Source organism: Gracilibacillus alcaliphilus (assembly GCF_016909015.1).
Taxonomy (GTDB): domain Bacteria; phylum Bacillota; class Bacilli; order Bacillales; family Amphibacillaceae; genus Gracilibacillus; species Gracilibacillus alcaliphilus.
On the sequence record NZ_JAFBFA010000018.1, the window covers coordinates 1 to 57,671 of the forward strand.

Consider the following 57,671-nt stretch of genomic DNA (forward strand, 5'->3'; position numbering starts at 1 on the left):
ACTCTCTATACTACCAAGGGGGATTCTTTTCTGTAAAATTGATTCTACGCTCATTTCCCCTCATATTTCTTCATTACAGGAATGCTTTCTATTGGTTATTCCAGCGTTACTAACTGGATGCAGTTTCGGAAAAAAAGAAGTGATTCTATGGAATCCCTTCACCGGTGCTGATGGGGATTATTTTAATGAAATGGTCGAAGAATATAATGCGATCGATGGACATGAGTATACAATAAAGAATATTGTTGTTCCTGATATGTATACAAAGATCTATACCGTAACCAACTCTGACAAGGATAAAGATGTACCAGACTTAGCTGTTATTCATGCAGAGCGGGTTCCATTATTTGTAGAACAAGGTTTATTGAATCCCATGGAAAATGTACTGAAAGATCAATCAAACATTAATGAAACTGCCTATTTGCCACAAACATGGGAAGCGGGGGATATTGACGGGGAAAGATACTCTGTTCCATTAGATATCCACTCTTCTGTTCTTTACTATAATAAAGATTTATTAGATCAATATGCACCTAATGCACTTGATGACGAAGTAATCACCATTGATGAAATCAATGAAATCACCGAAAAAGCAAAGGCGGATAATAAGATTACCTATCCTATCAATGTGGAAACATGGACTGCCTTGAGCTTGATGGTACAAAATGGTGGAGCTATTCATGATGGGGACATTCCTACCATCAATACACCGGAAATGAAAAAATCTTTAGAAACATTAAGAGGGTTTGTTGAATCTGGTGCAGCGCAAGAAGATGGAGACGATGCCAGTCAATTATTCCAATCTGGTGAATCTGTCTTTTTACAAGATGGCACTTGGTATGCAGGCGGTTTGAAGGACATGGATGATTTGAATTGGGGAGTTACCAACACACCAGCATATTCACCTGATAACATTATCAATTGGAGCTCTTCACACCAATTTGCCACGTTGAAGAAAGAACGGAAGGAAGAAATGGAGCAAGAAATCGGCCAATTTTTAGAATTCGTACGGGAAAAATCCATGTCATGGGCAGAATCCGGGCAAAATGCAGCAAGCTCCGATGTATATGAAAGTGCTGAATATCAAGATATGCCGCAGTCTTTTCTTATGGAAAATGATAAACAAAAAGAATCCATGGTTATCTTTGATTTTGTGAATTATGGTAATACCAGTGAAGCAATTGGCTCTGTTGCAAGAGATATTATTTATGGACGAATCGATATTGATGAAGGGTTAGTAAAAGCACAACAAACAGTTGATGACAAATTAAAGGAAGGAAACTAAGGGCATGGAGGGAATAGCAGAAAAACATGAACCAGATAAAACAACAGGGCTGGCTCCATCCAAAAAGAAAAAGAGTCTCAGCCATTTGGTGTATATCGGGCCGCATTTAATTCTATTCTTGATCTTTGGTATTCTGCCGCTGATTTATGGAATCTATGTTTCCTTTACCAGATGGGATTTAGTCGGACAGCCGGAGTGGGTAGGATTAGCTAATTATAAGGAAGTATTGTTCAATCAAAGTTCCACGTTTCATAGCCAATTTTTTAATGGGGTTAAAAATACACTTATTTTCGTAGTAATAAGTGTCCCGCTATTAATCATTATTCCGCTAATTATAGCATTAGCACTTAATACAAAAGTTAAAGCGGCTAGCCTGTTTCAATCTATCTTTTACATTCCGGGGTTATTTTCTATTTCCGCGGTAGCACTAATTTGGCTGCTTGTGTTTAATAAACGGCTTGGACCTATTAATAATATTCTCGGCTCTGATGCGAACTGGTTTACTTCCCAGCCGCACGCATGGCTGTTAATTCTTGTTGTTTCTGTATGGTGGGGAATTGGCGGAAATTTGGTCATTTATCGAGCGGCACTCAGCAGTATTTCCAAAGACATGTTTGAAGCAGCAGATATAGACGGGGCTGGATCCATCAAAAAATTCTTTTATATTACTATTCCGTCGATTAAATTTCCGATTCTCTATACGCTTGTTATGACAACACTTGCTAGTTTCAATATCTATGGACAGCCCGTTATGCTGACAAATGGCGGGCCTACGGAATCAACAACAGTAGCTATGATGTATATCCGAAACCTTGCCTTTGGAAGCGGACAATCAGTAGCCGGTGTCGCCTCCGCAATGGCTATGCTGCTAGGAATAATCATGGTTATTGTCTCTATTTTCCAATTTGTTGTATTAAGTAAAGATGATACCAAATAACAGCATAGTGAAGGATATGCGATTGCAAAGGAGGAAATCTAGTGAAAAAAGTAAGTATGTCTAAAACTATTTCCTATATTTTTCTTGTATTTATGACCTTGATATGGGTTGTCCCGCTACTATTTGGTGTTTTCACATCTTTCAAATCGGAAACAGAAATTAAAGGAGTGGGCTTTCAGTTACTGCCTGTCAATTGGACATTAAATCAGTATATAGATGTACTGGAAAACACCACAAATGCGCCTATCATTAGGTGGTTTATCAATTCTATGCTTATATCTGTTACACATACTATATTAGTCGTAGTGATCGTGTCTTTAGCAGCCTATGGGTATACACGTCTCCAATTTAAAGGGAGAAACTTGCTGTTTTGGACTTTATTATGTGCTTCCATGTTTCCAAGCGTTGTAAATATTATTCCTACTTATAAAATTGTGGATACGTTTGGATGGGTCAATACCATGTGGTCTTGTGTGGTCCCAGGATTAGGTGGGGTCGCACATATATTCCTTGTGAGGCAGTTTATGCTGGGTATCCCTAAAGAATATGATGAATCTGCCAAAATGGACGGTGCTAGCGATTTTTACATCTATTCTCGGATTATCCTGCCTTTAATTAAACCAATCTTAATTGTTGTCGCCTTATTTACTTTTACTGGTTCATGGAATGACTTTCTGTGGCCGACCATTGTCTTCAATGATGTAGAGGCTATGCCAATTACAGCTGGTTTGGAATTATTAAAGGGAATATACGGTGATTATCTGTTTATGGGACAATTGATGGCCTCTGCTTCTTTGGCTCTCATCCCAACATTTGTCATGTTCTTATTTGCCCAAAAATACTTTATTGAATCCTTATCATTATCTTCTGGAATTAAAGGATGATAGAATATGAAAAAGAAACATAAATTAGAAAGCGTTTTACTTCGATTGGGCTCTATCTGGAATATCATAACAGGCGCCATTACACTATTCTATTACAGCTCCTGGCTACAACAGAATGTGTTAATTGAGCCGGTCGCTGCTAATCCCAGCAGTTTATTTACCGATCGTTACTATTTTCAAAGTATCTATTTATTTGTGATTGGGTATGGACTGGTATTCATTTTGGTCGGAGCAATGAATTTCTTTTTATCTACCAGGCTTAAACAAGAGAAGATCCCTGTCAAACTCATCGTTTGGCTGTCTATTTGGGCTCTCATTTCATATTTAACAGTCGATGTGATTGGATTTGTCTTTTATTTTGCTACAGTCATTATTTTCATTGTTAAAAACATGGCGTTTAAAGTAGCAAAAAACCAATATCAATAATATGAAACAAGAGTCTGCACTAGATAAAACGAATAAAAACGCACAATAGAGGGGGAACACCAATGAAGAGAAATGAATACCCTAGGCCGCAATTTATGCGGGAACAATGGTTAAATTTGAATGGAGAGTGGGAATTTGATTTTGATGACCGGAATCAAGGAGAAACAGACAAGTGGTATACTAAGAACCATTCTCTATCGCGAAAAATAAATGTACCTTTTGCTTTTCAATCCGAATTAAGCGGGATTGGAGAAACAGGTTTTCACGATATCGTTTGGTATAAACGGGATATCCAAATTCCGAAAGAATGGCAAGGGAAATCGATTATTCTGCATTTTGGTGCTGTAGACTTTCATACAAAAGTATACGTTAATGAGATGTTTATCGGAGAACACATTGGTGGGAATACATCTTTCTCCTTTGATATCACTAACCATCTTTCTTGGGGAGAAACAGAGTACCTAACCGTTAGAGTGGAAGATCCATCAACAGATGAAACCATACCACGCGGTAAACAGTACTGGAAGGAAGACCCTCAAGCAATATGGTATACACGAACAACCGGTATTTGGCAGACTGTTTGGCTGGAGCCGGTGGCAGATAATTATATCAAGCAAGTGAAAATGACTCCTCTATTGGATAGCGGCGAAATTGCGATGGAATTTGACTTATCCAATGGCTGTATAGACAAACAGTTACAAGTAGATATATCCTATCAGGGCCAAAACATTGTGAATGATATCATTGTTGTGAAAGAAGATATGCTGAAAAGGAAATTCTATTTATTCCATAATGAAATAGATCGGAGTGAATTCCACGGGACCGGCTGGACTTGGAAACCGGAAACACCGAATCTATTTGATGTCTCTTTTACATTATCTGATAAGCAGAAGCAGCTGGACGCGGTGCAATCTTATTTCGGCATGAGGAAAGTACATGCCGAAAATGGCATGGTCTACCTTAATAACCGGCCATACTATCAGAAACTTGTCCTTGACCAGGGGTATTGGCCGTCAGGATTGTTGACAGCTCCAACAGATGAGGATTATATCAATGATATTTTAAAAGCAAAAGAGTTAGGCTTTAACGGATGTCGGAAGCATCAAAAGGTAGAAGACCCTCGTTTTCTATACTGGGCTGATAAATTGGGATTTATTGTGTGGGGTGAATGTGCCTCTCCTTCCGTGTATTCGAATAAAACAGTGGAATATGTAACAAAAGAATGGCTGGAAATCGTCGAACGTGATTACAATCATCCCTCTATCATTGTATGGACACCCATCAATGAAAGTTGGGGAGTTCCCGAAATTAGTGTGAATAGAACACAGCAGCATTTCTCTCAAGCTATCTATCATTTGATCCATTCTTTAGATCCCACTAGGTTGGTCATATCCAATGATGGATGGGAAATGACAGAAACAGATATTTGCGGTATCCATAGCTATGTACACGGCAATAAAGAGGAAGTGGAGAAATATCAGCATTTTGCAGCATCACTTTCAACAAAAGAGGATATTCTCGCCTCCGAACCAAATAGACGGCGCATTTATTGCAATAGCTTTACACATCAAGGGGAACCTATTATGCTGACAGAATTCGGTGGCATTGGTTTTAGTAAAGGTAACAGCAAGGGATGGGGTTATACTTCCGCAAAGGATGAAACGGAGTTTTTAGAGGATTATCAACGTGTGATCCAAGCAATCTATCAATCCAATGCTATTATGGGATTCTGTTACACTCAATTTACTGATGTGGAACAAGAACAAAATGGCTTATTAACCTATGATCGTCAATATAAATGCGATCCGGAAAAGGTAAAAATGATTAACGATCAATGGCACCCTGACACGATCGACAAACGGCAATTTTCTGCTAGTGAATAAAAGCACCTGTAAAAAGGATCAAAAAGGAGACCTGTTATCGTCTCCTTTTTGTTAGCATGCATTTATCCTTCTATTGCCCTGTGCCAAGCTTGAAAAAAATCTTTTACTGTCGCATATCTCTTTGGCCTATTTATTTCTACAACTATACTGGCAGCCTGAGAACGGTCCATTTTACCACCTAGCCATTCTGCCGTCTCCTCCCTTTCTTTTAACGTCCTGCGAACAAAAGCGAGGCGTCATATTCTCAAAACATCTACCGATTATTTACTTGGTGTGACTGATACACCAAAGCCGGTAATCAACTACTCTGTAACGGAAAAATTATCATTAAATCTGTCGGAAATACAAGTAGTGCAGGAAATGAAGAAATCACTGCTTGGGGAAATTTGTGATCAACCCGAAGAAACGTAAAACGCCTAGAACGATGCTGGGATTTTGTTGAAGGCGAGAAATAAGTGAAACCCTAGAGAAATTTTCTAGGGTTTTTTATTGGATTAATCGACAGCAAATGTTAAACGATCCATAATAATAAGTTCTGAATATTTCACACGAACTTCCCAGTAAATAAACTAAAACTTCACGATATTCCCACAAATTCAGTATTTTCTGCACTTTTCCTTCAGCAAAATCCCAAAACCTCAGCACGAAATCCAGTTTTTACACTTATCTCCCCAAATACATCCACATGCACGCTGTTGTCCATTATTCTATGCTTAACTCACCGCGGAATAAACGATAAGCGCTTATCTCTCAGGAGCCAAGCATATGCAGTATGAACAAACACTTGCAGAACATGAACGAATGATTTATCATCTGATTCACAAATACCAAATCCGTGATCAGGAAGGAGAATTTTATCAAGAAGGACTGATTGCCCTCTGGCATGCTTTGAAGTCACATGATCCAGCCAAATCGAAATTCTCAACCTATGCCTACAGCTGTATCTCTCGACGTTTTATAAACAAAATGAAAAAGGAAAACAGGGAACGAGAACAAATACAGCGCCTGCAGGAACAAGCATCGATCGATGACTTAATCACAGAAGATGAACATGTTTTTGATCCCGTCTTTTTTCAAGCTATACAACGCACCTTATCCCCCAAACAATGGTGGTGGTTTATCGGCTATATCTGTCGCGACCAGTCCGTCAAAGAGATTGCTGCCCAGCACCAAGTTACAGAGAATGCCGTAAAGAACTGGGGTAAACATGCCCGGCCGAAACTTCAACAACTGGTGCAGACACAATGGAGTGACGGAGGTGCATTGTCATGACTGTTTCATTAGACACACTGCTGGAGCGATCCAACCGAAATATGGGGACAGACATAGAGCCAGCCGTCAAACAAGCAGGCCTTGAAGTTATTCGCCGTGCCTATGCAGAAGGAATTTTTGCACAGATAACGGAAGGTTACCGCAATAACAGCCGCCAACAAGCCCTATATGATCAAGGACGAACAACACCAGGTAATATTGTTACCCATGCACGTGCAGGGCAGTCCTACCATAATTACGGTTTAGCAATAGATTATGTACTTGTCAGCCGAGACGGCAAGAAGGCAGTCTGGGAAGTGTCGAAGGATTGGCGTCGTGTGGCTAGCATTGCAAAAGGATTAGGCTTTGAATGGGGCGGAGATTGGAAAGGATTTAAAGATTACCCCCATCTGCAAATGACTGGTGGGCTGACACTGGCTCAGCTCCAAGCCGGTAAGAGACCTTTCTTTTCGCATAAACCTAAACCAGCTGGCACAGGGAAAAATGATGTAATAGCAATGATCCAACAAACTCTAAATGACCGTTATGCCTTTCATATCAAGGTAGATAACCAATTTGGTCCAGAGACAAGCAAGGCTCTTCTGAAAGCCTATCAAACCGAATTAAACCAACAATTCGAGGCTGGATTAGCAGTGGATGGTATCTGGGGAGCAAAAACACAAGCTGCTTCTGTTACCGTTCGACAAGGGGCAAAAGGACAGCTTACTTGGATATTGCAGGCACTGCTCTATGCCAAAGGCTATGACCCACAAGGCATCGACGGTATCTTTGGCAAAAGGACAACTGCTCAAGTGCGTGCGTTTCAGAAGGATCATCATTTAAGTGTAGATGGACTAGCGGGAAAACAGACTTTTCGAAGCTTATTTCAAGGTTAAAAAAGTAAAAGAATTCTAAGATGATAAGCTCCCTTTAAGGCTAATTTGCCTAAGGGGAGTTTTTATATCTAGAAGATGTACACCGAGAATTTGCCCTAAACTTTTCATCAAAACCTCTTTATTCACCAGATTAGGGGGAACTCTTTCTTCTGAAGCTGCGAATAGATTGTCCGCTGCCATCATTCCCATTCTTGGATGAAAATCTAAAAATAATTCAACAATCGCTTACCGAAAACCAAACCAATTCGCTAAATTTGGAAGTTGGCAGCGGACTGGGGCTGCTTAATACTCATCAAAGAATCCAGCTGGCCTATGGAAACCGCTACAGAATGAAGATAGATAGCAAATATAAAGAAAGGACAACTATTTCATTAAGTATTCCTTGGGAAAATGATGATGGGGAGCAGGCTGTAGGATAGATGAGCCCCCATTACCTGCTTCTCTTATTTGATCACACTGTGAAAACACTCGATATATGGATTGATTTATACAGGTGATAAATCACAACACACTTCAGCAAAGGTCACCTGAAGGATTGTTTCAGCTGGGAAGGAAGTACAATAACCAAAAGGGGATTTAATCAATTTTTGTTCAACGAGATCTTCTAAAGATAGGAAATATCTGCTCTCTATAGCACTAAGAATGGCTATTCACAGGAACCCAACCTTTTATGACAGCTCCGCCTTCTGGATGGTTTTCTGCTATTAGTTCTCCACCATGCTGTCTCATAATTCGCTGCGAAATAGTTAAGCCTAACCCTGCTCCTCCGGTTGAGCGATTTCTCGATGCTTCCCCGCGATAAAGTGGTTCAAATATTCGTTGTAAATCTGCTGCAGAAAAACCTGCTCCTGTGTCTTGTATAGTAAAGCTTACTTTACGGCCCTCTCTATGAAAGTTGATCAAAATCTTACCATTACGGGGTGTATGTCTTACTGCATTATCGATTAAATTACTAATGGCTCGCTCTAATAGATAGAGATCACCCGTGACAGTACAATCACTTGCTGGATTTTCCAACATGATAGAGATACCCTTTTGCTGAGCCTGCGGACTTAAGCTGTCCATGGCTTTGTTGAATACAAGGTTCAGGTCTATCACATCTTCGTTCCGCTCGATTGCTTGATACTCTGTCTTCGCAAACGTGAAGAGTTCTTCTACGAGGCGATTCAACTGTGCTGATTTCTCCTTACAAACTGCCAAATACTTTGCCTGTTTTTCAGGCGAATCTGCAATACCTTGCTCTAAACCGTCTAAGTAACCTCGTAAGGCAAATAACGGTGTCCGCAAATCATGTGCGACTGCAGTGATGACAAAACGACGCTCCTCTTCCAATTCAGCCTGTTTCTGAAAAGACTTTCTGAGGCTATCTACCATCACATGAAATCCGTCATGGACTTCAGCAATTTCTGAAATCTTGGATGATGGTATTTCCGTATCCAAATCACCTGCTGCAATCTGACGTGCACTCAAGCTCATCTTCTCAAGAGGAATCAGAATATATCGTCTCATGATATGAGCAACTATAACAAAGGCTGTTAATAAGCCTATCATTCCCGATACTATTTGCGTCATTTTTGAACCGGTCGCCATGCTAAGATCAAGTGACCTTGTTTCCAGAAAGTGTCCTGCCACATAAAACACCCATGGCAAAGTAAGGATAATTAATAAACTAAGCAGGGTAAATTTACGAATACGAATGGTTTTCATTTGATTCTCCTTCAAAACGATAGCCAACACCCCATACGTTAATGATAAATTGCGGATGATTAGGGTCTGCTTCCAATTTCTCTCTCAACCGGCTTAGATGAACCCGAACCGTATGTTTATCACCAATGCCCTGCCAAAACTTTTCTAGTAATTGATCATATGTAAAAACAAATTTGGGATGGGAGGCGAAAAATTGCAGCAAATCATATTCTTTCGGCGTAAGGAAGATGTGCCGGCCATCTACAAATACTTCTCTTGTTGACAAATCCAATGAGAGACGGCCATAATCCAGGACCTTCCTCTTTAATTCCTGCTGAGAACTGGACCGTCTCAAGACAGCCTTCACCCTTGCAACAATCTCACCTGGTGAAGCGGTTTTGACAATATAATCATCTCCTCCAAGTGCCAAGCCGCGAATTTTGTCTACATCCTCACTTAATGCACTCAAGAAAAGGATCGGTATGCTGCTCTCACTTCGAATCTGCCGGCATAACTCAAAACCATTCTGTCCAGGCATCATGATGTCGAGGATCATACAATCAATCAGCTCTTGTTTCAAGACAGCCAGTGCTTGTGCAGCATTATCTGCCGTTACTACCTGAAAATTGTCGTTCTCTAAGAAATCCCTTAATAATTCTACAATGCTTTGATCATCATCTACAACTAGAACCGTAGCTTCTTTCCGCACATAAATTCCGCCTTTCTTCAGGTAATTCACGCTACAACCATCATTAAAATTTGACTTTAGTTTACCATTTTTTCGATAAAGATAAAGCTTTAAGATCGATTGTGATGATTTTGTGATTGTTTTATAGCTTTTTTTGAGACATATAAAGATTATGCTGGCACGGTGGAACAATCTTTTCACACTTAACTACCGAAAATGGAGGTAATAGGCATGCATATCCAAATCGTGTTGTTTGATGGCTTTGATTTATTAGATGCTATCGCACCTTATGAAGTGTTTACTGCTGCAGCGATGTACTCAAATAAGGACATTACCGTTAAACTTGTTTCTGCAGAAGGAGAACGATTAGTGACAAGCGGCGTCAATCAGTTACCGATTCAAGCGAATGGGAAACTTGACTTAAGCAGTAAAGGAATCATTCTAGTGCCAGGAGCAGCTGGTTCTGTTCATGATGATGGACCTGAATCCATACCCGTTAGATTACAACAAGCAGCAGCAACAGATCTAAGTTATTTACTAAGCGCAGCTATGAAGAAATCAGATATATTGCTTTCCACCGTTTGTGGCGGTTCCCTCCTTTTAGCAATGTGCGATCTCTTAGAAGACCGGCACGCGGTTACCCATCACATGGGAATGGGGCTGTTAAGCGCTACAAAAGCTATTCCTATTCCTGCCCGAGTTGTAGATGATGGGGATATTGTTACTGGAGGCGGTGTTACTTCAGGGCTTGATGTTGCTCTGTACCTAGTCGAACGGGAATTAGGACCCCGTATCGCACATGCGGTCGAGCAGTTGTTTGAATATGAACGCAGAGGAACAGTTTGGAAAGCAGCAGGAAATATACCAAAAGAGCCGCCCCAAGTAAAACAAGAAGAAGCAACAGATGATAATACCCTCACCAAACCTGACAGAGGCAGTAGTTTTCATGGAAAATGGGATACCGCCATTTCCACTCCAATCGAAAAACTCTCTGTATTATTCAATTTAAGAGAGAAAGATGGACAGATATCAGGAACAGCACAGCAAGGAGCGGAGACGGTTACTTTGGACAATCCCGTATTAGAAGGAAATCAATTAAAATGGGGCATGAAAATAACTAAACCGATGCGGCTCCATCTAACATTCTCCGTTTCTGTAGATGGAAACAAGATGATTGGTGAAGCAAAAGCTGGCATGTTGCCCGCCTCCAAATTAGTTGGCCAGCGAATTTCACCAAATGGAACGGAGTGATCAGAGTGTATTTCTATCTTGTATTTATTCATGTGGTCAGTGCTTTATTTTTGGGCTGTTTTCTTGCCTTCCCGTTAGCGATGAATAGATTATTTTCTCTGGAAAGTAAAGAATTAATCATCAGCCTTAAGACCATTTTAAGCTTTACTCGAGCGGGACATTATGCGCTCGTTCTGTTAATGATTTCTGGAATCTGGATGACTATTGGATATACCTCTTACCCTTCTCTCTTATGGGTAGGAATTTCCATCTTGATCCTTATTCTGATCGGTGCCCTAATTGGAATGGTGCATAAACAGATCAAACAGATTATGTTTACTGCGGATTCGGCAAAAGAGTTATCCAAAAACAGACGGCAGCTAACACGATATGGTTGGATGACCTTCTTTGCGATATTAATCGCTATCTTTATCATGACCAATCGCAGTTTGTTTTAATAAATAGGATCGGGGGATGGCAAGTAAATGAAACGAAATATAGGTATCGTGATTTTAGTTATTTCAATACTGTGGATTCTTCACACATTTTCAAAGAATTTTATAACAGATCCTTCATTCGAGAGCTTTATTGCTAGAAAGGATCAAATACTGACCGATAAAAACTTATGGATTTCCCTGATTCGAAACCATATCGTACTTGCGCTGATTTCTCTTATTACCGGTCCCCTAGGGATCATCAAGGCCATTCGCAGCAAATCAAAAACTTTTCACCGCTGGAATGGCAGATTATATATGTTGTCGATTGTTTTAAATTTCATACCCGGAATTTATGTTTCTTTTTTTGCAACGGGTGGATTACTTAGTACAATTGGGTTTCTGATATTAAATTCATTATGGCTGGTGACAACTCTGCTTGGGTTTTACTATATTAGAAGACGCAACGTTAAGCTGCATAGTCAATGGATTACTCGAAGTTTCTTTCTGTCCTTTGCCAATATAGCTATTTATATCATAACGGCTATTTCACATCATCTAATGAAGGTTGCTTATGAGCATTCCTATATCATAGCTGTTTGGTTGAGTTGGATGCTTACTTTAATAGCGGCAGAGTTCATGATTAGGAAAAGAATGTTTGTTTAGAGTGCTTTTAAATGAAAACCTATTTGCTATGTAAACTGAACATATAAATGCGCTGCTAAAACATGCTGTAATCAGGAACAGCATATATGAGAAATCCCCGGTACTTATTTCGAGAATACGTATCGGGGATTTCTTTATATAATTTGCTATTTATCGCTTACCATATGATTGCTTCCGTGTACCAAAGTTACATAATCATTAAATATACTTTAAATTAATACCTGTTAAATCCAGCTCCAATGGCTCCTCGTTATAATTTGAGTCTGCCAATGTGATGGTTAAAGAGACAACCTCATTTGCATTCACAGAAAATGATCCAATTTCGTTTTCTACCAGTTGCTTACCTGTAACCATTTTAACCTCACTGCCAAGTTCAATCTGATATTTCACTTCGTCATTTAATACGCTGCCTTGTACATCCACTACTACACGTCCAGCTTCTTCTGTCACAATATATGCCGTTTTACGTATGGTTGTTTCTCTGAGTGTATTGTAATTTCCACGATCGGCAAAACCATATCCTGTGTAAATGTCCGCTAAATCAATGCTCCATCCACCATCTTTGCCTGCCTCAACCGTTTTTTCCGGAATTATTCGTAATTCCTCTGCCAATTTGACCTTGATAACGGTTTGGATATCATCAATCGGCTGATCTGGACACTTTACCACAAGCTGATTATTTTCCAAGCTCCATTTCAAGGGATTAGTAGAGCCATCTTCTACTACTTGTATAACATCTGTTGCCAGTCCGGGCAGTCTTACCATTCCATCCTTTGGTTTATTAATCACATGAAGATATAAATCATCCCCATTCAGGGTTACTTCTCCCCAAGACTGTCCGCCAAATTTGGTGGCTGAAGCTCCTAAAATGGCTTCCGGATGCCGGTTCAACCATTCACCTATTTTCATTAGGACATCTTGTTCGAACGATACCACAGATCCATCGCCTCGTGGACCAATATTTAATAAATAATTGCCCCCGCGAGCACGGACACTAGTTAATCCGATAACTAAATCACGCACTTTCCCAGAAAAGTCATTACGCTCTTGCCATTTACGATAACCCCATGTTTCATGGTAGATCGATGCTGGTGTTTGCCATGGAGCGTCCAAGGTATTTAATGGAACTTGGTTATCTGCCAAGGTCCGAAAATCACCTTTGTTATTCCAAATCCTGCTATTAACAGCGGCTCCTGGTTGAAGTTCGTGAACAATACTAGAAAATTTAATACTTTGTTCTAACGTCGGACTAGACATATCAAACCATACTTCTGCAATCGGTCCGTAATTGGTCATTAATTCACGTAATTGCTGTTCAATCAGGGGCTCCATCGATACTGGAATCTGATTATTATTGTTGTCATCAAATGCATGCCCCTGGTGCCAATCCACAAGGGAAAAATAAACACCGAATTTCAGGCCTTGTTTATGGCATTCTTCCGCTAGTAACTTAAGCGGGTCTTTGCCATATGGCGTCTGTTTTACAATATTATAATCTGTGGTATCGGTATCAAACATAGCAAAGCCATCATGATGTTTACTTGTAATCACTATGTAATTCATACCCGTATCTTTTGCCAATTGGCAGATCGCCTTTGGATCGAATGCCTCTGCTGCAAATTGTTTGGCCGCTTCCAAATACTCTGTTTCGGGAATTCTATCCCACATTTGAATTTGTTCACTGTAGCCAATTTTTACAGGCTGTCCATTTCGTTCGCCTCCAAATGCAGAATAAAGCCCCCAATGAATAAACATACCAAATTGCAGACGCTGCCATGATGCGAGCGCTTCCCCTGTATTCAGCTCGATTTCTCCACCAATACCTTTAAGCTTATTTGTTTTTGTCAAATCCATCACCTTTTCTCTTGTAATCTATTTCACTGTAATGATATCAACCAATCCACAACAAGCATAACATTTTCTAATGCACATGGCGATGAATTTTTCTGGAGTACTTATTTCGTTTCACTTACTACCAATACACGACTGATTCAATAATTATTACCGGTAACAATTATTGAATTAACAACCAAAATGACCTATATCAGTATATCAAATTGTTCAAGGAAATTATTCTTTTGTTAAAAAACCCCTTTTTTACGGTGTAATTTCGCTATGAATTTTATCTTGATGTCGAATCTTGAAATGAAGAAATCACTGCTTGAAAGGATTAGTACTAAACCTGAAGAAAATGTGAAACGCATAGAGCAGTTTTGGGACTTTATAGAGAATGATGATAAGTAAGACCCCTAGAGGAGTTATTCCGCTGGGGTCTTGTTTGGTTGGAATAGAATTAATTTAATCTGTTAGTTATTGTGAGTATAGCCTTCAAAAATGAGGAAAGGGTGCTCCGAGATAAGACATTCTTGTGCTGATTTATAAACTTAACTGTACTCCCGTTCGTTCTAGAAGTTTCTTGTTCTACTAATTCATCTTGTTTACTTTTTAATAGTAAGTAGTACGGTGCTTCACTCTCGTCTAGCTAAGTCCTTCCATTGGTTATCCATATTATCTTATAGTTTTTCTATCCATCACTCTTTACCAATTTTTTATACATTAAATTATCATTGTTATCAGGCCAAGCCTGCCTAAAAACCAATCAAGCTGTGTCTACCAATTATTCATGCCGTTTATAACGTACAGGCAAGCTTTCACGATATTCCTTAGGCGTCATCGCCGTTATCTTCTTAAAGAACCTCGTAAAGGAGTGTGCTGTATGATATCCCACTTGCAAACTGACCTCTCTCACCTTTAATTCTGGGTTTTGTAACAATTCTTTTGCTTTCCTAATTCTGCAAGTATCAATATACTCCGATAAATTAATGCCCTTCTCTCTTTTAAAAAGATGCGATAAATAGGATGGATTAAAATAATGAATCTCAGCCAGCCGGGCTAATGATAAATCTTCACTCAAATGAGTTTCAATATAGCTGCTCACACGATCAATAATTTTGGCTGCTCGGTCACGGTTATCCATGCTCTTCATCTGAAATATATCTCTTGCGATTTTCTCTAAGTATTGAAAACCATCATTGGTAGATGGATGTTGATCTATTCGGAATAAATTCTTTTGCTCAATCATGCGATTATGCCAGCCATTAAGTGTTAAATAAGAATGCAAGACAAGTGCTAATAAATAGTAAGTATCCACAACTTGCTGGTAATTCCTTTGATCAATGGCTTGTAATATTTCATGAAACTCAGCAAAAAAATTCTCTTTGCGTCCTGCTTCAAGATGTGCCATCAATATATCCATTTTCTGATTAGAAACAGCATTGCCTTTTAGTCCTGTATCTGCTTGTTCTCTCTTAATAATCGATATACCATTCTTTAGTTTCAGCTGCTGTGTTTGCCGTAACTTCTCATATTTCTCAGAAACATTCTCCCACTCAATAAAGGACGCACTAATTGAAAATTGTAATGATAGGCCTAAAGATTTTAAACACTCTTCCTGAATTAATTCTAAAACCTCTTCTAAAGGAGTATCTAAAGTAAACATGTCATCCTGAAGCGGTTGAATAAACCAAACTATATCACCGTAACGATCGATTATGCCTAAGCTCTGTATTCGTGTCTCAAGATGATGATTCCAAATAGCACGTACGGAAGATAGTAGATGCTGCTTTTTGGTATAAGTATTACTCGGCACCCTGTCTATTCGAGTCAGAATCAAATAAACAGAATCTAGCGGATCTAATGGAATGTTTAATTGAAGAAACTCTTTCTTAAAGGAAGTAGATGGATGACATACCTCTTTGCTTTTTTCTAATAATCCGTTCAAAAAATCACTTTGCAGCACTCCTTCATAAGCAATTCTTTGTTCCTCTGTCTGCTCTTTTAAACGTTTGTCCAATTGATCCTGTTTCATTTCATTGATCACTTCGGTAACTGTCTCTGTTACTTTCTCATAACCTTCTGCCTTCAGAATATACCTTACTTGATCTAATTGTATTGCCTGATAAACAAATTCAAAGTTACTATGGCCTGTTAAAAACACAACACGACAGTCTGGCCAAAAGTCTAGAATCCTTTCCACTAGCTGTAAGCCATTTAAACCTGGCATGGATATATCCGTAAGCACGATATCAATCCGTGTTTCTTCCATTTTTTCTAAGGCTTCCTCTCCCGAATAGGCTTTACAGACATCAAGCTGCTCTGGCATAAGACCACGAAACACATCATACAGAGCCTCAGTAATGATTTCTTCATCATCCACTACAAGCAGTCTAAACATCCTTTTCCTCCTCCTCTAGTATTAAACGGATGGTCACCTTTAATCCATTTAATTTACTTTTTGATAAGAATAAGCCGCTGCCTTTTCGATAAGTGAGCACGATTCTGCGATGAATATTCATTAGTGCGGAAAGTTCTTGCTGGGTTTGAATGTTGTGTATTTGCTGAGTTAGCTTTTCTATCTCTTTGTTTGTTATCGATTGCCCATTATCCTCTACCGTAATAAGTACCTCGTTTTCGCTTGATTGTACACTTACTCTCAAAAACCCTTTTTGCCTCATTTTTTCCAGACTGTATTTATAAGCATTCTCAATAATCGGCTGAACAATCAGCTTCGGTACCATAATTTGCTCCATGTCATTCTGTAATTCATCGAATTGCACTTTAATCCGTCTAGAAAAACGCATATTTTGAATTTCTGTGTACATACGAGCATGACTCATCTCTTCTATTAATGGCACTAAATAATCTTCACTTCGTGTTATAAATTTATAATATTCTCCTAGCATTTTTGTGAAATCTTCTATTTTTTCTGTATTTTCTGTTTTGGCTAACGAATTAATAATAAAAAAACTATTATATAAAAAATGCGGATTGATTTGAGATTGTAATTGTTTAAGCTCTGCCTTCTGAACCATCATGGTTTGTTTATAGTTTTTATCTATTAATGTTTTTAATTTTTCCAGCATGCTGTTGTAACGGTTGTAAATAAAGCCAAACTCGTCCGTTTTTTTATGCTCGATTTTTTGGTCGAAATGCCCATTTTCCATTCGTTTAAATCCATCTACTAAAACTAGTAATGGCTTATGTACATGGCGATAAGTAAAATAGGCAAAGAAGCTAAGCGCTAAAATGGTAATTATACTAAACACCCATACCCAATTCTTGAAGTGTCTCAGCGGTTTCTTGACCATAGCTTCGGGTAAATAGCTGATTAAATATAAATTCCGGCTTTCTGAATATACTTCGTCAAAATGATAATTAACCTGATCAATTTCAATTACTCCATGTGAACCATTTCTTTGTTGTTCATATGCTTGCATGATAGTATCAGAAGCACCTGATGAGCTCCATAGCAGCTGCCGGTCTCCATTCAATAAGAACGATTCATTTTGCTCATACATTTTTAACGCGTCTAGTGACTCTCTCAAACTAGCTTGATCTAATTCCGTTTGAATAGAATAAGCTGGTTCACCATCGATATATTTATTCATAATGTTTGAATTAAGCTGTAAAGAAGCATCCTCTTCTTTACTCAGGTATGAATATAACTCACCAACCTTTAATTGGTTCATTTTATATTTGTTGATCTCAAAATCATTTACTCCAGTAAGTGCAGAGATAGATTTGGAAATAGACGGTATATGAATATATATATTATGAATATGGGCACTCGTACTTTTAAGTGAAATTAAACGATTAGTTATATAAAACATGTTTATCTTTTTTTCAACCCCGTCCATTCTGTCCCATGTTAAAGCAACTTTACCTAATTCATCAGCATTTAATAAATCATATTGCTGACTTTCAATCCACTCTATTTCACGGTCAAGATCATTTAAATAGGCTTTCATTTGTGAGGAAGCATGTCTTGAGATTTCTTCACTGGCATTATTATAACTCCACATATATAAATACAAACCCAACAATACAATTGGTAAAATAACAATATGGTACATCACTAGCAATCGTACAAACAATTGTTTTTTAATAAAATGCACAGGACTATTTTCCATTTTAATCCTCCGATATTTCTTATCAAAACAGATACCACGCTTATCTATATAAATTGAAGTAATCATTTTGTCCTTTCTATTTTTCACTATAGCCACTGTCTACATTACTCACGTGCTTGTTGATTAACTTCCTCTGTCAATTTATCTCCGCCAAGCCGATACCAGTCTTCTATAAATTCGTCAAACCGAGAAAGCGAGTGGCCTAATATGATGTCTTGAAACACTCCTAATTGCAGATTATATAACATAGGCATCAATTCAATCGCTTTATCAGAAGACACACTGACAAACTCATCATACATAATTTGCTCATTTTGAATGTATTGGTCCAATATCGAAAAAGCCCCTTCTTTCCCATAAGTTAAATACCAGCCTCTGCCGCTTTCTTCATTCTCAAGTAAATAACGATTAATTTTGTCATAAATTGCTTTCGCTTCTCCCGTTAACTCCGAGGTCTCATTACCATATCCAAATTTTTCAATATCTAAAAAGGCATGATAATTTTTGAGCGGCGGAAAAATGGTAATCGGTGATAATTGCCAGACAGGGTATGGCGTACTATAATACTCTTCATATTCTGCTGTGTCGCCCCAATTTTTTTCTAAATGAAGGTTAATCATTTTTAAAATCGCTTCAGGATATTCATAGTCATGTCTTACCACCCAAAAATAATGGGTTCTGTTATTGATAGGTACACGGGCTGGCGATTGATCGTTAGATACTATCGGAAACGCTTTCCAATTTGCGTTAGGATCATCTGAAAAAGCAAAGGATGCCCATTGTTCACCATACAGCATGCCTATCTCTCCATTACTAATCTGTTCTTCTAATTGTCGGCCATCTTTAAAAATAAACTCTGGATCAATATAGCCTTTTTGATACATATCCTGTAAAACCTGAAGTGCTTCCTTCACTTCCGGTTGAATTCCACCATAAACAAGCTCACCATTTTCATCCTTTATCCACATGTTAGGAAAGGCATTATAGCCGGCCATAAACCCCTCTAATCCCATTATTGGATCCCATAAAAATTTGGAAAAGGCTAAACCATAGGTATCATTCTTTCCATTTTGGTTAGGGTCATCATTTGTAAACCTTTTCGAAATTTCTACTACTTCAGCCATGTTTTCCGGGGGGCTTAGCCCCAATGTTTCAAGCCAATCTGTCCTTATCCATAAGTACTCTGCCTTTTCAGTTGATGATTCAAGATCAGGTATACCCATTAGCTGATTATTGATGGTAACAGCTTCAAAGGGGTTAGACCCTTCTTCCTCAAAAACACTCTTCGTAAATGATGTTGCATATGTCTGATAGACTTCTGTTAAATCTTGAATCAGCCCTGCATTATATAGCATTCTAAACTGTTGTATATTCACACGCATTACATCAGGTAAGTCACCTGACATGAGATCAGAAGCAAATTTTTTATCATATACCGAATCCTCCACCAGCCATTTATATTTCACATTAATACCTAGAACATCATGATACAGCCTGCTCCAGCGGTTATCTGTGACTGACTCGTCTGGATACTGCTCTATTAAATCCTTTAAATGACTGCCTACTCCTCTGACAAAATAGAGGTCCACCTCCTGATCAAATTCTCTTAAACCGATTTCTTGATATGTTTCAACCTCTTTGGGAACATGATTCATTAACTCCATATCGCTATCTGTTACTTTGTCACATCCAATTAGTGCACAGAGGCAAATGAATAAACTAATTATACGTATCCTTCTATTGATCTGTTGTTTTTTCATTTGATTCACCCCTCCACCAAATATAATCATGCGCCTGTTTCTCTTAAAGAGGATGTTCAACACCAACATGTCTTAACAGGCACCACTATCCTTGAAAACTGTAGTCGCCCTCCTGATTGGGTTCATCCGTGTGAATCATTAGATTCTACACGGATGAACCAAGTGCAACCTCTAAGACAGAATTTTCGTGTAAAAAGCTTATCCATAACTTTTACGCTTTCCTATCGTGCAAAAAAGGATGAAGACGATACCTCACCCTTTCATAACCTGTTTATTGCTTATAGTTATTGATATTTTTCATAATGAAAGTAAAAGAAATCTGCATGTCCGCCTGTTTGTACTGTTGCATAATTAAATAATCCAATTCTACAGCCCATAAAATGGTCTAGTGTATATTTTAATTGCCAGCTCTCACCAAGCCTGATCCAATCTTCCCCATCTTTGGCATAATAAAAACGAACCGTATCCCGTTTATCAACAAAATCAAAGTCAGCCTTCAGATGAATTTGTTGGCCTTGGAAAGGATCTGAGGCTAAATTTTCTTCTATGTCTGTATCTCCTCGTCCTGACAACGTCACTCTTTTTTCACCCTCTTCAGTTAGTTCTATACCAATAGCAGCAAAATTATGTTGTAAAGCAACTAAACCGGCTTTATCCCCTGCCAACATTGCTGATGTATCTATTCGAGTTATCACTCGGCAGCGCGGTCCCTCTGTACGTTGTGTTAAGGTATTAGGAGCATGCTCCACATTGTTTACTAACACACCTGTTTTAAGGCGCAAGCAGCCTTTTCTTTCTGTTAATGACCATAAATGGTTATGTGGATTATGATTCCATTGCCACTGTAACTTCAGCGTATCTTCATTCCCATTAAAATCATCACTGATCACTATTGGTTGTGATGTGTTCTCGGGAAGTTCGATTGTAAACTCCTTTGGAACCTGACCTCTCATACCAAAAACCGGCCACCCTTGCTCAGACCAATTCACAGGAACAAGAATAGGAACTCTTCCAACAGCACCGTGATCTTGAAATAATAAAGCGTACCATTCACCATTCATTGTATCCACAATCCCGCCTTGTGCCACACCATGATTAAAGAAACCTAGATCATCATCAAGGACAACCTTTGACTCATAAGGACCAAACAATTCTTTCGAACGATAACAGACCTGTCTTCTTCGTCTATTACCCGTTTTCGGCCATTCAATAAAGAATAAATAGTAATAATTATTCATTTTATAGGCATGACAGCCTTCTGCTCGAAGTCCCATACCTTCCTTTTCTGTCTCAAGAAGCACTTGATTAACGCCATCTACTTTTACAGCTGCTGCATCTGCAGTGAGTTCCTTGATGAATATTTTTCCATTTCCATATATGATAAACACTCGGTTCTCATCAAATAGCAGACTAGGATCATGATGCAATCCATCAAAAATATGCTTCTCCCAATTTCCAGACTCTATATCATCGGTTATAAAAAGATAAAATTGATTCGTATCATTAGCAGAAAAACAGAGATAAAACTTCCCATTATGATAACGTAAGCTTGACGCCCAGGCTCCTTGTCCGTATATATGTTGTCCATTGCGCAAATGATGAGCATCGTTTGATTCTAATTGATCAAAAACATAACCGATAATCTCCCAATCTCTTAAATTATTAGATTTCATAATAGGACAGCCAGGCATAGAGTGCATACTTGTGCTTGACATATAATAAACGGATCCAACCCGTATAATAGACATATCCGGTATATCAGCCCAAATAATCGGATTTTTAATTGTAATCGGATTCATTAATTTCCTCCTCTGCCTTGCTGCATACACAAATCTGCTAGCTCCCAATAGGATCTCTTTGGCTGATGATATTGATCAAACAGGAAAGGCCAGTTTTTTCTCCCTCTTACTGGGAAATTATCAAGCCATGTATAATCGTCTGCTCCACCCCAAAATGTAACAGAAGTAATGTAATTTCGATACTCTTTAAAAAGAGAAAAAATATCTTTGTAACGCTTTGCTTGTAATGCAAGCATTTCTTCAGTAGGTTCTTTTAAATCTGTTCTTTTATCATCGTGTGTAAATACGGAAAGATCTAATTCGGTTATATGCAATTCTAAACCAAGGCTTGCATATTTCTCAATTGCTGCTCGAATCCAGTCAATTTCTGGAGTCTGAATGTTCCAATGTCCTTGTAAGCCAATACCGTGAATAGGTACACCATCATTCAAAAGTGATTGTACCAGATGATAAATTTTATCCCTTTTTTCTGGGATTACCTCATTGTAATCATTATAAAATAATGCTGCATTCGGTTCAACAGCGTGCGCCAATCGAAAAGCTTCGGCAATAAAATCATCACCAACGATCTCCAGCCACTTGGAAGGGCGCAAAAATTCATTTTCTTTATCAGAAATCGCTTCATTTACAACATCCCATGCATATATTTGCCCTTTATATCTCTGCATCACGGTCTTAATATGTGTTTGCATCCTTTCTAGCAGTTGCTGCCTGCTGATTTCGCTGCCATCTTGATTTTGAAAAATCCAGTCTGTCGTTTGATTATGCCAAATTAAGGTATGACCTCGTACTCCAAGATTATTATTTTTGGCAAACTCTACTATTTGGTCTGCTTTTTCAAATGTATATTCATTTTCTTCTGGATGCACCCTCTCGAACTTCATTTCGTTTTCTGCCGTTATACTATTAAAATGGTGTGTTAGAAGGTCCCTCTGCTTTTGAATAGTCAATGGTGATACAGCTGCCCCGATTAAAAAATCATCTGCGAATAATTCTGCAATGCTTTTATGATCAATAATCTTTGTCTTACTCATAAAATCCTCCTCTTTACATTCATTGATTTTACACGCTATTTATCCGTATGAATTACCTTCCAAAAAGCGGGTTTAGGCTGATGCTGCTGATCAAATAATAAGGGCGCGTTTGTCCTGTTCACTGGAAAATGATGCAGCCATGTATGATCATCAGCTATTCCCCAGAAGACTACCGCACTTATTTTATCTTGATGTTCTTTAAAAGCCTTAAACAATTCTTGGTACCTCTGTGCTTGTGTTTCTAAAAGATAATCTGGAACGTCTGTACCAAAATCTGATTCATCCCCCCATGGATAAATGCTCATATCAAGCTCTGTTATTATATTATCTAATCCTAACTCATTAAATCTCTTAATGGATGTAATAATCGACGGAATAGATGGACCATGAATATCGATATGTGTTTGATGTCCAATTCCATCGATAGGTACCTGCTTATCTAACAAACCCTTCACCAGTTCATAGATAAGCTCGCGTTTCTTTGGATTATCCGTACCATAATCATTCAAATAAAGCTTAATATCCGGTCCTCCCGCTTCACGAGCTGTTAAAAATGCTGTTTCAATATAGTCAATACCAGTAATCTGGTACCATTCACTCGCTCTCATCCCGTCTGTACCCTCAGGTTCAACCACCTCATTTACAATATCCCATGATTTAATATCGTCTTTATATCTCTCCACAATAGCCCGAATATGGCTCTCTAAACGTGACAATAATAATTGCTTATTTTGTTCGCGTTTCACTTCGTCTGTTTCATTTACCATTTGATTCCCTGCTTCATCTAAAAAGAACCAATCACCAACCTGATTGTGCCATACTAACGTATGGAATCTAATCTCCATATTATTTTCTTTAGCAAATTGAACGATTCTATCAGCTGGTTCCCAGTTGAACTGGCCTTCTGCTGGCTGGATTATCTCTGGTTTCATCACATTCTCAGCTACCAGCATATTCACATGCTTTTTTAATAGTTCAACTGTTGGATCGCTAGTCTGAAATGGCTCAATCGCAGCACCAACAGGGAAATATTGAGAATAGGCTTCAGCGAGAGAAGGAATAGTATCTGCCTGCAGCTCAGCTTCAGCCTGTTCATCCTTTGTTTCTTCGCTCTCTGCTGTCATCGCTTCTTCCACATTGTCATCTGAATAATTACTGCAGCCAACTAATACAATAGAAAGGAAGCACAAGATATTTATTATTTTCAGCCACACAAGCAGACAACACCTCCATTCCGCCTTTGCAATCTTTCAAATGTTATCCTACAATACCCGAACGTTCTACACTTTGAACAAAATAGCGCTGGACAAACAAATAAATAATAATTAATGGTAAGATCGATAATAGAATGCCGGTATCCTGTACCATACTTAAATAAAATGGATCCGTATTGGCAGAATCACCATGGTCTAAATGCATCGATAAATTATATGGCAACGAAGACAGTTGTGTAGCCATCACATTACTAGATGTTAGATATGTCGTTGTATAGAAACTATCATTCCATTGCCACACAAAAGAGAACAGAACTACTGTCACTATTGCAGGAAAAGCATTCGGTAGCATAATACGGAAGAATGTCTTACCAACACCTGCTCCATCAATATATGCCGCTTCTTCAATGGCTTTAGGTATTCCTCTAAAAAACTGTGTAAAGATAAAGATATATAACCCTGCCTTTAAAGAATTTGCTGTCATCGACGTTAAAATAAAAGGCCAGTAGGAGTCTAACAAATTAACTGTATCACCAGTGAATAAGGGAATAATCCCCAGCATGCTAAATTCCCTTAGATTCATATACATTGGAATTAAAATAGTTGTCGGCGGGACAAGTATAGTTAATATGACTCCTGCAAATAATAGTTTACTTCCCTTAGATTTTAATAGACGGGCAAATGCATAACCCGCCAAGGCGCAAGAAGCTGTAGTTAAGACTGTTGTAACACTTGCTAATAAGAATGTATTCCATAGTGTTTCCCAATAGTTCATGATCGATATGGCATTTTTGAAGTTCTCGAGTGTGTATGTTTCAGGAATCCAAACTACAATAGGTGAATATAAATCACTAGGATGTTTAATGGCAGTCGATATTTTTTGAATAATCGGATACAGAATCACAAACGACAAACCAGCAATTAGCACAAACCTTATCAAAGACCACAGCCATTTCTTGATATTTTCTAATGTCAATAATCGGATAACATTCAATCTATCCTCCCCTTTCCTTAGACTGTCCCTGCCCGTTCAAATTCCGCCTTAATACAGCATTTACTCCTGATAAAATACTTTTTTGGAAATGGTATAGGTGCCAAGCAATAAAATCAACATAATGCTGAGAAAGTAAATCCACGCCATTGCGGAACTTAAGCCGAAGTTAAAATTATCAAAACCAACCGACATGATTAAGTCTGTAACAGGAGCTCTCGAAAAAGAGTCAATGATCGTATAAACTACATTGACCAAGATTAGTGGACTAACCATCGGCAAAGTAATTTTCCAGAATGCTTCGTACCCTGTCGCTCCTTCAATTTTAGATACTTCATACAATTGCGGGGATATGGTTTGGATACCAGCCAAGAAAATGAGTATCTGGACTCCTGATTGACTAACAATCTCATAGATTCGCTCAACAGCCCCTGTTAAATATAGAACGATATATTCGTTCACACCAGCTCTGAGCATAATTCGCTGTAGTTCAAATGACCCTAACGCATTAGCTAGTCCGCCATTCGCTGCATTTTGCTGATTAATTTCTTGAACCAGACTGGTTGACTCTAGATTTAAAATGACACCAGAAGCCAAAATGACTGGCAAGAAAAAGATCGAGCGAGCAAAGGATCTTCCGAAAAACTTTTGATTGAGAATAACAGCTAAAAATAAACTAAAAATAATAATTAAAGGAACATTAATAACAATATTTAAGATAGATTCAAGCATTTGACGGTTAAAATTCGTATTAACCGTGAATGCTTCGATAAAATTGGCAAAGCCCACAAATGTTATGTTAATCCCATCTGTTCCAGGCTCAATATTACTAAAGCTATACTGCAAGGACATGGAAAACGGAACTAAGAAAAAAAAGACAAAACCAAGTAACCATGGCGCAAGAAATATCATTCCCCACAATGTTTTTTGTCCTTCATATGTTCGAAGGCTAGCACCTAGCTGCTTTAATAAATTCATGAGTTCCCACCGCCTGTCACATAACCCTTTGCAGCAATCTCTAAACCATCAACTATTACTGGTTCAGCGTTGTAATTAACCATAACTGAAACACCATTGCCATATTCCGTTTTATAAACGCCGGTTTCTATCATTTGATGATTCACAATAGGCTCGTTTACTACTTGTTTTAATACATCATTAACTTCGTGATAAATATACGCTGCTTCATCTAACCAGCGCTCATAGTTGACTGCATATAAATGATTAAAGTTGGTATCTTTAACTATTTCATTCGCCTCGTAAATCCACTGAAAATGGACATTCGCTCCATATTCTAACGTCTTTAATATGAATTCCTGTTCGTTAAGTATGGTCGAAGTATTGTATGGTTCACCGGAATAAGAAAGGAATCCGCGAACTGCCATCTGATAGAATGGAATCGATTCATCTTGTAACTTGTAACCGCTATTACTCATTGGTGCGTTTACAATGTCAGTTACATAAGGAAATGAATAGGCATTCCCTCCATTTACCATAATATTCAAGTTTTCTTGTTGTATTAACTGAAGTGCTTCCATGGAACTTGCTTGCGATTCCGTTCGATCAATTTGATTATTTTTCCGGAAATCACTGCTTAACAAATCCGCCATATCCCGTAAAGCAATGCCTGTCGTTTCGTAACTAGTAAACTCGCCTAACATGTCTTTTATATATGTTTCAACATAACGCGGTGATAAAACATACGCAGGATCGGCTGTTCTATCTTTGGTATTTAAAGCCTTATTAAAAGGGTATACAGCAGCAGGTATACTAGTTAGTGTTCTTGACACCTCTTTTTTCACGTTTAAGCCTGCATCATTATGGATATTTAACATGGATATCTCAGGAAAAACCTCTACTCCTTGTTCTTTGCTAAAAGCCAGAAAATCCTGAAATCCATTTGCACCGCCAATGATCTGATCCACTTTAATATTCTTAGACAGTTTGTGATCAATGCCCTTATTAAACCAGCCCGAATAGTTAAGGTGAATATTGTCTATTTCTTTATCCTTCATCTTTCCTATAATTTCCTCAGCTTCTGTAAAAGTCGTTAATGCTTCCAGAGCTTGATAAGGCACTCCTGCAAAGTGTTTTTGCTTTGTAAAGCTTCCGAATAGCTGTAAAACAAATGGTGAATCCTGATGCTGACTGATTTGATCGTTCAGCGCATTATTTTCAAGCAGATATTTCTGATAATATCGAGCCATCCCGCTATAATTTGCTTCTTTACCGCTTAGAAAGGCATAACGAACGGTATAATCCGTATTCATCATTTCTTCTTGAAATCTAGGAATCGTTCTTTCTTGCTGATTTGCCTGTATGGTGACCTCATCTTTATTAACAACCGTAAAAGTAGGATACACATAGTTATAACTATTTAAGCGCCCGCTAATATCTGCACCGATTGTTGAAACGGATGCACCTTCCTCAATAATTGCTAACATTGCTTCATTTTCTTTGATTACTCCGAATACAGGAAGCCTGGCCGTCTCTTTCGCACGATTATCCGTATTAGTAACCATCGCTAAATCACTTCCATACATATCCTGTTGATAAGACGGATGTCTCGTTTTACCGTTATTAAAGAAAATGAGTGCTCCGGAACCATCAGGCACAAAAAGGGAACCCTGCTCTTCCATATCACCTGCCCCAAAGAATTTCATTAAGGAAATACGATTGACCGGAAAATGTTCCGAAAACTGGATATCTTCCCTTGGAATTCTTACAACTAACGTATCATTGTCCAACGTATATTCTATTGCAGCAATAAATATCCTGGAGCCCGCTTCTTCTTGTGTGAAATTCAATTCTTCCATATCTTGTTGCAAATCTTCTTCTGTATATCCCGCCTCATCAAAAGCGTTCAAAGCACTTTCTAATTGCAGGCCATTAAGAGCACCATCATTTCTTTCGTAAATGCCCGTTTCACTATTTTCTGTGTAAGCAATAATCAAAGCACGCTGTCCCGTACTGTCTAATTTACCAGATAATTCTTCAAACCTTGCTTGACTTAACATCAAAGGGAGGTCTGCTGCTGATCTTTGCGCTTGGCCAAATTGGTAGATGACCCTTATCCCATCTTGAATTGGTTCCACATTATATTGTTCATGAGCAATGCTGTCAGAATACGTATTAATAGAGCTTTCTTGACCAAAGTTATTGAAAAATTGGATCTGCAATTGTGAACTCAATAAATCTTTGTTAACTCCAGACGCAATCGTATCCTGATCTCGGCTAGGCGGGTTACTATACCAAATTTCATCACTCGCTTTATTTAATACGGCTACATTCCCTGTTTGATCATCAATGAATAACTGTAAATGTTCGTTTTCTGTTATTCCTTTAAACCCAGCTAAACGACTATCTTCAAAAACGGACTGTAAGTGCTCCTTTTGAATAACTTCTATATCAGCAGCATCCGGACTCTGTCCTTCATTCGTTACCGCTGATTCAGAACAACCTGCCAATATCACAGCGACAAGAAAGAATGTAAATAGGCGAATTATCTCGGCTTTTGTCATTCTACTACACTCCTTCCCTTAGTATCTAAAAACTATTTCCTGATAAATGACTGTCAAGAACGCGATAATTTGCTGTATCAAACTAAAAAATAAGAGACATAAAAACGCGATGAAACCCATAGCGACTAAAGTTAACAGGATTGTTAACACGGTTTTCGATGGGGTAAACTGCTGTACCGTCATATTTCCAATAAACAACAGGAAGATAAACCAAATTACTGCTAAACTTTGTGATAAATAATAAAATGTAGCTTCTTGCAAGGAAATAAAATTACTAAGAAACACCCACGGGAGATTAATCAGTATTAATGGAGTGAGTGCATAACAAGTGGCAATAAATATTTCTGCAAACTTCCCTTCACCATCTAATAATGTGGTTAAGGACCAATTGGCTACACACCAAAACATAACAGGCACGATAACAGTGACCACTTCCATTAAACTATTCATCTCTTCTGGATTATATAAATTAACAACAAAGCCGCTGTATTGACTGCTTAAGGTATTTGTCATAATAAGCAAAAATAATATAATAAAAGAAATGATCAGATTGATCCGTTTACTATGCTCATACTTCAGTTCCCAAAAACCATTAAACGGGTGAACCGTTACATAAAAAGGGTATTTAATTATCTCACTGTTCAAATGGTAACACCCCTTTTTCGTTTAGATTTTCTTCTGTAATAGATCAAAACCAGCACACCTGCTGTAACTGCTATCAAGCCTGTCATGATAAGTGAGAAATTATCACGTAATGCGTGGTTGCGATAAAGCAAGTAGGCTTTGGAATAATTAGATTGATCCAGACTTCTTTCAAAATAGTGCAGGGCATTTTTATATTCATCTTGCCGCAATAACGCCTTACCTATTCCCGTATAAGCAAACTCCAGATTGGCATTCATATCAACTGCTTCTTGAAAAAGTTGATGCGCTTGTTCTTCATCACCTGTTTCATAACTGCGAACTGCTTCATTTAAAGTTTGACCATATTCTGTTGCTGTAAATACAGTAAATTCAGCCAATTCGCGGTCTAGTACAATAAATTCGTCGCCACTTCTATCAATAGCCACAGGTGTATGAAACTCCCCGATCTTATTTCCCAGTCCTCCGAAGATATACATCAGATGACCATCCCCGTTATAGGTAAAAATTCGGCCGCGTTTAGAATCAAGGACAGAGTAAATTTCGTTATCCGCTACACTGATATCTATCAATTGAGAGGCGCCTCCACTTCTGGTATACAGAACATCGCCAATCGGACTGAAATAACCTTCCCTTCTTAGAATATCGTCTCCTCTTGCATTCAATTTTTTGATAACTGCTTCCGAACTATCCATGTTAGTAGCAAATATAAAACCTTGTTCATCAATGTCTAAACTGGTTAATTCTGTCGGAGTATACATGACCATTTGACTTCTTTGCTCGCGTGTAGCAAAGCGCTTCCATAAATATTCAACGGGATCCACCTTTACACGATTTGCCCCAATAAATGTTGTAAAATCTCCTTCTACATTAAATTCCATAAATCCATCAAATACACCCTCTGCCATCACAAAGACGCGATCAGCAAAATCCGTAACGACTTTAACAGGGATAAAAGTAAAGTTATCATCTATCAATTCTGACTCTGGTTCATCAATTATTTTCACTAGCTCTAATTGATTATCTAAATGAACCACTCGCCGATTACCTGTATCTGCAATGAAAATATCTTGCTCGTCATTGACAAAAATACCTTGCGGGTTAACAAACTGACTTAATTGGCCATCCAATCGAAATGAATCAAATTCGCGTATTATTTGCATATTTTCATCCAAATGAACGACACGATTATTACCTGAATCCAAAATATAAACGTCCAAATCCTTTGTTACATGTAAATCATTCGGTTCTTTGAATGCACCGATCCCTAAGCTTTCCCCATCCACTAACCTTGTTGGATGATAAGCAGCCGGTGCAGGAACAGACTCTTCCCAAAATGAATAATTATAGGAGGGTGCTCCATCGCTCTTCGCATGTACCAAACCAGCTTCCGCAGTTATCATTATTACTGCGGCCAGTACACCGGCAAAAAGCGAAGTGGCTATTCTACAGATCGTAATCACAACTTATTTAGCCTCCTTTCTAATCCTTCATACCAGAAGTTGACATCGTTTGAATCACTTTACTTTGGGAGATAACAAATAATGTAATCGGAACAATCATTAGAATTAATGCTACAGCTGCACCAACTCCTGCTCGGGCAATTCCTCCTAATGTAATCTGTTCTAAGGCATAGTTTAGTGTTTTTAACTCTTCACTGTATACAAAGTCTCCGCCATTTGTTCCCCAAAGTACTGGGAATTGCAGGATTAATAGCGTTAACCAAGCTGGTTTTACATTAGGCATCACGATCGTCCAAAAGATTCTGTATTCACTAGCCCCATCGATTTTAGCGGCTTCCAGCATCGCATCCGGCAGTTGTTCCATAAATTGTTTCATTAAGAATAAACCCAAGGGAAAAGCCATTGCTGGAATAATTAATGACGCATGTGTATCAATCCATCCTAATTGCGACATCACGATGTAGTTAGGAATGGCTGTTACATGCGGAGAAAACATCAACGATAACACAACAATAGAAAAAATCACCCTTGAACCTGGAAATTTATACTTTGCTAATGGATAAGCAGCCATGGAGGCAAATATAATATGTCCCACTGTACCAAATACTGTGATAATAATCGTATTAGCAAAATATCTCGATAACGGAACCCAAGAATCACCCATTACAGCCACTAAATCAAAGAAATTCTCCAAGGTTGGATTTCTAACAAAAAAACGCGGCGGGAAAATAAACAACTCATCTAACGGTTTAAAAGCATTGTTTATTGCATAAACCAGTGGTATCGCCATAAACATTCCAAATAGCATTAGAAAAGCAAACAGCATGATGGTCACCGGAATGGAACGATTTAACCTTTTTTTAATGATTCTTCTGTGTTGAAAAAGTGCCATTAAGTTCCCACCCCTCTAATTAACTTCTGCACTAACAGGTTCGTACTGACCATTAAGATAAATAAGATAGTAGCAATCGCTGAGGCGTACCCCATTTCAAAGCGGATCGTTCCATAATCAATTAAATGTGTAACAACGGTATGGGCTGCATAATTGACACTAGGGAATCCAGCTAAGGCCATGGAAATATCAGCCACTGCAAAAGCCATCGTTATTTGCAGTACAGCGCCAAACAATAACTGTGGTTTCATCGATGGCAGCGTAATAAACCATAATTCTTGCCAGCGGTTTTTTATTCCGTCCATGGCACCTGCCTCAATAAGTGAACGGTCAATTGTCTGTAAACCTGCAATAAATGCTAAGAAACTTGTTCCTAAACTTAACCACAATTGGACTAAGATAACGACCCATAATACATATTGTTCATCCCGCAGCCATTGTATAGGTTCTAGCAGAAAACCCGTCTGCATAAGAAAACCATTTAAGTACCCATAGGTGTCACCTGAGAAGATGATCAGCCAAATAAAGAACACATTTCCCGAAATGGACGGGGCATAGAATATAACTGTCATAAACGCCCGTACTTTCGGAGTTAATTCATTAATGATCCATGCAAAAATAAAACAGGCAATATAACTGACTGGACCAGTTATCGCAGCAAAAAGTAATGTGTTTTTCAGAGAAATCATAAAAATATCATCACTTAGAAATAGCCTTGCATAGTTTTCCCAGCCAACAAACTTCGGCAGTTCCAGCATATTAAAAGAAAAAAAACTAAGAAAAAAAGATACGACAACGGGCACAACAGTGAACATCGTGAAAATAATCATATACGGTGCCATCAAAATATAATAATGCTTGCCCTTCTTTAACTCTCTTGTTAATGTGGATAGCTTTGATTCTTTTTTTGAAAGAGCGGCTTTCTTCACGGGCTGTTCTGCTTCCTGTACGTCCATCTTCCCCCTCCTCTCTTAGATTAATAGGGTAAATCAAACTCCCTTCGTTTCACTTCTATTTCATCATTAATATAGCGAATGTAATCTGACAATGCTTCACGGGGATTCTCATTAGCGTTAACTACTCTTCTAAAGGCATTATCTAAATGTCTTCCTGTGAAATATCCGCCCGGTATTTGCGGAATGCCTTGTACCCATTCCCATTGCGTATCTAACTTTTGATAATCCGCTACAGGCCATGGCAGCTCCTCTAATGCTTCCATATTCGCTGTTGGATAACGAGCTGCTTCACCTAGTAAGCTTTCCATCTCTCGTCCAAACAAGATTTGGGTCTCCGTTTCTGTCCACCATTTCAGAAATTCCCACGCATCGTCTTTATTATTAGAATTTTCAAGCAGCATCGCAGCAGTAGTGAAGCTCGATACATCATGCTTTATAGTACCGTCTGGCATTTCCGTACCTGGTACAACAGTAAATTCCCAAAGCCCTCTGATCTCAGGCGCTAAAACCGACAGCATATTATACGTAGCATAATCCGCAATTCCAATCGGCATTTCCCCTACTCTAAAACGATTAGGGAAGTCCGCCATTAAGGGGAACTTATAGTTGGTGTAAAACTGCGTCCATTGATTAAAAGCATCAATCGAAATCTCTGAATCTAATGCACTGGCTTTATCATTATCACGATAAAATTCTCCCTCATTTTGATAAAGCAGCATCGCAAAGGCTGCATTGGGAACTAACACAGGGTCCCCTTCTGCCATCGGATCATCGATCGGCAAAAAAAACTCCAAATTATTCCGCTGCAAAACGGAAATCATACTATACACATCCTCCCAAGTCTCTGGGGGTGTTAGATTTAATTCTTCCAAAATATCTTTCCGGTAAAACATAACAGGAAACATTTGCGTTTCAGGCAAAGCATAGACACCGCCATCATATTGATAAGGCACAATCGCACTTTCTCTGAAGCGTTCTGCTACCTCTTCATAATCATCAAAAACCGTTAAATCGGCTGACGCACTCCTCATGGCATAATTAACAGGGACATCTTCACCAATCTGCAAGGCAACATCTGGACCTTCGTTCGATAATGTAGCGGGTAACAATATATTAGGAGGTACAAGCCGCAAATTGACACCAATATTTGTCTCTTGGGTAAAGGTATCTTCAATCAATCTTTTTAAAATTTGAGCTTGATCACGCCCTGTTGTTATCCAAACAGTCACAGCGCCCTCATCCTCGGTATTTCCAATACTGTCATAATCCTCTGTATAAGAAGCAAAGAAAGCTCCTGCTTCATGCTTTGCCCTTTCAAACAGTGTTGCTTCTGCTCTTGGTAATTCTTGATCAGGTGAAGAAACAATTAAATAATCAAGTGTTAATGGCTGTTCACGCACGGTTTGAATCCATGTACCTAATCCGCCAACATTCATTTTAAAATTGTCCAATCTTCGAGCAATCGTATGAGGAGCCTCAATCATCAGCTCCAATTGCTGCACAGTAGAATGAAGTACAGCTACTTTATCACTTTTTTCCCCAGTTGATTCCTCCAGATATTCCGCCACATCTCTGATTGTTTCCGCTTGTTCGGTAAAGACTTCTATTAAATCGGGAATACGGCGTTCCAATTGATAGTCTCGCAGCGGGTCAGGTGTATTCGAGGTGATCATTAAAATTTTTCGATACATTTCATTTAATTCAAGCACACTTGATTCGATCGTTCTTAACAGCGGGGCAGCATCTCCCAGTGAGACGCTTAAACGAATCGTATTGGTCCCTTCTTTTAAATGGAAGAGATATGGTTCTTCTTCACCTAAAGTATCTATTTGCCAATCTAAATTATAATTAAAACGAAGATTATTCATTTCCTGAAATGGCTGCTCGCCATTAATCGTTAAACTTCGTGTCGAATATATACCTCGCAGCTGATCTTGCTTTCGTTTTAGCGAAATTTGGTACAAACCTTCTTCCTCCACTTCAAAATCCCATTCCAGCCATTGCCCTGGCTGTTTCCAATTTACCCCTCCTATCGTATTTACTCTTAATTTAGACACATGATAGGGTTGTAAGGTTGGACTTGAGCGGTCAGTTAACGGGAATAAAGTAGGAGAGGATTTTCGATCGGCATGCTCTCCTTGAATGGTTATATATTGTCCACTCGTTGGCTGAAGGTTGTTTTCTTCATATGTTTCTTTCATTTCCTGATAACTAGACACCCCAGCTTGCTGATGCAGCTCAATATAATCAATCATCATCGGCTCGCGTTTAGAAGTAAACGTTATTTGTTGGGTTCCTTCCTCAAAGTGAAAAAAATAAGGTTCATTATAATAACCTTCACCATCTCTGACGGTTGTTTCCACCCACATTGGACTTTCCACTTGACGGGGTCTTAATTCATTATCACGGTCATCTCTTTGGATCTCGTCATTTTCATTATCCCAAACACGATCAAACAAGATAAATTCCGCCCCATCGAATGGAATGTCATCATTAATTCTCAGCTCTCTTTCAATTGCTGAACTTTTACCTTCCATTGGAAAATAATGCACCTTGATATTGTATAAACCGGGCTGCTCCACTTTAACCTCCCAACTTACAGATCCTTCTTCAGGTGTATACAAAGATTTTCCCTCTAGTCCGTTAAATTGCTCTACCACTTCAAAGCCATCACCTTTTACTTCCAAAAAATCTTCTGCTTGAATTCGAATCACCTCATCTGGCTTTGCAGCATGAGAGAAACTATTCAAATAATGTTCATATCCTTCTTCTGTCTCTTCGTTTGTCACAGCTTCAAACTCAGCCATTGTTGGATAAACTGATTGATGGTCAGTGGCAGCCGGATAGAATAGATAGATGATGGAAGAAAAAAGTATCGTCAACATAAGAATGAAACGTACATACTTCTTTTTCAAGATGGACACATTTTCCCCTCCTTCAGCTCAAATTAAATAATGAATCTGTTAGTACGTCAGATTATTGCCCATACACTTCATCAATAGCTGATTGTAATTGGTTCTTGTATGTTTCAACTACAGTTGAGACAGATGTACCTTCCAGAATCTCTGCTTCAAACTCATAATATTCAAAACTTGGAAAGGTGAAATGATCCAATACAAGCATGTTCTCTGCCACCGTTCTGGCATTAGCAATATCCTCTTCATTTGTAAAAGATGACTCGTAAGCAGCTTGATCCGGATAATCATAAATAGAATCGATATCATGCATTTTTTCCCAAATATAAAGCAGCTGTTCTGGATTATCCACACTTTTCGGTATCGTTAACGCTTGGAAAAGACCTTCATAAGAATAATACTCTTCCGCATTTGGACCTTTTGGAAAAGGAACAAAACCTAAGTCATATTCAGGCATATCATTTTGAAACCCATTGAATTCATGAAATGCTCCTGCATACATTAAGGTATTTCCTTGTCTAAAGAATTGAGAAGGTTCTGTCCAATCTCCTCCTTCTGTCGGTCTGCTTAATTGCTCAGTTGCAATCTCCGAAGTAAAATTAAGCGCCTCCAATGTTGCTGGGTCATCTAAATTCTGTTGATCATCTACTGTTAAGGAAGTATTATTAGCAGCTAATGCCCGTTCTAACACCGATCCATTTGCAAGTCCCCATGTATCCATATCACCGTCATTATTACGATCTAAATTAGCTGATCGAATAACCTCTTTGAATGTATCCCAACTCCAATTATCTTCATCCACATAATCCTGTAAAGGCTTGATACCCAGCTCATTCATTAATGTACGGTTATAAAAGATACCTTGAACTAAATTTCCTTGTGCTTCTGTAAACCCATATCCGCGTCCTTCATGGGTGTATAATTCATTCGTTACCACTTGATTGAATGCGTTTTCATTTTTTGTGTATTCATCTATCGGCCATAGAAGATCCTGCTGGACTAAAGTTGGAACGGTATATGTTTTGCCTAACCGAACAATATCACCAATCGGTTCTCCGGCTAACAAGGAAGCTGTGACACGTTCTTGATATTCTCCATAATCAATTGCAATATATTCGACATCAAAATTATGCTTTTCTTTTAATTCATCCAGATTTTGCTTTACAGCAATACTATCAGGGTTATCTTCTGCTGGTGTCATATCCCACCAAGATACAATCTTGATCGTACGTCCGCCTAAATCAAAATCCATCTCTGGTGTCCGAATAACTCCATCATCTTCTTCAGATTCTTCCTGCTCATCACCTGACGTCTCACTGCTGTCCGTATTCTCAACACCGTCCGTTTCATTAGCTGCTTCCTCACCATTACAGGCAGCTAAAACAAGAAATAGCAGTAACAAAAAAATAAAAGACCAATTTCTCATACTAATTCCCTCCCATAATCTTTGTTTAATTATTTCATCATTAATTATGGCATTTCGTAAATTAGGCAACAACCTGCCAATCTTTAGGTTTTTAACCGGTTACATTCCATTTTTAAAATTGCCAGACTAACAGCCTCAACCATACACTGCTTCGAACACGGCTCAAAAAAATGTAATGGCTTTTCAAATCTCTTAATCCTTCCCTGTCAGCCAAGTAACATAGCCGCGGCCTTAACCTGTGGATATGCAGAACATAGGATTCGGAAATATTTATGGAGCGGCTGATTCGGATTGGTAATGGATAGGCTTTCTTTTCAAAGCAGACACTTCCTTTTAGAGATTTCCGAAGATAAGCAACAGATGTGAGAAATACAAAGAAAAGCACATTCTTTTGCGCCTATATTTTCTTATAATAAGAGCACATACTCTTTTTTTTGTGTATGTGCTCTCAAGATTAAAAGTTAAATAAAGGAGGATGTTTTTATGTACAACGTATTACTAATCGATTTTGACAAGAGATCGAGAGAGGCATTTGCCAACAAAATTAACTGGAAACATCATGGTTTTACCTTGCAAACTTTCGAAAATTCCTTTTCAGCATTATTATCTGTTTGCAAACAAAGGCATTATGACATGATATTAATCAATTTAAAAGGTTCGCAAGTACATGGATTAGACGTATGTAAAAGTATTCGTAACATAAGTAGCATCCCTATTCTTCTGATTGGAGGAAGCAAAGATTTTCAGTTTGTTAGAGAAAGCATTCGTCTTCAAGTGATCGATTATTTACCTGCCCCTATTACCTTGGTCGAATTCACCAAAACTTTGGTGTCTTTAAAGCAAATACTGCAGAAGGAAAAAATAAACTTTAACCTTAAACCAAGTCATTCACTCAAAACCTCCCCCAAAAGAAATATAGCTGATATTATAGATGAAGTGAAAAGGCAAGTAGAGGCTTCTCTAAACAGACATATAACCTTAAAAGAGATATCTGACGAACTCCATTACAATTGTTGTTATTTAGGACAAAAATTTAAAACCTATGAGAATATGACATTCCCTGAATATGTCCTGATTCGTCGCATGGAAAAGGCTAAGTATTTACTGTCCCATACGGATCTAAAAATATATCAAGTTGCTGCAGAAGTCGGTTTTTCCGACTTAGACTGGTTTTATAAAAAATTTAAAGCGCACACCGGTGTAACCGCTTCCGTTTTTAGAAAAAATACTTCTTCTTCGTCACTTAGTTCATTAGTTGTCTAAACTAAGATTAAACTATTTGATAGAATGCATTATTTTCATAGCAGCTCTACCTGCTCTCTCATTAACTTTTACTTCCTTAGCTTGATACTGCTATAGCTTTAGCTGCATGAACACAGCATGATGAGACTTAAAGAGAGTGTTCAAAAAGTTCCAAAGAAATGACGCTGCGAATTGAACTGACGTTAACCATTTTTCAGATAAAATGCAGCTAGCCTGAACAAGTATTAGTGCAAATATGATAAATAAAGGAGTTTTACAAATGAAGACATTTCAAAATCCAATTTTACCAGGCTTTTATCCCGATCCATCTATATGCAGAGTAGAACAAGATTATTATTTAGTGACATCCACTTTCGCTTACTATCCTGGTGTGCCTATTTTTCATAGTAAAGACTTAGTACAGTGGAAACAAATTGGACATGTGTTAGACCGGCCGGCACAGCTGCCGTTAGATGGTCAAGAACAGTCACAAGGTATATTTGCACCAACGATTCGTTATAGTAATGGGGTTTTTTACATGATAACAACCAATATAGCAAATGGAGGTAATTTCTTCGTAACGGCCACGGACCCCGCTGGTCCTTGGTCAGACCCTTATTATTTACAAGCACCCGGCATTGATCCGTCACTTTTTTTTGATGAGGATGGCAAAGTCTATTATCATGGCACCAGACCAGCCCCCGAGGGAGAAAAATATAGCGGGAATTGGGAGGTATGGCTTCAAGAGCTGGATTTAGATTCCAAACAATTAGTTGGTGAAGAAGTTAGTTTATGGCGAGGGGCATTAAGAGATGCCATTTGGCCAGAAGGACCACATTTGTATAAGAAAGACGGCTATTATTATTTATTGATCTCTGAAGGCGGCACTGGGCATCATCATGCTTGTTCTATCGCAAGAAGCGAGCATATTAAAGGGCCATATGTCGGGAATCCAGCTAATCCTGTTCTAACCCATCGTCATTTAGGAAAAGAATATCCAATAGTCAATGTAGGTCACTGTGATATGGTAAAAACACAAAATGATGAATGGTGGGCAGTTGGCCTCGCCTCCAGAACATATGGCGGCTACTACCGTAATCTTGGAAGGGAAACATTTCTTGTACCGATCAAATGGGAAGATGATTGGCCCATTTTCAGCCCGGGAACAGGCAAGTTAGAGATGACTTATTCAATGCCAAATCTTCCTAAAACGAAACAGCTTACAGAGGCCTCATGTGATCACTTTGATGATGACAAGCTGAACTTTAATTGGAATTTTTTACGCACACCTCAAGAAGAATTTTATAGTTTATCGGAACGGCCCGGTTACCTGACTTTAAAATTAAGACCACAAAAACTGACAGACCTTGATACACCAAGTTTTGTCGGAAGGCGTCAACAGCATATCAACTTCAATGCTTCAGCACATATGGAATTTTCAGCGTTATCAGATAACGAAGCTGCCGGAATCGTATTGCTTCAAAGTAATCAATATCATTACCGGTTTGTCTATACCAGTAATAAGCTAGAAAAAGTAATCCGCCTTATTAAATGTACTGCCGGGAAAGAAGAAATAATTCAGGAAGCTCCTATCGATACAGATGTCCTATATCTAAAAATAGAGGCATATGGACAGGATTATTGCTTTTATTATGGAACAAGCTCTTCTGCTTATTCGGCACTAATAGAAAATGTTGACGGAAGAATTCTAAGCACCGAGGCAGCAGGAGGATTTGTAGGAACAGAGATAGGACTATATGCCAGTTCTAATGGAGAAATCAGTAAAAACAAAGCCCATTTTGACTGGTTTGAATATACGGGCCTATAAGCGGATGACTACGATTTAATAATATGGGTGATGGATTAAGATCTCTTCAGCTAACAATAAAAGCGAAGAGAATTTTATCTGGTATGATCCCCTCGTGATGGAATCATTTCTCCTTGCGGAGGGTTAAGACCTCGTATATGGAGAACTGGTTGGAGTATACTGACAAAAACCTGCTTTCTTAAACCAAGTGCTGTCTCCCCTCCCTCGCACCACGGTAAAAATATGTGTTCACAGATAAGCACGATAGGCTGATTTCGCTCTTGTCTCTCAAATTGTTTCACGTGTAACTTTTGAGGAGCATGTATGAATCCATTCACTTGCTTCATTCCAGCATTTCTAAAAAATTTTCTTTGCGGCTGAGATAGTGAATGGTAATCTGGTTTCATTAACTGGGTTGGGGCTGTTTAATACTTACGAGTGGGCTTATAGAAACTATTATGGAGTATATAAACATAACAAGGGAACAGCTATTTCATTAAATAATTCTCGGAAGTAAAAAAGTGTTTAGAGAAGGATATCTGCTTCATTATACCCTTCCTAAACACTATTTTTGACTACTCTGTCAATAAACGTATCGCACTAAATGCTGCTGCACCATCTGAAACAAAGAATCCAAACTTTCTTCCCTTATAATTAAATAATCGCGTGCTAAAAGCTGTTTCCCCATTGATATACATAACCATCACGGAATCTTTTCGATAAGAATCTTTACATGATAAGCAGTGTCTGGCTCTAAGATAAGTGGCCGCTCCAATTCCACAACATATAGAAACATTTTACCGCCATCTTCAAACCTGAACGGGTCTGAACTCGATTATGCCAAGGTTCAAAACACAAATGATACCCTTCCGATTCACGATTATTTTTAACCTTTATACCCTAACAAACGCTTTAATCGTAGCAATTGTTTTGCCCTCTGAAGGGCCATGGGGTCTTATCGAATATTTCTTTATATGCTCAGGTATAATAAAAGTCTCGGCATAATGAACAATAAAAGGCTCGAATTCACCATTAATACTTTCCACAATAGCTTCTTCCCCTTCAACCAAATTAAACACATTGACACTATCATGTGTTTCATGATAAACAATGGTTGAAAACCAGTGTCGCCTCGTTTCAATAAATTCTAACTCATGTAAGCCTGTTTTCTCTTCATACCATCCCTCTCCTTCAGCTATTAATTCATTAGGAGAGCACAAATGTTCTTTCACCCAATTTTCATCTCTTGTCCATTGGAGAGAACTTAAACCATGGTGTAAATGTATCGGTCTTGGTTTTCCATCTAAATCGACTCTTCCCCAGTCCCACAGTTTAAATGTATAGATATTTGGTGTTGAACTGATCTCAAGCACGACAGAGTTTTTTCCTTGCGAGTGGATAGTACCTCCGGGAATCGAATAATGATCATGCTTTTTTATGCTCATACGGTGAATAAATTTCTCATCGTCAAACTGTTTATTTCCTATCTCTGCCTCTTTTAAATCATTAATCATCTCTTCTTTATCTATATTTTCTTTCACTCCTAAATAAACAACTGCCTCTTCCTCTGCGTGTAAGATATAGTAACTTTCATCTTGTGTATAATGCGCCCCAAATTCCTCTTGGATATACTCTGTAGTTGGATGAACTTGTAAACTGAGGTTCTGACCTTGTACAGTGTCTAAAAAATTAAACCGGATCGGAAACTCCCTGCCGAAGCGTCCGTACACTTTATTTCCTAATAATTCTGTCGGATAATAAAAGACCACATTATTGGCTGGAATTTCAATAGTGCAATCACCATATTGTAAATAGAGGCTAGTCTCTGCAGGAACTCCATTGAAACTCCATGCAAAATTCACTGCCTCTTTATCCAAGTCGAATTTCTCTCTCATCCATTCTCCTCCCCAAATTCCTGGAGCAAAAAATGGAACGAGTCGAAATGGCTGTGAAACAACTTGCGTTAACCCTTGTGCATATTGTTCCTGAGAAATCAATTTAAGATTTTTTGTATCGTTTCCGTCAATCCAAAAATCAACTTTATGTAACAATGATTTTTTGAGACGGTCGGCTAAGGGCCATTCAAAAAAATAAGCCCGTTTAATCTTTCGCGACATGGGCTCATCTTGATTATTTGTTTTCCAATTAGACATACCTTGGTGGAGTCTTTGTTGGATTTCCCATCTTGTTATATCCGCATAAATAAGTAAACCTTCTTCTGCAATCAGGCTTGCTCCCATACCATAAACAATCATATTTTTCTTCTGATTGTTCCTTATTTTCGCTTTGACAGCTTTTACTTTCTTATCATCCAGGAATTCCTCAAGTGAATGCGGAGAAAAGGTACCAAACACATCATCTTCCGTTACATTACTCTTTATCATTTCCGTGATTTTATCATCATTAAAAAATAGATCATCGGTACAAATCGTTTCATCCGCATGCAAGGGTTGAATGATATCATGATATAGTTTCTTTATATCCACTCCCGGATAACACTCGATAGCAATAAAATTATGTTCCAAAGCCAACATTTTCAGCTGTTGTACAATAGGTTTAACCCCTTGCCATACATCTTCTTTATGCTCGGAAACAATTACTGTAGGATATTTATCAAATGTTGTCATTCGAATCTTTCACACTCCCATTACTTTAAATGAAATTAATAAAGTGAAGCTTCGTTTCAGTAGGGGGTTTTTCCATCCCCCACTGAACGTTAGTTCAACAATCGGTCCGTTATTGGCTGTTGGATCTCCAACTTAAAAATGAGGTGTTCTCTTATTTCTTGAAGTGGAAGTCTTACAGCCGTTACACTGCGATAAAACAATTTGATGATGGAAAGAACTTGGGAGAAACATCATTTCCCTCCCAAGTTTTTTACTCATCTTTTATACAAGATCAATCCTTATAGTGCGTGTTCAAAAAGTTCGATAAAAAGGACCATCATCGGTTAAGTCCGGCAACATCGTGTTGCAACACCGATACTAGTACGTCCTATACGTCGAAAGTTCAAGGCGGCGCAGCTTTGAGCAAACGATCTTGCACGCAGAAAAAGCGACCTTCTTTTTCAAGGAGACGGTCTTGCACGCAGAAAAAGCGATCTTCTTTTCCAAGGAACGGAGCGTATGCCTTTAATACGTGAGTAGCGGAAAAGCAAGCCAACGCAGAAATTCGACGCGTCATTTTGTTGGACTTTTTGAACAACCTCTTATGGAAGACGCTTGCCTTTTTGTTGAATATTCGTTGAGTCATCACTAATATTAATGGCGATTAATCCCTCATTTAAAATCCGACAGGCATTAATAGCCTCCTCCGCATTATTGTAACGACTGGACGTCGCAATATGATAAGAAAACTCATAGAAACCTGCTAAATCCACATTAAAATTGGTTTCCCAAAAATTATTCATAATCCAAGTGTAGACGGGTTCTTGATTCTTTTCATGATTTTCTGACTCTGACAATTCAATGACATGATGTTCTAGATTCCCCATACTAATTAAAGGAACATCTCGTAATGCAATAGCGACACCTTTTTGTTGTCCAACATATGCTAATCCATCTTGTAATAAATAGAATTCCTGATTTGTATAAGGAAGCTGATCAATGCCCGGACGAACGATGCTTCCTGTTTTCTCCACATGCAATTGTTCGTCTTGTCCCGTTGTAAATGGAAGAGGTGCATATAAATTTTCAGGATCCCAATAGCTTTCTTTATGAATTTTTAATTTCACGGAGATTTTTGGTAAGTCATTGTAAATTTTTAATTGAACAGAATAATGTTTGGTTCCTTCCAATACATAAAAAAGTTCAATTAAGGAATATACATCCCCTGTTTCGAGTATTTGTATGTCACTAAGTCTTGCTGCATATCTTTTAGTCGATATATTTTTTCTATTTCTTCCCATCACTTTTCTTTCTTCCGTTGGGCTTGTTTTTATTTCTGTTTGCTCGTAAATCCCCATAAAAGGAGCATATTTCAAATCGCTTCGAATCAGTTCCGTATGATCGCTTTTGTCTATTATACTTTTAATTCCCACTGTTTCATCAAGCACAATTTTGTAATACGACGTTTCTAGATAATGCGGTGACACATGACATTTACGCCTTTCTGAATCTACTGGCTGAATATCTTGAATGCCTTCTGCGCCAATATGTGCATGATTTTTAATCGTATAGTAAGTCGGATTTTCTTTTGGACGAATCTCAACGTTTTTCTCTTCTTTCGATTCCAGCGTAATCAGAAATTCACAATTGTATCCATTGCTTGCCGTTGGAACGATTTGATGCGGAAGTACTTCCTTTGTTTCCGAATCTATTACTTCCAAGAATGTATTCAGTTCTTCGTCTTTTAACTGCATATCATCAAATTTCTCCCAATGGCCAATAAATACACTTGCTGTATCTGTCACTTGCTCTGCATGTGGATTGATTACTTTAAACTTCTTGGGACGATCGGGAATAAGAGATACTTCTCCTTTTTCAGCTAAGATTACATCTAAATTTTCAGAAATCGCTTCATCCGCTTTTGTCGCATAACCTGCTTTCCTTTGCTGTAAGCTATTCACCAGACCATCCCAAGGTTCAGAAACGGAAGTAGAATAGCCCCAAGTATGCTCTGCGTATCGCAAACTGTTGTCTACATATTGTTCTATTTTCTTAGTGTCACTTATCTTTTGTTGAGGGTCTAACTTTTGGCTCAATCTATATTTTCTTTGAGCTTCTCGGAATTGTTTGACCCCAAGCGGAGTAGAACCTACACCATCTGCCCACCAATCATTCCAATCTCCTTTGTAAGTTGGAATGTCCGCATTGCTTTCACGTAAAACATCAAAGAATTCTTTTAACGTTACCATTTCTAGCTCTATATTCGCTCGATGTTTCTCATTCCATGCATCAATAAATTCTATGATCCTTGCATTTGGAGGGGCATTGTCACTAATCACTCCTGAAGCCATAATCGGAACAAAGTGGAATGGATAATCTTCTTCGATTAAATTTTCTACATACCTATAGATTCTTTTCTCTGCGACTTGAAAAGGCTCAGATTGCATTTTCCAAGACAGCTCATCGCGTATGGTATAACTTGTACCGCCATTAGGAACTAATCCCAACTCATTTCCTAGATGATAGTGTTCTCCTACCCAGACTAACACTTTATTCCCTTCTGGCGACTCCCAATAAAACGGAGTTTGCTTTTGATTAAGCGGGAACAGGCCATGGTGTGGGTGGATGCATGAAAACAAATTTTCTACTCCATTTTGATACAATGATTCTGCATATCCCCAGGCATAGCCATTAATATCAGCTGTCATGCCACTAGTTGGTTTATATCCTAAAGACTCAGCCAGCTCTAAACCAGCTGCTAATTTTTTATTTAACACTTCTTGGTCAACGAGTTCTGTCATATTTAAATAATTACCAGATATATCAATTTCTCCACTTTGTATATATTTTCTAAAATCATTCTTGTATGCTTCATTGGCTGACTTCATAAAATTTTCAACTTGCCACGTATTCTCGCATGTCCATCGGAAGCCTTCCCATTCTGTGGCTTTCCCTTGATGAATAAGGTTTAGAATATCAATGGCTTGCTTAATAAAATCAACATGGTACCGTTCTATCTTCTCCTGACGTTCTGTATAACCTATATCTGTATGGGAATGATGAACAACATAAATTTTCATCTTCTTTTGCATAATTATCCCTGTCCTTTCTTATTTATTTAGATGTAGTTGGAAAACCATAATTGAAACTTTTATTTAAAACTAAAAATATAAAGAAGGTTGGTATGGACGCAAGAATAGCCGCTAATAAAGCAGAAGGGACATCATTTGTTCCTGATGCTCCACTTAGTAAAGACAAGGAACTCATAATTGGTCTTGCTTCTGCTGACTTAGAAAGAGTTAAACCAAAAAGAAGGTCGTTCCATACCCATGTAAATTGAAATAAGAAACAAGCAGCTATGGGTGCCTTTGCCATTTTCATAAAGATACTTACGTAAATTTTAAAATCAGAAGCACCATCCATTTTTGCAGACTCCACTAATTCTTTAGGAATGGAATAAAAATAGTTTCTTAATACGAATAAACAAAAAGGAATACACAGCGCTGTGTAAACTGCTAAAAGTCCGATTTTGCTATCATATAAATCAACATTCGAATACATTCGAAAGATAGGAATGATATACATTTGAAATGGAAAAATTGTTCCGCTATAAATCAACATGAACCAAAACATCTTTCCTTTTATATTTAATGCTGAAATGGCGTATGCTGCTAAGGAAGCAAATAAGATGGCTAATGTCGTTGCGATCGCACCGTATAACAAACTATTCATAAATCCCATCATAAAGTCGATACGGTCATTGATATATTCATAATTTTCTAAAATAGAAACACCTTTTGGAAAGTCCCAAAACTCTCCCAAATTATATTCTTTTCTTGTTTTCACACTGTTTATCACTACATATATAAATGGGAGAAACCATAAAAAAGCAAAAAGCGAGAGTAATATGGTAATCGTTTTTCTACTGTTCTCCGTATAGGATTTCATAAATGTATCCTCACTCCTCCCCTTTAAAAGTATCGCGCAATAAAAACCATGAAATGATTAAAACAGTGACAGATAACAGCATTGCAATTGCCGAACCATAGCCTAGCTGATTATGCACAAATGCTTCTTTATACATGGTTACTGCCAAAGTTTCCGAAGTTCTGAAGGGACCTCCATTTGTCATCACCCAAATGGTATCAAAAGACTTAAAGCTATTAACCAAAGACATAAGTAAGACGATAAGCATAATTGGTTTTAATAAAGGTAGAACCACTCTCGTATATAATCTAATTCCTTTCGCACCTTCCATGATTGCCGCTTCAATCGGTTCTTTTGGAATCTGATTCAATCCAACGATAAACAAGATTAAGTTCAACCCTATTCCCTGCCATCCACTAGAAACGACCATAATCAATGTGTTTACATACGGCACGGTGAGCCAATCTTTAGCTAAACTTTCAAAACCCATAACTTCTAGTAAATGCGGTATACCATACGTGCTTAGCATGGTGGTTAAAATAATACCAGCAATGGTTTGGGACAGAGCATTTGGTAAATAAAATACAGTTTTGAAAAATGATTGTGTTTTTACATGTGTGATAGCAATCGCAAAAATTAAAGCAATGGTGACTGGGATGAGCAATGTACCAACAACCCAAATTAATGTATTCAGAGATGATAATAAAAAATTGGGATCTTGAAACATGGTAATGTAATTTTGAAATCCGATGAACTTCATCTCATTTAGTCCATCCCACTCTGTAAAGCTCACAATTAAAGAGAAGAAATCAGAATATATACAGAAAATAACGACCAATATCACAGAAGGAACTAAATATAGATATGGTGTTATTTTTTCTATTTTACTTTTCGTAGAAAGTTTGGATGAAGGTTTCGATTTTACAATTTCCATTTTTATGCCTCCCTCGTATTAAACAAGGTTTTGTCAAAAGTTCTTTATATACAGAATCCATAGAGATTTACCAAGTATTCAACCAGTCACCTATAACGGCTGGATATACAAGGTCACGGGAGTTCTTTGGAAAACATAGAACCCAACGAAAAACCGCACGAAACAATGGTTTATAATGTGCGTTCAAAAAGTCTGATAAAAAGGACCATCATCGGTTAAGTTCGCAACATCGTGTTGCAACACCGATACTAGCACATCGTGTGCGTCGAAAGTTCAAGCCAACGCAGAAATTCGATGCGTCATTTTCGCCTGGCTTTTTGAACAATTTCTTATTGCAAAGATTTAGAGTTATTGAACTCGGTTACATTTTTCTGCTGACATCTTACATATAAACCATTGTTGTGCTAGTCCAGTGCGATAACGTTTTTTATGCCTTCAACATTCACAAACCTTGTTTGACATAACCTTAAATGAATTTCATCAGTCAGACTTAAAATTCCTCTTCATCTGCTACTTTCTGAATATTTGCTAATGCATTTCGAAGACTCTTTTCACTTGGATTGTAGAAAAATTCCCATAAATTTTCTGTTGCGGTATCTACAATATTCGAGGGTGTTGCTTCGTAATAACGTAATTTCAAAATATAATCATCACTATTCGCCACTTCATTAATTTCATCACTAATTTCATTTCCAGTTTTAACACCTTCTACAAAAGCAGCTTTGGATTCTTTTGCATATATTTCAAAACTGTCTTTTGTCTCTATTTCTCTCAATACTTTTTTTGCGTCCTCTTTTTGAGAACTTGCTTCTGAAACAACAAGAGGAGACGCTTCATAAAAAATAACTGGTTTAGTGGAATCATCCATGGAAGGAATGACAAACATGCCGTAATCTTCGTTTGCTTCCATGCCATAATCATCTTCTAATCCTTTAATAAAAATCGGTGGTTCATACGCCATTGCAGCATCGCCTTTGGCAAACTGTCTAGTCTGGTTTTCAGCTTTTACCGGTTCACCAAAGTATCCTGCTTCAATCATTGATTGCCAAACGCTTAATGCCTCTACAACCTGATCGTCCTCATAGGACACGTTGCCTTCTACTAAATCTGTATACAGATCCGGATCATAAGCACCAAGGAATAATTGCAGCCAAACAAAGCTAGCCCAGCCATCATTTTTAACTGCCAATGGAATAACGCCTTCATTTTTTAACGTTTCTGCAATCTCTAAGAAATCATCAAATGTTTCTGGCGGAGACAGATTATACTCATCAAAAACATTCTTATTATAGAAAACAACATTATATAAAACAGATAATGGTGCTCCATATACTTTTCCATCTACTGTAAAAGCCTCGGCTAATTCTGGATTAATTCCTGCATCCACATAGTAATCTTCCCATTCGTCTGTTAAATCGGCAATTTCACCAGTGGCTGCTAAATTATTCAAGCGATAACCACTCCACCATTTAAAAATTCCCGGTGAATCTGCTTTCCCTAAAGATTGTGAAACAGCCGTTTGATAAGCTTGACCATCTGAATAACCGGTAAATTTTATTGATAAATCAATTTTTTCTTCCATTTCTTCGGATATTTGCTCTACAATTGGTCCATCATCAGCTAAGTCTGAGTAATAATCGACAGCATTTGTACTGCTCCCACTACCCCCGCTACTTCCTCCACATGCGACGAAAAGAAGGCTTATACTAATCACTAAAAATAACAAAAATAGATTTTTCTTCATCTTAGCAAACCCCTTTCTTATTCCATTAACCTTCATGGTTAGTATGGATTAAACACCTACTTATTTTTTATAAAGAACGCAATCTAATATCTTTTGTAATATTCAAATAATCCTTTAAACGTACACCGTTCTGTTTGTCTACTCCACATGATTGGCGGCGTGTTATCTTCTAAATTTTCTACTAAACTATTTTCGTAATATTTAACTATTTTCGCTATCTCACCACCAATAACAATGACCTCTGCTTTAAATTCTTTATTTATCATGGTGAGTACTTCACTGAAATAGCAACCAAACCTGTTAAATAACTCAATTGCTCTCTTATCTCCTGACTGATATTTTTCTATAATCTCATCTATGTTTTCAGGTAGTTCGGTTTCTCTGGCAATTCTCATGATTCCTCTATGAGAAATATAATCATCGATAATCGAGTCATAAAATGTTAGATTATAAATCCAACCGTTAGGAGGCACATCATATCGATCTGTAATAATTCTGCCATCCTCTAAAAAAGCTGAGCCTATACCATTTCCTACCGTTAAGAAAAGACCTCGGTTGACTTTGCTGTCCAACCCCTGATTTTTCCATTCCCCTATGGCAAACATGCTTACATTATTTTGGAAAAAGAAAATCGCATCTTGGGAAATTCGATTGAATACTCTCTTTTTCATTAAGCGCTTCCAAATTTCCATTTGAATATTAAGTCCATAGATAGAATTGAATTTATCAACGTCTTTCACATAACAAATGCCATTTTCGTAATCAAAAGGGCCGGGAAAAGCAAACCCTATTCCTTTAATAAAATAATTTTCATCTAAGATTCTATTAATTTGATTACAGATTATATTGGTTAGATTTTCTAAAATCACATCGGCACTCTTTCGGCTCTTAGCTGGATAATAAGAAAAAGAAGAATCTATAAACTCACCTTGATGATCGAAAGCACCTCCCTTTATAAATTGTCCACCTACGTCAAATGCTAAAAAATAATTATTCATCATGTCATCCACCTTACTAAAAATATATAGTATTGATTAAAGTTTGTATTTGTAATTTGAGGCCTCATATTTATAAAAATCGGACACATTACCCAAAAGTGAATTGAATATTTTTTGAAAGATAGTATATTATCATTAATTAGAAAGTTGCTATCCTATCATCTGTGAGGTTTTTATGTTTTGAAATGGCATATTATTCGCAAAAGCTACTCATGCTAAATATCATTTTGTCACTATAATTCTATGTATCCACTGGAAGACTAATAAAAACCAAAAGGATGAATGTTAATTATGAACATTCTTATTGAGAACGCAACCATAAATCAAGGAAATCACTATCTAAATCAACATATCCATTATGTAACAAGTGAAAAAATGAATATATACCTTCATCATTGGGGGGGCGGGGCTTTTTTACAACATGATTTCCTTAGTAATCACTATGAAGTGTACTATATTTTAAACGGCGAAGGAACTTTTATTTTCAACAAACAAGAATACCCTATCATCGCCGGAGATTTATTTCTTTTAAAACCGAATGCAGCGTGTCAACTAAAAGATAAATCGGATTTGACCATGTTATTTTTTACTTTTGAACCTTATTCGTTAATAGAGACAAAAGAATTAATGGAGTTTTTCGATCGAATAGAAGATATAGAGCATTTCGAGTATTTTTTATTAAACAATCAATTTAATACGGGGGTGTTATGGCAAGAAATGCTGATTCAAAGTAATCAGCAAAGCCTATTTACTCCAGAAATTGTCAAACCTTTGGCATGTACTCTCATTACGATTATTATTCAAAATTTCTATCAACAAATCATGGGGTTCGAAAGTATTGACCTAAAAGATTCTAAAGTTCTCGAACCTAATGCGATTATTTATAATGCCAAATTATTTATCAATGATAATCTAGATAAACATTTAAAGTTAAGTGACGTAGCAGACCACCTTCACGTTTCTCACCGTCATCTTTCCAGACTATTTACGCAACATATCGATGTCACATTTACACAATATGTACGTTCAGAAAAAATAAATAAAGCTGCTATATTACTTGCTACAACTGATCTACCTATTAAAATAGTGGCTCAAAAAGTGGGATTTGATACGGTTCATTATTTTTCAAGTGTCTTTAAAAAAGTAATGGATATCCCTCCAGGAGAATTTAGAACAAGATTGCAATCAGATTAAAAAATACTTTCTAACAATGAAAAAAATCAGTGGAGAGGTGAATAAATTATGTCAAATCGTTTAATGCTTGCCTTGGATGTAGGTGGTACTTTTACGAAGGGGTGTGTCATTGACAATCATCAGATTCTTACTTCAACTATAAAGAAGTACAACACATATTCATATCTAGATGCGGATGCCATCCTTAACAATTTTAAACTAATCATCGAAAACTTTGTTTATCAATATCTAAGAGATCACAACAAAAAAAATATTAACCAATTAAATATTGGATTTACCTTTCCTGGACCTTTTGATTATCAAAATGGGATTAGTTACGTTAAAGGGGTAGGAAAGTTTGAGACATTATACGAAATGAATATTCGCGAAGAAATACGCAGGAGGTTACTCGCTGCACAGCTTCCAGTAAATGATCAGATTAACATTCGTTTTGAGAATGACTGTCGTCTATTTGGAATTGGTGTAAATGAAGAATTGCCAGCGGAGAAACTAATCTGTTTAACCATTGGAACAGGATTAGGATCAACCTTTTTAGATCAAGGGAACATTTTAAAAAACAGAAAAGACATTCCGCCAGAAGGTTATTTATATCAAGTTCCATATAAAACATCCATCGTAGACGATTATTTTTCGATAAGGGGAATTCTCAAATTAGCTTCGTCTAAAGGAATTGATATTCATCGCTACAATACGGTGAAAGATATCTCACTTCTTGCAAAAGAAAAGAACGATTCAGCCCTGAAAACTTTTGAGATTTTTGGAAATAATTTAGCTGAAATGTTAGAGCCCTATATTCAATCTTTTCAGCCAAATAAAGTTGTCATAGGCGGCCAAATTGCAAAAAGTTTTGACCTGTTTGGAAATCCCTTGCAACAAGTTGCCCAGCAAAATAAGGCGGAAGCAGTAGCCTTGAAAAACGCACTTTATTACACTTTCAAAGGGATTGATGTGATGTTAAATAATGAGGATGCTTAATTAATATTTTATATTGTTTCGTGCAACAGTCTCATGGGATTACTAGATGATCAACGATTGATTTTAAATTTGATGTTTTTTGAACAAAATTTGGTTTATTTAATGTGATTAAGAACATTGTTTCACGTGTAACTTTTATACTCCATTACAATTTTATAATTTAATTTTCTGTTTTTTAATGAGATTAGTTGGAAATAATTTGTTAAGTTGTAGACTGATAAACTCCTATCGGAATAAAATATTTATAGAGAACTTATTTCTCACCGTACTGAAAACGGAGAAATTCAAAATACAGACACACACGTTTATGGCTTTATAAAGTATTCACACAAAAAATTTACCTCATAATATAAGATAAGTTACAATATTAAATCATAGAGTTGCAGAATTTTAGCAAACATACCCTCCATTACACTTGATTAACTGTTGCTCTATAAAAAAAGAAGGAGCTATCGAAGTGCATAATATGCATTAATGATAGCTCTTTTTTTTTAGGTATATTATATTATTACCTATTAATCATCTTTCGTTATCGATTTATTATATTTTTTCAAATCTGTTTCCAGCAATTTTTTATAAGCTTCTAAGTCGTTTTTTAGAAATAATTGAGCTTTCCCCTTACCTTCTCCGACTGATTTTATACACTTGAATTTCCCTTTGCTTAACGCTCTGGAAAAACTCTGTTGTTTTTATATCCAGATAGGCTATTGCTTCTTTCGTAGTCAATATATTGTCTATAACATAGGATATGAAAGCTTCCTCATTTTCAAAGTTGTAATTTCCCATATTATCTCCCCTCCCTACTACATACTTTTTCTATCTATCTGCGTTATATGATTTTGAATCAATTTCTTGTAATTCTTATCTAAAGCATCCCTTTCCTTTCCAATCAAACTTTATTTTTTCGCAAGTAACTTTATGTTATAATCATTTTCATAATTACATCAGTATAAATAAGGACGGATTAACATGAATTCTAATCATAAAAAAGATTCCAGCACAAATCGCGGCCGACCAAGAAGTGAAGCAGTGCACCGTAACATTTTGGATGCAACCTTGATCCTGCTTACCGAAGTAGGCATCGAGAAATTAAGTATAGAAATGATTGCTCAATATGCAGGAGTCGGGAAAACTTCTATTTACCGGAGATGGACGAATAAAGAAGCATTAGTAGTGGATGCACTTGAACAAATAAAACCTGAGCTTAACACATCCTATCAAGATACGCTTCAGGAAACTTTATATGAATTGGCGGAAAGTTTTTTTGGACAGATGGATAACCCATTAGGCAGGCAGATGCTCTCGGTGCTTGTGTCAACCTTGTCCGGGAGTTCTCAAATATCGGAAGCATTCTGGGAGAAGCATTCCTTGCCCAAGACCAAAGAAATATCAAGTATTATTGATTACTTCCGGCAAGAGGAGGGGTTGAGTGATCGTGTTGATATCGATTTGGCTTCCGATCTATTAATTGGTTATGTAACGTATCTCTTGCTGTTCAAAACGCCATCTAGAGACTTGGATACCTCGCTTAAAAGCGGTATTGAATTAATCATTAACGGCTTAAAAAAATGATTTTTAAGGTGTACAGCTACGTACAGTATAATTATTGACATTTACGATACGATGTTGTATCGTTTAGTTTATTAAAAATAGACTGGAAAGGTAGATAAATATGAAAAAGGCAGCGAGAACCATGATCATTACAGGAGGGAATACAGGACTAGGCTTTGAAACTGCAAAAGTGATAGCAAAATCCTCAGCAGACTGGCATGTCGTAATAGCTTCACGTAATCAGCAAAAAGGGGAGGAAGCAGTTCGTGCATTGATTCAAAGCACGAATAATCCTAATATATCTGCGATGATATTAGACTTGTCCTCTACAACCTCCATTAACCATTTTGCAGAGCAATTTATAGAGGCTGATGTTCCTCCGCTGTATGCAATTGTCTGCAATGCCGGGGCTGGGTTTGCTAAAGGAACCCAAGAAACAGAAGATGGTGTTGAAGCAACTTTTGGAGTGAATCATCTTGGGCATTTCTTACTCGTACGTCTGCTTCTTAATCAAGTGGAAGAACAAGGCCGTATCATAATTGTAAGCAGTGATACACATGATCCAAGCAAGAAAACAGGAATGCCGTCTCCTCGTTATACAAGCCCTAGTATACTGGCAGATCCAGCTGCTTCCGATCAGTTCTTAGGTAATTTATCCGATTTATCAAAAGGACAGCTACGTTATACAACAACGAAGCTATGTAACTTGTATTTTACTTATGAATTAACATATCGAATTCAGCAGGCAAAGCGCTCGATTTCAACAGCAGCATTTAATCCTGGCATGATGCCTGGTAAAGGTTCTGCTTTGACGAGAGATTATAAACCTTTTCAACGATTTATATGGAATAATATTCTGCCGATGCTGCGTTTCGTTCATCCTGGCATTCGTTCAACCAGACAATCAGGGAAGGATCTGGCAAACCTTATCATGATGGACTCTATGAATAGCGGGGCATATTGGGATGGTCCGAAACAAATCCCCTCATCTGATGAATCATACAATAAAGAACGTGCTGTTGAGTTATGGAATTGGAGTTCTAGAAAGCTTGGCTTGCCAAAGGATATTTAGGCAATGGAACAGGGGGTAAAGTGTCAGGGGCTGGGTAAGGAATATAGACTTTACTAGGTGATAATGGTTGGCGGTTCTAATAATCAGGGAGCAATTACAATCAAAAATGTGAAAATCTTTGTTTCTTATATATTACTTTGAAGAATGTGATAAATCACATCATAACAGTTAATGTGCTAGAAAGGTTATTGGTAACCAATAGCTTTTCTAGCACACAAAATAATTTTTAATATGAAGTAAGTTCATTATTACCAAAATACACAATGAATTTGGATTTCCGTTATTGGAAGTGATATTAAATTCATTGCAAAAACAAGCAAAGATCGTAGAACCTAAACAAATACTCAAGAAGGAAATGGTTCTGTTTGCTTAAAATCCCTAAACAGAACCATTTTTTTAATTATTTGTTAGTCAAATGTTCACCTCGAACGTCGTTTCTTCGTCACTGCATTTTTTACGCTATCTTCCTAAACATTGGGCATTTCCTCATTAAATAAAGTTTTAGGTATTTATGAAAATAATGGATATCCAGTTTAATTATATCTCAGTATTTTTTCTTTTGTATATCCAAAATACGGTAGAACCAGTTAGTAATAAAACTATTCCTAGAATTAGATAGTTAAACATAGAGGTAGCTGTATCGGGTAATAATTCTTCGTTATTTAGATTACTATGATTATCCGAAGAAGTTATTAGAAGTTCTTCTTTATCTTGTTTTTCGTTATTCTTATCCCCACTGGACGCTAAATTATTTTTGGTACCCTCTTTTCCGCTATCATTGTTTTTGCCTTCACTGCTGCCAATCTCACCTTGCCCTTCTTCTCTATTGCCAGTATTATTTTCATTATCTCCATCATTGTTTTTGTTATCTTTATTCTCGCCTTCATCGCTGCCGGTCTCACCCTGTCCTTCTTCTCCATTGCCAGTATTATTTTCATTATCATTTCCTATGGCATTATCTCCATCATTGTTTTTGTTATCTTTATTCTCGCCTTCATCGCTGCCGGTCTCACCCTGTCCTTCTTCTCCAGCACTATCATCTTTATTCTCATCTTCATTGATATCCTCAAATGCTTGATCCTTATACAATGCAGTGTATAATTCATGATCTTTATTTACTTGTGCATAATATTTCAAAGTAACTTCAGCAAGGTCTTTATCGAAATTATTAAGTTCCTGGAATGCTTGAGATAAGTTTGCTGCAAAGTTATCATTCCCTATATGACTAGCAGCTCGGCTATGTGCATATGCTGTTACTTCTGCACTAGCTTTTATATAATTATCTAAATCATCTTTCCCACCTATATCAGTCGGTCCTACTTCATCTTTATAAGGAGATCTTTCTTTAACTAAATAAGACTGATTTTCCGTTTCTAATGTCCCCCAGTGGATATCGGGATAATTAAGTAACGCATTTACTCCATTGATGGTACGGCTAGCATTTGTAGGATAACTATCCCCAGTAAATAAACCTGAAGCTTCCACTGCTGATGCTCCTTGCGCCTTTACATCTAAGATGATGTCATCCGCTGCTGAATCTGTTTTTCCTTCGATCAGTACATAGTAGCGGTCATACCCTAAACTCCCCAAACCCGCATCTACTCTTCTTGCAATATCTTTAATTTCAAAATAGCCACTTCCTACGTCAGTCAGGATGTCTTCATCAATATTGCTGAGATAACTATCCCAATTATCTTTAATCTCCTTGTTTTCTTCATCTGTCACTGCTTCTAAACGATTATTAGTTAAGTCAAACATGCGGTCCTCATTCACCGTTGTCCATGTAGCTAATTGATTATTAAGCGGTTCTTCACTTACTTTTTTGGCAAAATCGCCAATAAACCCGTCTAAATTGTCTTTAGTGAAATAATGCTCTTGGATGTTTATTGATCCATTTGCAACATTCTCGATTGCTTCTCTATAATACATTCCATACTGTTCGACCACCTCTGTAATCCCTTCTGCATCCAATTGCAAATTTGGTGCTGCATCGTTTAGAAGGTATAACCCGGTCCCAAAATTCAATAAGTCAAAGTAAAAAGGTGCAATCGCTACTTCATCAAAATCATTCAATTCAAAAATTGCTTCCCCATTTCTATTTCCATAAAACCCGAGATTTTCTATATGTAAATCACCAGTAATCCAGGTTTCCCCTTGATTAAGTACTGTCCAATTTTCAGGTATATCTACTACCTGATTCTTTACATCAAGGAAAAAGAGAGAAGCTGTGCCTCTGTAAAAAGCAAAAGGATTAGCAGATAGCTGCTCAAGCTTTGATTGTCGTACCGTATGATCGGAAATATGCTGATTCGATTCTTTAATATATTTCTGAAGCATAGCGATTCTTTCTGTACCGTCTAATAGATTAAAATCACCGAAATCAATCGCCGGCCCATCTGAAATGACAAAATCTGTATCTTCTATTTTGTCATAATAACTTGCCACAGGTGAAAAGTCTGTAATAGGGTTATCACGCAAGTTTAAACGAACTGTTAAGTAATTTAAATTCCTTAATGGGCTAAGGTCAGTAATATTATTATCACGTATGTTTAAATCCTCAAGCAAGACTAAATTCTCTAAAACAGATATATCTGAAATCTTGTTTCTTCTTAGAACTAAATTTTTTATTTTCGTCAAATTTTCTAATGGTGTTAAATCGCTGATTTGATTGGTATGCATATTTAATTCTTCCAATTCAATTAATTTTGCAATCGGACCCAAATCAGCAACAGCATTATTTCTTGCATTTAACGCTATTAAGTTAACTAAGTTC

General features: G+C 37.6%; 42 protein-coding genes (1 of these 42 running past the window's edge). 17 read left to right on the plus strand and 25 right to left on the minus strand.

Annotated features, from left to right (window positions below):
• The 8 genes from JOD18_RS13380 to JOD18_RS13415 all read left to right on the plus strand — a co-directional run.
• On the plus strand, window positions 1-1,285 hold a 1,285-nt coding region (locus JOD18_RS13380), incomplete at its 5' end, for an extracellular solute-binding protein (protein WP_204669549.1).
• 4 nt (window positions 1,286-1,289) lie between these two features.
• Window positions 1,290-2,222: a carbohydrate ABC transporter permease gene (locus JOD18_RS13385; protein ID WP_204669550.1), complete on the plus strand. Its 933-nt coding sequence runs from the start codon at window positions 1,290-1,292 to the stop codon at window positions 2,220-2,222.
• 41 nt (window positions 2,223-2,263) lie between these two features.
• Window positions 2,264-3,106 carry a carbohydrate ABC transporter permease gene (locus JOD18_RS13390; RefSeq protein WP_338029542.1) on the plus strand — a complete coding sequence of 281 codons (843 nt, stop codon included), beginning with the start codon at window positions 2,264-2,266 and terminating at the stop codon, window positions 3,104-3,106.
• Between the two features lie 6 nt (window positions 3,107-3,112).
• Window positions 3,113-3,532 (plus strand): hypothetical protein, encoded by a 420-nt coding sequence (locus JOD18_RS13395; RefSeq protein WP_204669551.1) that lies wholly within the window; start codon window positions 3,113-3,115, stop codon window positions 3,530-3,532.
• A gap of 62 nt (window positions 3,533-3,594) precedes the next feature.
• The gene (locus JOD18_RS13400) at window positions 3,595-5,415 is read left to right on the plus strand and encodes a glycoside hydrolase family 2 protein (RefSeq protein ID WP_204669552.1); all 1,821 of its coding nucleotides are present in this window, start codon (window positions 3,595-3,597) and stop codon (window positions 5,413-5,415) included.
• Window positions 5,416-6,180: 765 nt separating this feature from the next.
• Window positions 6,181-6,687, plus strand: a complete 507-nt coding sequence (locus JOD18_RS13405; protein ID WP_204669553.1) for a sigma-70 family RNA polymerase sigma factor — start codon at window positions 6,181-6,183, stop codon at window positions 6,685-6,687.
• Window positions 6,684-7,562 (plus strand): peptidoglycan-binding protein, encoded by an 879-nt coding sequence (locus tag JOD18_RS24620; RefSeq protein WP_204669554.1) that lies wholly within the window; start codon window positions 6,684-6,686, stop codon window positions 7,560-7,562. Before JOD18_RS13405 ends, JOD18_RS24620 begins: the two co-directional genes overlap by 4 nt.
• Before the next feature lie 191 nt (window positions 7,563-7,753).
• Window positions 7,754-7,981, plus strand: a complete 228-nt coding sequence (locus tag JOD18_RS13415) for a sensor histidine kinase (protein ID WP_204669555.1) — start codon at window positions 7,754-7,756, stop codon at window positions 7,979-7,981.
• A gap of 217 nt (window positions 7,982-8,198) precedes the next feature.
• Here JOD18_RS13415 and JOD18_RS13420 read toward each other — a convergent pair whose 3' ends face one another.
• Both JOD18_RS13420 and JOD18_RS13425 read right to left on the minus strand, forming a co-directional pair.
• Window positions 8,199-9,269, minus strand: a complete 1,071-nt coding sequence (locus JOD18_RS13420) for a sensor histidine kinase (protein WP_204669556.1) — start codon at window positions 9,267-9,269, stop codon at window positions 8,199-8,201.
• A complete protein-coding gene (locus JOD18_RS13425) occupies window positions 9,247-9,957 on the minus strand; it encodes a response regulator (RefSeq protein WP_204669557.1) in 711 nt (236 codons plus the stop codon). The genes JOD18_RS13420 and JOD18_RS13425 overlap by 23 nt, the downstream gene beginning before the upstream one ends.
• Before the next feature lie 210 nt (window positions 9,958-10,167).
• Between JOD18_RS13425 and JOD18_RS13430 the strand changes: the two genes are divergently transcribed.
• Genes JOD18_RS13430 through JOD18_RS13440 form a run of 3 tightly spaced genes read left to right on the plus strand, consistent with a single transcriptional unit; the run spans window position 10,168 to window position 12,266 of the window.
• The gene (locus JOD18_RS13430) at window positions 10,168-11,187 is read left to right on the plus strand and encodes a DJ-1/PfpI family protein (RefSeq protein WP_204669558.1); all 1,020 of its coding nucleotides are present in this window, start codon (window positions 10,168-10,170) and stop codon (window positions 11,185-11,187) included.
• A gap of 5 nt (window positions 11,188-11,192) precedes the next feature.
• The gene (locus JOD18_RS13435) at window positions 11,193-11,624 is read left to right on the plus strand and encodes a hypothetical protein (protein WP_204669559.1); all 432 of its coding nucleotides are present in this window, start codon (window positions 11,193-11,195) and stop codon (window positions 11,622-11,624) included.
• Window positions 11,625-11,651: 27 nt separating this feature from the next.
• Window positions 11,652-12,266, plus strand: coding sequence for a DUF2306 domain-containing protein (locus tag JOD18_RS13440; protein ID WP_204669560.1), 615 nt, complete (start codon window positions 11,652-11,654; stop codon window positions 12,264-12,266).
• Window positions 12,267-12,464: 198 nt separating this feature from the next.
• On the opposite strand, the gene JOD18_RS13445 is transcribed toward JOD18_RS13440, so the two are convergent.
• The 16 genes from JOD18_RS13445 to JOD18_RS13520 all read right to left on the minus strand — a co-directional run bounded on the left by JOD18_RS13445 (window position 12,465) and on the right by JOD18_RS13520 (window position 36,848).
• The gene (locus JOD18_RS13445) at window positions 12,465-14,120 is read right to left on the minus strand and encodes an alpha-L-fucosidase (RefSeq protein ID WP_204669561.1); all 1,656 of its coding nucleotides are present in this window, start codon (window positions 14,118-14,120) and stop codon (window positions 12,465-12,467) included.
• A gap of 763 nt (window positions 14,121-14,883) precedes the next feature.
• Window positions 14,884-16,500: a response regulator gene (locus JOD18_RS13450; protein WP_204669562.1), complete on the minus strand. Its 1,617-nt coding sequence runs from the start codon at window positions 16,498-16,500 to the stop codon at window positions 14,884-14,886.
• Window positions 16,493-18,235: a sensor histidine kinase gene (locus JOD18_RS13455; protein WP_204669563.1), complete on the minus strand. Its 1,743-nt coding sequence runs from the start codon at window positions 18,233-18,235 to the stop codon at window positions 16,493-16,495. The genes JOD18_RS13450 and JOD18_RS13455 overlap by 8 nt, the downstream gene beginning before the upstream one ends.
• Before the next feature lie 104 nt (window positions 18,236-18,339).
• Entirely contained in the window at window positions 18,340-19,995 is a 1,656-nt protein-coding gene (locus JOD18_RS13460; protein WP_204669564.1) for an extracellular solute-binding protein, read from the minus strand.
• Between the two features lie 284 nt (window positions 19,996-20,279).
• Entirely contained in the window at window positions 20,280-21,794 is a 1,515-nt protein-coding gene (locus JOD18_RS13465) for a glycoside hydrolase family 43 protein (RefSeq protein WP_204669565.1), read from the minus strand.
• The gene (locus JOD18_RS13470) at window positions 21,794-22,828 is read right to left on the minus strand and encodes an endo-1,4-beta-xylanase (RefSeq protein ID WP_204669566.1); all 1,035 of its coding nucleotides are present in this window, start codon (window positions 22,826-22,828) and stop codon (window positions 21,794-21,796) included. The genes JOD18_RS13465 and JOD18_RS13470 overlap by 1 nt, the downstream gene beginning before the upstream one ends.
• 35 nt (window positions 22,829-22,863) lie before the next feature.
• Window positions 22,864-24,042: an endo-1,4-beta-xylanase gene (locus JOD18_RS13475; protein WP_338029543.1), complete on the minus strand. Its 1,179-nt coding sequence runs from the start codon at window positions 24,040-24,042 to the stop codon at window positions 22,864-22,866.
• A 43-nt stretch (window positions 24,043-24,085) separates the two neighbouring features.
• Window positions 24,086-25,036 carry a carbohydrate ABC transporter permease gene (locus tag JOD18_RS13480; protein WP_204669567.1) on the minus strand — a complete coding sequence of 317 codons (951 nt, stop codon included), beginning with the start codon at window positions 25,034-25,036 and terminating at the stop codon, window positions 24,086-24,088.
• A 60-nt stretch (window positions 25,037-25,096) separates the two neighbouring features.
• Window positions 25,097-26,011, minus strand: coding sequence for a carbohydrate ABC transporter permease (locus JOD18_RS13485; protein WP_204669568.1), 915 nt, complete (start codon window positions 26,009-26,011; stop codon window positions 25,097-25,099).
• A complete protein-coding gene (locus JOD18_RS13490) occupies window positions 26,008-28,554 on the minus strand; it encodes a DUF5696 domain-containing protein (RefSeq protein WP_204669569.1) in 2,547 nt (848 codons plus the stop codon). The genes JOD18_RS13485 and JOD18_RS13490 overlap by 4 nt, the downstream gene beginning before the upstream one ends.
• An 18-nt stretch (window positions 28,555-28,572) precedes the next feature.
• Window positions 28,573-29,199 (minus strand): YIP1 family protein, encoded by a 627-nt coding sequence (locus JOD18_RS13495; RefSeq protein WP_204669570.1) that lies wholly within the window; start codon window positions 29,197-29,199, stop codon window positions 28,573-28,575.
• Window positions 29,196-30,599 (minus strand): hypothetical protein, encoded by a 1,404-nt coding sequence (locus tag JOD18_RS13500; protein WP_239588124.1) that lies wholly within the window; start codon window positions 30,597-30,599, stop codon window positions 29,196-29,198. The genes JOD18_RS13495 and JOD18_RS13500 overlap by 4 nt, the downstream gene beginning before the upstream one ends.
• A 79-nt stretch (window positions 30,600-30,678) precedes the next feature.
• Window positions 30,679-31,551 carry a carbohydrate ABC transporter permease gene (locus JOD18_RS13505; RefSeq protein ID WP_204669572.1) on the minus strand — a complete coding sequence of 291 codons (873 nt, stop codon included), beginning with the start codon at window positions 31,549-31,551 and terminating at the stop codon, window positions 30,679-30,681.
• Window positions 31,551-32,507 (minus strand): carbohydrate ABC transporter permease, encoded by a 957-nt coding sequence (locus JOD18_RS13510; RefSeq protein ID WP_204669573.1) that lies wholly within the window; start codon window positions 32,505-32,507, stop codon window positions 31,551-31,553. Before JOD18_RS13510 ends, JOD18_RS13505 begins: the two co-directional genes overlap by 1 nt.
• Before the next feature lie 20 nt (window positions 32,508-32,527).
• Window positions 32,528-35,431, minus strand: a complete 2,904-nt coding sequence (locus JOD18_RS13515) for an extracellular solute-binding protein (protein ID WP_204669574.1) — start codon at window positions 35,429-35,431, stop codon at window positions 32,528-32,530.
• A gap of 52 nt (window positions 35,432-35,483) precedes the next feature.
• Window positions 35,484-36,848: an ABC transporter substrate-binding protein gene (locus JOD18_RS13520; protein WP_204669575.1), complete on the minus strand. Its 1,365-nt coding sequence runs from the start codon at window positions 36,846-36,848 to the stop codon at window positions 35,484-35,486.
• A 483-nt stretch (window positions 36,849-37,331) separates the two neighbouring features.
• Here JOD18_RS13520 and JOD18_RS13525 point away from each other — a divergent pair, with 483 nt between their 5' ends.
• Together JOD18_RS13525 and JOD18_RS13530 are read left to right on the plus strand one after the other, a co-directional pair.
• Window positions 37,332-38,111 carry a response regulator transcription factor gene (locus JOD18_RS13525; protein ID WP_204669576.1) on the plus strand — a complete coding sequence of 260 codons (780 nt, stop codon included), beginning with the start codon at window positions 37,332-37,334 and terminating at the stop codon, window positions 38,109-38,111.
• A 259-nt stretch (window positions 38,112-38,370) separates the two neighbouring features.
• Window positions 38,371-39,918: a glycoside hydrolase family 43 protein gene (locus JOD18_RS13530; protein ID WP_204669577.1), complete on the plus strand. Its 1,548-nt coding sequence runs from the start codon at window positions 38,371-38,373 to the stop codon at window positions 39,916-39,918.
• A gap of 872 nt (window positions 39,919-40,790) precedes the next feature.
• Here JOD18_RS13530 and JOD18_RS13535 read toward each other — a convergent pair.
• From JOD18_RS13535 to JOD18_RS13560, 6 genes are all read right to left on the minus strand, one after another.
• Window positions 40,791-42,524: a class I mannose-6-phosphate isomerase gene (locus JOD18_RS13535; protein WP_204669578.1), complete on the minus strand. Its 1,734-nt coding sequence runs from the start codon at window positions 42,522-42,524 to the stop codon at window positions 40,791-40,793.
• A gap of 581 nt (window positions 42,525-43,105) precedes the next feature.
• Window positions 43,106-45,595 (minus strand): glycoside hydrolase family 38 N-terminal domain-containing protein, encoded by a 2,490-nt coding sequence (locus JOD18_RS13540; protein WP_239588119.1) that lies wholly within the window; start codon window positions 45,593-45,595, stop codon window positions 43,106-43,108.
• 22 nt (window positions 45,596-45,617) lie between these two features.
• The gene (locus JOD18_RS13545; protein ID WP_338029544.1) at window positions 45,618-46,349 is read right to left on the minus strand and encodes a carbohydrate ABC transporter permease; all 732 of its coding nucleotides are present in this window, start codon (window positions 46,347-46,349) and stop codon (window positions 45,618-45,620) included.
• Between the two features lie 112 nt (window positions 46,350-46,461).
• The gene (locus JOD18_RS13550; RefSeq protein ID WP_204669580.1) at window positions 46,462-47,364 is read right to left on the minus strand and encodes a carbohydrate ABC transporter permease; all 903 of its coding nucleotides are present in this window, start codon (window positions 47,362-47,364) and stop codon (window positions 46,462-46,464) included.
• Between the two features lie 490 nt (window positions 47,365-47,854).
• Entirely contained in the window at window positions 47,855-49,108 is a 1,254-nt protein-coding gene (locus JOD18_RS13555) for an ABC transporter substrate-binding protein (RefSeq protein WP_204669581.1), read from the minus strand.
• Between the two features lie 83 nt (window positions 49,109-49,191).
• Window positions 49,192-50,109 carry an ROK family protein gene (locus tag JOD18_RS13560; RefSeq protein WP_204669582.1) on the minus strand — a complete coding sequence of 306 codons (918 nt, stop codon included), beginning with the start codon at window positions 50,107-50,109 and terminating at the stop codon, window positions 49,192-49,194.
• A 288-nt stretch (window positions 50,110-50,397) separates the two neighbouring features.
• Here JOD18_RS13560 and JOD18_RS13565 point away from each other — a divergent pair, with 288 nt between their 5' ends.
• The 4 genes from JOD18_RS13565 to JOD18_RS13580 all read left to right on the plus strand — a co-directional run bounded on the left by JOD18_RS13565 (window position 50,398) and on the right by JOD18_RS13580 (window position 54,898).
• Window positions 50,398-51,300 carry an AraC family transcriptional regulator gene (locus JOD18_RS13565; RefSeq protein ID WP_204669583.1) on the plus strand — a complete coding sequence of 301 codons (903 nt, stop codon included), beginning with the start codon at window positions 50,398-50,400 and terminating at the stop codon, window positions 51,298-51,300.
• 48 nt (window positions 51,301-51,348) lie between these two features.
• The gene (locus JOD18_RS13570; RefSeq protein ID WP_204669584.1) at window positions 51,349-52,275 is read left to right on the plus strand and encodes an ROK family protein; all 927 of its coding nucleotides are present in this window, start codon (window positions 51,349-51,351) and stop codon (window positions 52,273-52,275) included.
• 969 nt (window positions 52,276-53,244) lie between these two features.
• Complete coding sequence (locus JOD18_RS13575) at window positions 53,245-53,847, plus strand: TetR/AcrR family transcriptional regulator (RefSeq protein ID WP_204669585.1); 603 nt, start codon at window positions 53,245-53,247, stop codon at window positions 53,845-53,847.
• Between the two features lie 100 nt (window positions 53,848-53,947).
• Entirely contained in the window at window positions 53,948-54,898 is a 951-nt protein-coding gene (locus JOD18_RS13580) for an SDR family NAD(P)-dependent oxidoreductase (RefSeq protein WP_204669586.1), read from the plus strand.
• 537 nt (window positions 54,899-55,435) lie between these two features.
• Here JOD18_RS13580 and JOD18_RS13585 read toward each other — a convergent pair.
• On the minus strand, window positions 55,436-57,671 hold the 3' portion of the coding sequence (locus tag JOD18_RS13585) for a DUF2252 family protein (protein ID WP_204669587.1). Its footprint extends 776 nt past the window's final position; only the last 2,236 of its 3,012 coding nucleotides appear in the window; its start codon lies off the right edge, out of view; its stop codon occupies window positions 55,436-55,438.

Coding starts and splice junctions, on each gene's coding strand:
- JOD18_RS13505 (WP_204669572.1), bottom strand. CDS start 31,551: ATGGCACTTTTTCAACACAGAAGAATCATTAAAAAAAGGTTAAATCGT.
- JOD18_RS13490 (WP_204669569.1), bottom strand. CDS start 28,554: ATGACAAAAGCCGAGATAATTCGCCTATTTACATTCTTTCTTGTCGCT.
- JOD18_RS13540 (WP_239588119.1), bottom strand. CDS start 45,595: ATGCAAAAGAAGATGAAAATTTATGTTGTTCATCATTCCCATACAGAT.
- JOD18_RS13430 (WP_204669558.1), top strand. CDS start 10,168: ATGCATATCCAAATCGTGTTGTTTGATGGCTTTGATTTATTAGATGCT.
- JOD18_RS24620 (WP_204669554.1), top strand. CDS start 6,684: ATGACTGTTTCATTAGACACACTGCTGGAGCGATCCAACCGAAATATG.
- JOD18_RS13460 (WP_204669564.1), bottom strand. CDS start 19,995: ATGAAAAAACAACAGATCAATAGAAGGATACGTATAATTAGTTTATTC.
- JOD18_RS13405 (WP_204669553.1), top strand. CDS start 6,181: ATGCAGTATGAACAAACACTTGCAGAACATGAACGAATGATTTATCAT.
- JOD18_RS13565 (WP_204669583.1), top strand. CDS start 50,398: ATGAACATTCTTATTGAGAACGCAACCATAAATCAAGGAAATCACTAT.
- JOD18_RS13500 (WP_239588124.1), bottom strand. CDS start 30,599: ATGATAACTGCGGAAGCTGGTTTGGTACATGCGAAGAGCGATGGAGCA.
- JOD18_RS13530 (WP_204669577.1), top strand. CDS start 38,371: ATGAAGACATTTCAAAATCCAATTTTACCAGGCTTTTATCCCGATCCA.
- JOD18_RS13485 (WP_204669568.1), bottom strand. CDS start 26,011: ATGAATTTATTAAAGCAGCTAGGTGCTAGCCTTCGAACATATGAAGGA.
- JOD18_RS13395 (WP_204669551.1), top strand. CDS start 3,113: ATGAAAAAGAAACATAAATTAGAAAGCGTTTTACTTCGATTGGGCTCT.
- JOD18_RS13520 (WP_204669575.1), bottom strand. CDS start 36,848: ATGAGAAATTGGTCTTTTATTTTTTTGTTACTGCTATTTCTTGTTTTA.
- JOD18_RS13470 (WP_204669566.1), bottom strand. CDS start 22,828: ATGAGTAAGACAAAGATTATTGATCATAAAAGCATTGCAGAATTATTC.
- JOD18_RS13420 (WP_204669556.1), bottom strand. CDS start 9,269: ATGAAAACCATTCGTATTCGTAAATTTACCCTGCTTAGTTTATTAATT.
- JOD18_RS13445 (WP_204669561.1), bottom strand. CDS start 14,120: ATGGATTTGACAAAAACAAATAAGCTTAAAGGTATTGGTGGAGAAATC.
- JOD18_RS13555 (WP_204669581.1), bottom strand. CDS start 49,108: ATGAAGAAAAATCTATTTTTGTTATTTTTAGTGATTAGTATAAGCCTT.
- JOD18_RS13450 (WP_204669562.1), bottom strand. CDS start 16,500: ATGTTTAGACTGCTTGTAGTGGATGATGAAGAAATCATTACTGAGGCT.
- JOD18_RS13580 (WP_204669586.1), top strand. CDS start 53,948: ATGAAAAAGGCAGCGAGAACCATGATCATTACAGGAGGGAATACAGGA.
- JOD18_RS13575 (WP_204669585.1), top strand. CDS start 53,245: ATGAATTCTAATCATAAAAAAGATTCCAGCACAAATCGCGGCCGACCA.
- JOD18_RS13440 (WP_204669560.1), top strand. CDS start 11,652: ATGAAACGAAATATAGGTATCGTGATTTTAGTTATTTCAATACTGTGG.
- JOD18_RS13465 (WP_204669565.1), bottom strand. CDS start 21,794: ATGAATCCGATTACAATTAAAAATCCGATTATTTGGGCTGATATACCG.
- JOD18_RS13525 (WP_204669576.1), top strand. CDS start 37,332: ATGTACAACGTATTACTAATCGATTTTGACAAGAGATCGAGAGAGGCA.
- JOD18_RS13560 (WP_204669582.1), bottom strand. CDS start 50,109: ATGATGAATAATTATTTTTTAGCATTTGACGTAGGTGGACAATTTATA.
- JOD18_RS13385 (WP_204669550.1), top strand. CDS start 1,290: ATGGAGGGAATAGCAGAAAAACATGAACCAGATAAAACAACAGGGCTG.
- JOD18_RS13570 (WP_204669584.1), top strand. CDS start 51,349: ATGTCAAATCGTTTAATGCTTGCCTTGGATGTAGGTGGTACTTTTACG.
- JOD18_RS13550 (WP_204669580.1), bottom strand. CDS start 47,364: ATGGAAATTGTAAAATCGAAACCTTCATCCAAACTTTCTACGAAAAGT.
- JOD18_RS13455 (WP_204669563.1), bottom strand. CDS start 18,235: ATGGAAAATAGTCCTGTGCATTTTATTAAAAAACAATTGTTTGTACGA.
- JOD18_RS13400 (WP_204669552.1), top strand. CDS start 3,595: ATGAAGAGAAATGAATACCCTAGGCCGCAATTTATGCGGGAACAATGG.
- JOD18_RS13510 (WP_204669573.1), bottom strand. CDS start 32,507: ATGGACGTACAGGAAGCAGAACAGCCCGTGAAGAAAGCCGCTCTTTCA.
- JOD18_RS13535 (WP_204669578.1), bottom strand. CDS start 42,524: ATGACAACATTTGATAAATATCCTACAGTAATTGTTTCCGAGCATAAA.